A 57,671-nucleotide genomic window follows, 5' to 3' on the forward strand; every position below is an offset into this window, starting at 1 on the left:
CTCGAGGTGCCGGGGCGCGCACAGCCAGATCCCTCTAGATTTCTCCCGATCCGCGCCTGACAGCACGGATCGACCAGCACAGGCCGACCAGCATGGGCCGACCAGCATGGGCCGACTGTTTGCCGGCCGGACGCTTGCGCCCGATCGGCCGCCCCTCGCACGCCGATGCCATGTCTGCGGGTGCCCTGTCTGCGAGTGCCTTAAAAGGCGGAGCCCCATAAGCGCAAGACAGTGAGCGGGCGCCATTTCGGCAGACAATCGGCAAGATTCTCACTGCCTAACGTTGTACTAAAAAATTCAAACTTTCTTTAGCTTGTCGCTGTAAGTTTTAGCGAACGGGCTGCAGGCATGATGCCGGCAGGTCCGACAGCATTCCATGACGCACTGGATCCTGCTGCCGCCCTGCCGGGGGCCGGCAAAGCCTTCGTGCGGCCATCATTTCCCATGCCCCCTCTTGCATCCCCCTTATGCCCCACGCCCCGAATTTGCCCGCAACGCGCATCGAGAGAGCCCATGTCCCTTTTTGAAAATGCCAAGGTCGGCACCAAGTTGATGATCACGTCCGGCGTGAGCATTCTGCTCGTGATCGGCATGATCTCGAACCAGACGATCAGCGATGCGAAAACGGCCGAGGGCAACGCTCTCCTGGAGCGCGAGCAGATCGTTCTCGACGGCGTCGTCAATGCCAAGCTTGCCTTGAGCAATATGCGGTTTGCCTCGCGCGGGCTGCGTCTCGTCAACAGCGACGCCGAAGCACAGAAGGCGATGGCCGACGTCAAGACCTATTTCGACAACGGGATCGCCGGGCTGCAAAAGCCGCTCGAGGTGGCGCCGGAGCGCGACACGCTGAAACAGATCGCCGCACGGCTGACGGATTACCAGACGATTTCGCAGAAGCGCACCGGCGATATTCTGGCGGCGTTTCAGAAGGTTGGCGGCCGAAAGCTGACGCTCGAGGAGATGGCGGCCGCCGTCGCCACCACCGCGACCGACAACACGAAGGTTGCGGAAACCGCAAACCAGCTCATCAACGACGCCGTGAAGAATGCGACCGAGATCACCGCCGAAGCGAAGGCATCGCTGCAGGCGATGGTCGCGCAGGCCCGCACCATCTCGCTGGCCATCAACGCGGCGATCATTCTCCTTCTCATCGCATCCGCCATCGTTCTGGTGCGCAGCGTCGGCCGCCCGATCCGCCTGATGACGCAGGCCATGCGCCAGCTGGCGGCCGGCCAGACCGACATCGTGCTCGGCCACACCGCGCGCAAGGATGAGATTGGCGAGATGGCCGACGCCGTCGAGGTGTTCCGCCAGTCCGCCATCAGCAACAAGCGGCTTGAGCAGGAGGCGGAAGCCGCCCGCGCCCACGCCGAAGCCGAACGCGAGCGCCTGACGGCCGAAGCCGAGGCCTCCGCCCGCGAGCGCATGCAGCAGGCGACGTCGGGCCTCGCCACCGGCCTGCGCCGTCTTGCGAGCGGCGATCTCGGCTTCCAGCTCGATCAGGCCTTCGCACAGGATTTCGAGGCGCTTCGCCACGACCTGAACGGCGCCATCGCCCAGCTGTCCGCCACACTGCTCTCCGTTGCCCAGGCGACGACGCAGATCGACAACGGCACGCGCGAGATCAGCCAGAGCACCGACGATCTCTCCCGCCGGACGGAACAGCAGGCCGCATCGCTGGAGGAAACCGCCGCGGCGCTCGACGAAATCACCGTCAACGTCACGAATTCGTCGAAACGCGCCGAAGAGGCCCGCTCGGTCGCCGTGCAGGCGAACACGAGCGCCGGACACTCCGGACGGGTCGTGGCGGACGCGGTCGATGCCATGCAGAAGATCGAGCAGTCCTCGAGCCAGGTCGCCAACATCATCAGCGTCATCGACGAGATCGCCTTCCAGACCAACCTGCTCGCGCTCAACGCCGGCGTCGAAGCGGCACGCGCCGGGGAAGCCGGCAAGGGCTTCGCCGTCGTCGCCCAGGAAGTGCGCGAACTCGCCCAGCGCTCGGCCAAGGCTGCCAAGGAAATCAAGGACCTGATCCGCATTTCCTCGGTCGAGGTGCAGGGCGGCGTGAAGCTCGTCAGCGAAACGGGCGAGGCGCTGAAGACCATCGAAGGCTACATCGTCACCATCAACCAGCATATGGACGCGATTGCCACATCGGCCCGCGAACAGTCGGTCGGCCTGTCGGAGGTCAACACGGCGGTCAACCAGATGGACCAGGTGACGCAGCAGAACGCGGCCATGGTGGAGGAAAGCAATGCGGCGAGCGCCACGCTTGCCGGCGAAGCCGAACGCCTGCGCGACCTCATCAGCCGCTTCCAGTTCGGCGAGATCAAACGCACCCCCACCCGGGAGCCCGTCGCCGCCGCCAATGCCAGCTACCGCCCCGCCCCCTCCCCGGCCCGCAAGATGAACACCCAGATCGCCCGCTCCTTCGCCGGCAACGCCGCCGTGCAGCAGACCTGGGAAGACTTCTGATCCATCGGATCGAAGGTCGACAGCACGAGGACGCCATCCGCGAGACATCGCGGGTGGCGTTTTTTCATTGTGGGGCGTGTCGGTCAGTTTGACGGGAGGCGGTCGCGGGGGCGGATCAGGCCGACGTTTCGTGGAGGCTATCCGCGGGGGTGGGGATTTGCGTGCCGACGGTCGAAAGTGGTGACGGGCGGTCGTGACGGATGCTCACGAGCATCTGTCCTAACGTCACGGCTATGCCGCGATCCAGAAGCTGACGTTAAAATGTGGAAAAATGGTACGGTTGGGGGGTCTCGAACCTCCGACCTCAGGTGCCACAAACCTAAGGCCTATCGTTATTGCAAGATTCCGATCAGGATCGAGGTCTTTCATTTCATCGATAAACTGTTGACAAAAATCGATATTTTTCGATAATCGCCGTCAATTCAAGACACAAGCATCCACCCTCGACATCGACCAAAAGTCATCCGGGACATGCGCCCGAAGGCGGGGACGTGGACCTTGCGGCGCTGTATCGAGAAAACGATCGAGGACAAGACGGCAGACACTTCAGCGAAGCCGTAGGCGGCTGCCATCGATACGGGGCGAGGACGACATCCATGTCCACCGTTCATCAACGCTTGCCGTCGTTAAGCGGCTCGGTGCCCGCGACACTCTCACGAAGAAACGCGCGACGTCCGTCGACCTTCTGGCGGCCAACGGGATCAAATGGTAGACCCCGCACGATCTGCGCCGGACCATCACCAAGGTCCTCGATGAGGCCGGCATTCCCGGCGGTGCATCGGTGGTGCTTGCTCACGAAGTGAGACGTACCGAGAAATTGGACGTGGAAGACGACGAGTCGCGCGAGCAGCGCATTGCCCGGATCACGAGGCTCGCCTATGGCGGCGCGCAGCACCTGCATCTGAAGCGGAAGCGGAAGGCCATGACGATCTGGACGGATGCGGTTCTGGATGAATACGTGAGGATGAGGTCGGAACGAAAGCCCGTCAACAAGTGACCTGCATATTCAGAGGGCCACGGCAATTGCTAAGTTGCGATCAGTAGCATACGCGGCTGGCAACGAATTCTCGACAGAAGCGATCAAATCCAAAAGTAGCCGAAGTGTGCTGTCTCCCTGAAATTGTCAAGAAGCAAAGACGTGATCCTTTTATTGAGACATAGGAAAAAATTTATTCGTCGTGGTCCTCGCGTGCTGAGTTAGCACCGCTCGGCCGGTCATGGCTTCTGGTTGCATTTCCGAGAACGTAACCGGCAATGCCACTCAGAATTGAAACAATGCCCTCTGATTGAATTCGGCCAACGGTAGCCAGAATGCAAGCACCAACTACTATAACAATAACGGTGATCATCTGTAGCGTGCCCGCTCGTTCGATCATGTTCGAAAGCGTAACAGCACCGCCCGCTTTCGTCTTATAAAATGCGAACGTGATGACGACAGTTGCTCCAAGCACAATCAGAGCAAGTGATATAGTGGAGTAAAGGGCAACCTCTGACAAATATCGATAGGCATTTTCATCCATAGGTGACATTCCCTTAACCTTTCAGAGTTTTCAGAGGCAGAGCTTGCAACGTATGCGGGTTGGAGTCGATAGGGTTTCTCTCATATTTCTTTTGACGGGTTAGATACTTTGGACTTCGCAACTCGTTTATCGGAATGCCAATAAGTGCGCGGTGTCGTGGATACGGCGGTGATAGGCCGATAATCTGCATCTAATGCCGCCTATAGATATGTCGCACCTCCACTTATTCGCCGCTTGGTCCCTGCACAGGATCGCCACACCATTGCCTACAGGACTCCGAACGCAAGAACAGGCAAGAGACGTGAGCGACAACCCCGAAGCATTCCACGCGCTGCGCAGACGGCTTATTCCTTCGTCAACGAGCACGGCAAGGATGGCGATGCCCTGCGGCGTGTCTGCGAGGACTTCATGCGCCGGTGGCGCGAGGCCCGTGGTGCGGCCGGTACGAGTGCGAAGGACGACAGGGTCCTGATCCAGACGGTCGTTCGGTGGACGCTGAACAGGTACAACCGCCCGCGCTACAGGCCGAAGCGCACCCGGGAGGAACGGGCGGCGGCGTTTCTCATAACACCGGAAGCATTCCGGATATCAAAGGAAGACTTCGGGCGGGCGTCTATCCGCAATACGGCGCGGATCACCGGCCAGTCAAAAAGCACGGTTGCCCGTCACCTGTCGCGGCAGGGCATTGCCCCACGCCGTGAGGCGAGAATCCGCAAGCTGTCGAAGACCGGCCAGCAGCTCATCCGGATTCTTGACGAGACGTTCGACCGCCGCGCAGCAGGTATTGTCCAACTGGACCGACTGAGCGCCGCCCTGTGGGACGGGACGGATACGCGCCAAGTCCCGGTGACGACGCGGGCCTCCCGGAGGAAGAAGCTCAAGACCTTGTTGACGGAGATTTCCACGGCCGACCTGAGCTACAGCATCGTTATCGTCGATGAAATCGTTTTCGTTCATCGTGGCCGCCGTTTCCCGTCGCTGTCGGAGGCCGCCACATGGATTGCCGAGGAAAAGCGGCTGGGCTGCTATGCTTCGATCCGGCATCCGTCTCCCGATGCCGGGGAGATGCAGTATCGCCGCGCTCGCTAAAATGCATGCGTGGATCGTGTAGCTGCCTTGCGCCGTGAGGTTCTGCTCCTCGGCGCTACCCAGCTCATTTTCTAGAATAGCATCTTTTTCAGGATTGCGACGCAGCAGACCGGACTGCTTAGAAAGCGTCGAACTGCCCTTCCGGAACACACCAAAATGTTTCAGACGTGTTCCATAGCGGCGTTATCGCAACATACCCCTGATCTTGCAAAAGACGGGTCATTGCTAATCGGCTAATTTAATTGTGGAAAAATGGTACGGTTGGGGGGTCTCGAACCTCCGACCTCAGGTGCCACAAACCTGCGCTCTAACCAACTGAGCTACAACCGCACGAACAAGCATGTCGCTTGGCCGCGTCATTACGGCCATGGGTTCGGTTTGGCAAGTCCGAACTTCGATTATTCGCCAAAAAACCGGGCGGTTTCCCGTCCGGTTCTGGATTCAGGCAGCGTTCAAGGCGGCTCGATCAGGTGCGGGTGATGCCCGACATGGCCTTTTCGGCGGCGTCCTTGGTCGGCTTGACGAGGTTTTCGGCAACCTTGCGGGTGGTTTCCTGCATGGCGCGGGCCTGCTCCATGGCAAGCTCGGCCTGTTTGCGGATGAAGGCCGTCTGCAGTTCGAAGACTTCCGACAGCGACTTGCAGGCGATCAGCGCTTCCATGTGGGAGAGCGACGTTTCGGCATTGGTGCGCAGGGCGTCGATGGCCTTCAGGCTCAGCTCGACCGTTCCGGACTGGGCGCTCTCGACCGTGGCTTCCAGCGTCTTGCCGGCTTCTTCCGCGGCCGTCTTCATCTTCGCATAGGCTTCGCGGGACTGGGTCGCGCCCTTTTCGGCGAAGTCGCGGAAGGTTTCGGTGACCTTGTTCGGGTCGAAATTTGCGGTGGAGAAGATGTCCTGGGTCATCGGCTTGTCCTGGCTGGCTGGTGTGGCTGCCCGCTGTCGATCGACAACGGTTTTTCGTCTCTGCACTCTCTCTAGCATCGTTTATGTTGCAGTGCAACATAATTTTGCATCGCACCATGCGTCGTTTCGGTACATTAACCTTGCATTAGGAAAGAGGCCGGTTTTCACTGCGAAAGCGTCGTGCAAACTGGACCCTTCCGGGGGGCGCGGGTATTAATAGTCTATTAACGCATCCGGAGACCCGAGACCTCCGCAAGAGCCGGATAGAAGAATGCCCGTGAAATCCTACCCCTTCATCGACATCGCCGTGCATGACCGCGTGCGGGAGCATTTTGCGCGCGGCGACGCGGCCATTCTGTTTGCGCCGGATCTTTCGCGGGTGCTGTGGTCGAATGGCGAAGGTGCCGCGCTGTTCGGGCTGGGGTCGATCTATGATTTCCTCGATAGCGGACTGGACGGCGGGGCCGGCGTCGCTGGCGTCGCCTTCCGGCAGTTGCAGGCGACCGCGCGCCAGCTGCGGGAAATCGGGGAAACGCGCCGCTTCATGATGCGCCTGTCCTCAGGCTTCCGGAGCACGACCGTGACCGCCGCGCTGGCGCTGATCCATGTGCGGGCGGGCGAACGGGCCATCCTCTTTACCGCGCCGCGCGCAGCCCCCACACGGGGCGGCCTCCCCGCCTCTGTTTCGGACACCGCCGCGCGGATGATTTCCGGCTTCGACGACCCGGACACGCATATGGCGGTGCTCGATGGCGACGGGGCCGTGCTTGCCGCCTCGCCGCAGTTTCAGGCGCTCGGCATGACGCAGCAGACGCTTCTGTCGCTGGTCGAAGCCGTCGGCCGCGATAGCGACTGGCTGCTGAAGCGTCCCGTTCTGACCGGCAAGGGCACGCTGCCGGCAGCCATCGGCAAGGTTTCGGCCGATCCGGCGCTGCACCTGCTCTTCGCGGTGGAGACGATCCTCGGGCATATGGATGCGACGACCGACTTTGGCGCGCCGGCGCAAGCCGTGGCTGTGCCAGAGGCGGTTCTGGTACCGGATACGATCGCAGAGCCGCGCGAGACGGAGCCGCCGGAAACGATTGCGGCGCCGACGCCGACTGCGACCGATGTTGAACCCGACACGGCGGTGGCCGATCTGGTCGAGCCGATCGCGCCCTTGCACGATGTGGATGCGGGTAACGAAGAGGCTACGGACGCCATCCTTGGGAATGAGGACGAACGCATCGCTGACGGCTCCGAGGAAGAGGTGCCCGGCGATGCGGTGACGGAGATGGTTGACGACCGTCTGCCGGTGGAAGAGCCCGCGGATGCCACGCCGCTCGCTGCCACCGAAAGCGATGACGCGGAAGGCGCGAGCATCGATACGGCCGATGCCGACGAGCAGGATGATGAACATGCCGACGAGCCTGTCGAGGTCGCCGAGACGAGTGACGCGCTCAGTGCCGACGGCGCGGACGAAGGTGACGATGTCGCCGGTCTTGAGCCCGCGGGCTTCGTGTTCGATCCGGCCATGCGCTCCATCCGGTTTGTCTGGAAGATCGGGGCCGATGGGCGCTTCAGCGAAATTTCGCGCGAGTTCGCGCGCGCCGTCGGCCCGCAGGCCGCGGATGTTCTGAGGCAGAGTTTTGCGGATCTCGCCGCGCGCTTCGCGCTCGACCCCGACAGGACCATCGTCGATCTGTTGAACCGGCGCGATACCTGGTCGGGCAAGACCGTGCTGTGGCCGGTCGAGGGCGAGGCACTGTGCGTTCCCGTCGACCTCGCGGCTCTGCCGACATACTCGCGCAACCGGGAGTTCGACGGTTTTCGCGGCTTCGGCATCGTGCGGGTTTCCGACGCTGTCGCAGACCCTTCGGCCCGTGGGCTCAACCTTGCCGCGCTGCCGGCCATCGTTCATCCGGCGCTTGCCGGTGAAGACGCAGAGTTGACGAGCACGGACGAGACTGCGCCCGTGCCGGACGAACATGCCGAAGGCGATGCGCGGCGCGAGACGCTGGAGGATGACGGATCTTTCTTCCTTGCAACGGACGATGCGACGTCGTCGGCCGAAGAGGCCAATGCAGCTGCGTCCGAGGTTGACGCCCCCGACCCTGCCGAGGACGGACTGCCGCGCGATCCCTTCATGGGCGAGCGCCCGGCCCTCAAGCTGGTGGAAACGCCCTTGCGGCGGCATTCCGACAAGGTCGTGCCGATCGACAACGCCCGCCCGGCGGGCAGCGAGACCCTGACGCGAAGCGAGCAGGCCGCCTTCCGCGAGATCGCGCGGCAATTGACGACGACCTTCGGCAAGCGGACGGAGCCGCCGGCCCCGCCGGTCGAGGACGGGACGGATGCTGGCGCGCCGGATGTCGGGGCCGACGACAGCACACGCCTTCGCGACGAAACGCAGGGCGAGGATGCGCCCGTGGCGGCGGAGCTGGAAATCCGTGACGCGGCGACATCGGGAGATGCGGTCGGCACCGAGATGGCCGACGACGGTGAAACGTCGATGGCCGACGAGAAGGACGATGCCGCGCCCCTCCATGAGGCTGGAGCTGCGGCCGAGCCCGAGCCCGACGACACGACGGTAGCCGACGAAGCAATCGACGGGGATGAGGCCGCGGCCGGCTCCACGGATGATCGGGATGTGGCGCTGAGCCCGGCGATGATCGACCGCATGGAGAGCGCGGTGCTGATCCATAGCGGCGACGAGCTCTATCATGCGAACGCCGCTTTTCTCGCGCTGACCGGCTATCAGACGCTGCAGGATCTGCGCGTTGAGGGCGGCATCGACGCGTTGTTCGTCGGCGAGGATGAAGGCATTCTCGACGTGCCCCCGGGCGCCATGATGATGATCCGCAACGACGGACGCCTCGTGCCGGTGACGGCGCGGCTGCAGGCCATGCGGTTCGACGACAAGGGCGTTGCGCTGATGATGTCGCTGGCCGTGGCGGAAACGCCGGCGGAGACGACCCCCGATGCGGGCGAAGCGCTGGTCGAGGAATTGGCCGTTGCCGAGCCTGAGGCCAGCACGACCGAGACCGTTGAGGCGACCGCTTTAGGTTCGTCAATACTTACCAATAACGACGCCATCGTGGCGGCGGAGGCGCGGGCCGAGGCGCTTCAGATCGAGACCGAGGAGCTTCGCGCCATTCTGGAAACGGCGACGGACGGCGTGGTGGTGATGGGCGCGGAGGGCGATATCCGCTCGCTGAACCGCTCGGCCAATGCGCTGTTCAACTACAATGATGCGGATGTCATTGGTAAGCCTTTTGCTACATTGTTTGCCCATGAAAGCCAGCGTGCGGTGATGGATTATCTCGCGGGCCTCGCCGGCCATGGGGTTGCCAGCGTGCTCAACGACGGACGCGAAGTGATCGGCCGGGAGGCCTCCGGTGGGTTCATTCCGCTGTTCATGACCATGGGCCGCCTCTCCTCCTCCAACGGCTACTGCGCCGTCATTCGCGACATCACGCAGTGGAAGCGCACGGAGGAAGAACTGCGCAGCGCCAAGCGCGCGGCGGAAACGGCCAATGCGCACAAGACCGATTTTCTGGCGCGCGTCAGCCACGAGATCCGCACGCCGCTGAATGCGATCATTGGCTTTTCCGACATGATGGCGAGCGAGCATTTCGGCCCGATCGGCAGCGCGCGCTACATCGAATATGCGAGCGACATCGGGCGCTCGGGTCGCCATGTGCTGGATATCGTCAACGATCTCCTGGATATCTCGAAGATCGAAGCCGGCGAAATGGAGCTGGACTTTGCCGCCGTCGAGATCAACGAGGCGGTTTCCGAAGCCGTATCGCTGGTGCAGCCGCAGGCCAATGCGCAGCGTGTCATCATCCGCACCTCGCTGTCGACCTCGGTCCCCAGCGTCGTTGCCGACAACCGGTCGATCAAGCAGATCGCGCTCAACATTCTCGCCAACGCCATCCGCTTCACGCCGGCCGGCGGGCAGATCGTGGTGTCCACCGCTTATGAGGCGAATGGGAGCGTGATGCTGCGCATCCGCGATACCGGGGTCGGCATGACGCGGACCGAGCTCGAACAGGCGATGAAGCCATTCCGCCAGGTCACGACCGGCGCCCGCAAGCGGGGCGAAGGAACCGGACTCGGCCTGCCGCTGACGAAGGCCATGGCCGAAGCCAACCGTGCGCTGTTTTCCATCAACTCGGCGCCGAACGAGGGAACGCTTGTGGAGATCACCTTCCCGTCGCAGCGGGTGCTGGCCAACTGATTGCGAAGCCTTCGCTAAGACAGGTATTTCGAAAGGGAGGCATTTCGAAAGGGAGGCAGCCATGAAAGGCTGCCTCAAGTTGAATGCTTTCGAACACGTACAGACGACATCATGTCGGAGATCCGGCCTTGCCGGCACATGGCGCATCATGGCCACGCGAGAGCCCGACAATGCGCATGGCGGCATAACGAAGTCTTAACGCCGGCTCCCTGCAATCTTGTGATTGAAACACGATCCGAAACATCTAGAACGTGTCGCAATCCGACAGGACCGGGCCTTGCGCGCTCCTAGGACCTTCCCCACGTCCCGCAAGGCCGTCGGACACATTTGCGTGACAGGCAAGATATCTTGAGATCTTAGAGGTTCGCGTCGAGGTCCAGCACCTCCGGATTGCCGAGAGCCTCCCTATTCTTCCCGAGACGCCCGTGCACGATCTCGCGGGAGGCCCGACGCCAGCCAGCTCCGATCAATCCAGCCACGGTGGTGGAGTCGAATAGCCGGTCGCCGGTCGTCAGGCCGCAATGCAGGACATGGCACTTCAGGGACTGGACGGACATGCCACCGGCCGAATACGCCATGCATTTCGGCACGCCCGTGATGCCCGGGGAAAAGAGAAGATAGAGCGGAAACGGTAGCCGGCAAAATGACGGTTCGCGCGCCTCGAAAGTGCACACGGCGCGGCCTGTGCTCCCTCGACCGTCCGTGGGACTGTGCGGCGATGTCTCGCCTGCCTCGTCTCTCCACATGACGAAAGCCCGGCAGAGGTCTTGCCGGGCTTTCGATCACGACCGGCGGCTGGATCAGCCGCGGCCCTGGGTCACGATGACAGGGATCATCAGGTCGCCCCAGTTGCCTTCGCCGGCGTGGTGGCGGGCGGAGCGGACGAGCTCGACCGAAACGCCGGCCTCGACGGCCTTCATGATGGTGTGGTTCAGGCGGTGCAGATCATTGGCAACCATGCGGATCGCAGCCTGCTGATCGGTGGTCATGCTGGATGCCTGTTCGTCTGCGCGTTCCTTGACGCGGGTCTGGATCGTCATCGTCGTCGTCCTTTCTTATCGGCGTTATGAATCGAGAGTTTTGAATCGTTTCAGGTGATGGGCCGGGCGTGGATGGTCGTCGTGTGGCCGTTGACGCGAAGGCGGGCGCGAACCAGCTTCGTTGCCTGGTCGCCGGACCTTGCAACCAAGGCAGGAACGAAGTCTCTCTGGCGGAGGTGCTTCCAGAGGCGGTTCGCGCCGTTGAAGGCCGGCAGGAAGCGATCGGCGACGAGGCCACGAAGGAGCGCCATATCTTTCACCGGAAAGCGTTTCACGATGGCGCCGACATTCCTGCTCAAGGCGGATGGCATCGTCGTGTCAAATTTGGTCATGAGATCCTCCTCTCTCCTGGAGCGCTGCGAAGGATGTCTCCATCCCGCTCATGTTCCATATTCGGAGATGTAGCGGAGCGCGGTTTCTTTCGCCAATAGTTTCATAGGTTTGCGACGGCGAAAGAGGTTATGCTGTCTTGTCTTTTACATCACGGCTCTGTAATATTGTAAAAACAGTCAAAGCCCTGAGGGTCAGCGCGGTGTCAAAGGTGTAATGGCCGAAAACAAGATCTTTGCCGGGCCGCGGGTCCGCCGTATCCGCAACGGGCTCTCGCTGACGCAGACGGCGATGGCCGAGGCGCTTGGCATTTCGCCGTCCTATCTCAACCTGATCGAGCGAAACCAGCGGCCGCTGACGGTTCAGCTCCTCCTGAAGCTCGCCGCCGTCTACCAGATCGACCTTGCCGAGTTGCGCGGACAGGCGGACGACAGTCTCGGCGAGCTTCGTGCCGTGTTTTCAGATCCGCTGCTGTCGGGCGAGCTGCCGGGGGATCAGGAGCTGATCGAGATCGCGGAAGCGGCGCCGAATGCGGCCATGGGGTTGATCAAGCTCTACCGGGCCTATCAGGAGCAGGGTTCCCGGCTGAAGGACCTGACGCGCCTGCTCTCCGGGCAGGACCAGGCCGCAGCGCTCAGCGGCGCCCGCCTGCCGATGGACGAGGTACGCGAGATCTTCGAGAACCGGCCCTATCATTTCCCGCAGATCGATGCCGCGGCCGAGGCGTTCCATCAGCGGCTGAGCCCCGGCGACGATCTGCAGACGGCGCTGAAGGACTGGTTGCGGCGTGACCACGGCCTCGTCGTGCGCACGCTGCCGATCCATGTCATGCCGGATCTTCGCCGCCGGTTCGATCGGCATTCGTTGCGCCTGTTCCTGTCGGAGCGGCTTTCGGCCGAGGACCAGCTCTGCGAGATCGCCATGGAAGCCGCGCATTTCGCCATGCCGGAGGCGCTGGCCGAAGAGCTCGAGGGGCTGCCGCTCACCTCCGGCGAGGCGCGGCGCATCGCCCGGTTCGAGCTTGCCCGCTATGCGGCTCTGGCGCTGATGATGCCGTATGCGACCTTTCTCGACCTCTGTCGGCGCGTCCGGTTCGACATCGACCTCGTGCGGGTGCGGATGCGGGTGAGCTTCGAGCAGGCGGCCAGCCGCATGGTGACGCTGCAGCGGAGCGGTGCGCTCGGGCCTCCCTTTTTCCTCATGGAAATCGACCATGCCGGCAACCGGCTGCGCGCGCGGGGGGCGACCGGCTTTCCGCACCGGGCCTTCGGCGGCGGATGCGTGAAGCTGAACGTGCACGCGACCTTTGCCCAGCCGGGGCAGATCCTGGTCGAGCGCGCCGAGATGCCGGGCGGTGCCGGCTTTCTGCTCGTTGCGCGCACGACGGACGGGCCGCGTTCTGGCTTCAACGAGCGGGTGCGGCGCACCGCACTTCTGCTCGGCTGCGAGGGCGCCCAGGCCGCCGAGACGGCCTATGCCGCGGTCTGTGAGCCCCCGCTTGCCATCGGCACCGCCTGTCGCCTCTGCGAGCGCCAGGGCTGTCTCGCGCGGGCCGAACCGCCGGTCACGCGCCCGCTCGGGCTGGACGAAATGGTGGCCGGACTGAGCGTCTTCGACTTCCAGTGAAGGCGAGGCGAACCATGGCACCACCGGCTTGGCGTGGATCGCGCTTCGGCATGACCTTCGCAGGTGCGAAAGGCCTTGAGCTTCGCCTGAAAGCTGCTTAACCTTTCGTTACGCGCCCGAGGGCGCGAACAATCGCGGCGCAGGTCGCGAACAATAAAGGGGAATAGCATGTCGTTGAAGATCGTCGGCCTGGTCACCGGCCTTGTCCTGGCAGGATCCGCAGAGTTTGCGAGCGCGCAGGAGCGCGTCGTCAATGTCTACAACTGGTCCGACTATATCGATGCCAGCATTCTGGAGGACTTTACCAAGGAAACCGGCATCAAGGTCGTCTACGACGTGTTCGATTCCAACGAGATCGTGGAGACGAAGCTTCTGGCCGGCGGCACCGGCTACGATGTCGTGGTGCCCACGGCCGACTTCCTGCAGCGCCAGATCAAGGCGGGCGTGTTCCAGAAGCTCGACAAGTCGAAGCTGCCGAACATCGCCAATATGTGGGATATGGTGATGCAGCGCACCGCCAAGTACGATCCCGGCAACGAATATGCCGTGGACTACATGTGGGGCACCAACGGCATCGGCTACAATGTCGCCAAGGCCAAGGAAATCCTCGGCTCCGACGCGCGTCCCGGCCTCGAAGTCCTGTTCGATCCGGCGATCGCCGCGAAGTTCAAGGATTGCGGCATCTACGTGCTCGACGCGCCGAAGGACGTGCTGCCGGCAGCCCTCACCTATCTCGGGCTGAACCCTGACAGCCACGAACAGGCGGATCTCGACAAGGCGGGCGAACTGATGCTGAAGGCGCGGCCCTTCATCCGCAAGTTCCACTCCTCGGAGTACATCAACGCGCTGGCCAATGGCGATATCTGCCTGGCCTTCGGCTATTCCGGCGACCTGCTGCAGGCCCGCTCGCGCGCCGAGGAAGCCAAGGCCGGCGTCGAGGTCAATTATTCCATCCCGTCCCAGGGCGCACAGATGTGGTTCGACATGATGGCGATCCCCGCCGATGCGCCGCATGTCGAAGAGGCCCACGCCTTCATCAACTACATGATGAAGCCCGAGGTGATCGCGAAGGCGTCCGATTTCGTCTTCTACGCCAACGGCAACAAGGCTTCGCAGCCGTTCGTGTCCAAGGAGGTTCGCGAGGACCCGGCGGTCTATCCGGACGACGCGACCATGGCCAAGCTCTACACCATCTCACCCTGGGACCCGAAAACCCAGCGCGTGGCGACACGGCTCTGGACCCGGGTCCTCACCGGCCAGTAAGCCTTCTCTTCCAATGCCCGGTTCTTCTCAGTTCCGGGCATTTTCCATCCTGCGGCGTCCTTCCTTCAGCTCACGCGGCCTCGGCCCATCGGGAACCCTTCATGAAGTCACTTGGCAGCATTCGCCGCTCCTTCTCGCCCTGGACGGACCCCTCGTCCAAACCCTTCATCTCGTTTCGCAACGTCACCAAACGGTTCGGCGATTTCGTCGCGGTGGACGATCTCTCGCTCGACATCTACACGCGCGAGTTCCACGCTCTGCTCGGCGCGTCCGGCTGCGGAAAATCGACGCTGCTGCGCATGCTCGCCGGCTTCGAACAACCGACCTCGGGCGAGATCATCCTCGACGGGCAGAACCTGGCGGGCATTCCGCCCTATCGCCGCCCCGTCAACATGATGTTCCAGTCCTACGCCCTGTTCCCGCATATGACGGTGGAGACCAACATCGCCTTCGGCCTGAAGCAGGACGGCATGCCGAAGCCGGCGATTGCCGAACGCGTGACGCAGATGCTGAAACTCGTGAAGATGGAGCAGTTCGCCAAGCGCAAGCCGCACCAGCTCTCCGGCGGACAGTGCCAGCGCGTGGCGCTCGCCCGGTCGCTGGCCAAGCAGCCGAAGGTGCTGCTGCTCGACGAACCGCTCGGCGCGCTCGACAAGAAGCTGCGCGAGGAAACCCAGTTCGAACTGATGGACCTGCAGCAGGATCTCGGCCTCACCTTCGTCGTCGTGACGCACGACCAGGAAGAGGCGATGACCATGGCCGACCGTATCGCCGTCATGGCGCATGGCAAGGTCATCCAGGTGGCAACGCCGGCCGAGATCTATGAGGCGCCCAATTCCCGCTTCGTGGCCGACTTCATCGGCGACGTGAACATTTTCGACGGCACCGTCACGCGGGCGCAGGCCTCCGAGATCCGCATCGAGGCGGATGCGGGCTTTGCCATCGAGGCGGCCAGCAGCGAACATCCGGGCGAAGGTGCCAAGGCAGGCTTTGCCATCCGGCCCGAAAAGATCCGCGTCGGGCGGCAGGTGCCGGCCGGCGGCCCCGTCAATGCGGCCGAGGGCGAGCTCTGGGATATCGCCTATCTCGGCGACATGACCGTCTACCACGTCAAGCTGAACGGCGGGAAGATCGTCAAGGCCTCGTCGTTGAACGCGGTGCGCGCGGTCGAGGACCCGCTCGGCTACGACCAGAAGGTCTGGATCTCCTTCGACCGGGATGCCGGCGTCGTGCTGAAGGATTGAGCCGATGAACAGGCTGCTCCCCGCCCTCGTCAACCGCCTCGTGATCATCATCCCCTATGCGTGGCTGCTGGTCTTCTTCCTCGTTCCCTTCTTCATCGTCCTCCGCATCTCGCTGTCGGAAGCCGCCGTTGCCATGCCGCCCTATCTGCCGGTCTTCGCCTGGGCGGACGGCCTTTCGGGCTTCATCGACAACATCCGGCAGTTCTCCTTCGACAATTATGTCTGGCTGACGGAAGACGCGCTCTACACCAACGCCTATCTCTCAAGCCTCACCATCGCGCTGATCTCGACCGTCCTGACGCTGCTCATCGCCTATCCCATCGCCTATGGCATGGCGAAGGCGCCGGCCACGCTGCGGCCGACCCTGCTGATGCTGGTGATCCTGCCGTTCTGGACGAGCTTCCTCATCCGCGTCTATGCCTGGATCGCCATCCTGAAGCCGGAAGGCCTGCTCAACCAGCTGCTTCTCTCGACCGGGATCATCAGCGAGCCGCTGATCATCCTCAACACCAATACGGCGATCTATATCGGTATCGTCTACTCCTACCTGCCCTTCATGGTGCTGCCGCTGTACTCCGCGCTCGAAAAGATGGATCACAGCCTGACGGAGGCCGCGCAGGATCTCGGCTGCACGCCGATTTCGGCCTTCTGGCGCATCACCTTTCCGCTGTCGCTGCCCGGCGTCGTCGCCGGCTGCCTGCTGGTGTTCATTCCCGCCGTCGGCGAGTTCGTCATTCCCGATCTTCTCGGCGGTTCGGAAACGCTGATGATCGGCAAGACGCTCTGGAACGAGTTCAATGCCAATCGCGACTGGCCCGTTTCCTCGGCCGTTGCCGCCATCCTGCTGATGATCCTGGTGGTGCCGATCATGTTCTTCCAGAACGCGCAGTCGCGCCTCGACCGCGAGGGACGATGACATGAACCGCTGGTCCCGCTTCAACATCGCCTCCATCATCATCGGCTTCGCCTTCCTCTACCTGCCGATCGTGCTTTTGGTCGTCTTCTCCTTCAACGCCTCCAAGCTCGTCACCGTCTGGGCCGGATTCTCGACGCAATGGTACGCGCAGCTCTTCCGCAACCAGGCGCTGATGGATGCCGCCTGGGTGACGGTGCGCGTCGGCCTGCTCTCCGCCACGGTCGCCACCGTTCTCGGCACGCTGGCCGCGCTCGCGATGACGCGCTATCAGCGCTTTCATGGCCGCGTGCTGTTTTCGGGCATGATCTACGCGCCGCTCGTCATGCCCGAGGTCATCACCGGCCTGTCGATGCTGCTGCTCTTCGTCGCCATCGGCTTCGATCGCGGCTTCTGGACGCTGACCATCGCGCATATCACTTTCACCATGTGCTTCGTCGCCGTCGTCATCCAGTCGCGGCTGGCGAGCTTCGACCGGTCGATCGAGGAGGCAGCGCTCGACCTCGGCGCCACGCCCACCGCCACCTTCTTCCAGGTGACGCTGCCGGTCATCGCGCCCGCCGTGTTCTCCGGCTGGGTGCTGGCCTTCACCCTGTCGCTCGATGACCTGGTGATCTCGAGCTTTACCTCCGGCCCCGGTGCGACGACGCTGCCGATGAAGATCTACAGCCAGGTGCGCCTCGGCGTCACGCCCGAGATCAACGCCGCCTGCACCATCCTCATCGGCATCGTCGCCACCGGCGTCCTCATCGCCTCTGTCGTCTCCCGCCGCCAGCAGATCCAGCGGGAACGCGACGAACGCGCGGCGTTTGCCGGGGGATGAGCGGGGCCTTTCTCGCGTCGGGTACCGGTGCGGTATTGATGGGTGATGATCTGCTTCCGATCGCCGGGGGCCGGTACCGATCCTGTGACGTTGCGATGAGATCGAAACGGAGACCGCCGATGGATACTGTTCAGCTTCATCATCTGGGTCTGGTCTATGCAGCCTATCTCATCGCTGTCGCCAGTCCGGGTCCGAGTACCATGGCCATCATGAGCGTCGCCATGAACCAGGGACGCGGACCGGCCGTCGTCCTTGCGCTCGGTGTCGTAACCGGGAGCTTGTTCTGGGCCTTGCTGGCGGCAGCGGGGATCTCCACGGTGCTGACGGCCTTTGCCGGCGGCATGCTTGCCCTCAAGATCGCCGGCGGCCTGTATCTTCTGTTCCTGGCCATAAAGTCCGGCCGGTCTGCCTTGGCACCGGGCAATGGTGCCACAAGGACGTTCGAGCAGGCGAAGCCTATGGTGCTCTACCGCCGAGGCCTGCTGCTGCACCTCACGAACCCAAAGTCCATCCTCGGATGGATCGCGATCATGACGCTGGGTCTCGGTCCCGGCGCGTCGCACATGACACTGGCTGCCATTCTTGCAGGCTGTGCGTTTCTCGGCCTTCTGGTCTTTGTCGGGTATGCGCTTCTCTTCTCGACATCGGTTATGGCCCGGACCTTTCTCCGCTGCCGAAGATGGGTCGAGGGAACGCTCGCCGTAGTCTTCGGCACAGCGGGCCTTCGCTTGCTTTTCTCAAAGCCTTAGACGCCAAACCCGCGGCCGAAACCCGATCACCAATCACGCGATCACCAATCACCCGATCAAAGACAGGCCACGCCGGAAACCATCGGATCCCTCAGGCCGCCCGGCCCATCCGGTGGCCGGTTGCGGGTTCCAGGCGGAACTGTTCGACCAGTTGCATCAGCGTGTCGGCCTGTTCTGCGAGATTGCGGCTGGCGGTGGTGGCTTCGTCGACCATGGTCGCGTTCTGCTGGGTCATCTGGTCCATCTGGTTGACGGAGCCGTTGACCTCGTGGAGCGCAGAGGCCTGGTCGCGGCTGGCCGTGGCGATCATGTCGACATGATTGCTGACGGTGACGATCTGCTGGCTGATGGAGGCGAGCACGGCGCCGGTCTCCCGGACAGCCTGAGACCCTGCGGTCACTTCGAGCGTGGATTTGTTGATGAGACCCTTGATCTCGCGGGCGGCACCGGCCGAGCGCTGGGCGAGTTCGCGCACTTCCTGCGCCACGACCGCAAATCCCCGTCCCGCTTCGCCCGCCCGCGCGGCCTCGATGCCGGCATTGAGCGCGAGAAGATTGGTCTGGAAGGCGATTTCGTCGATGACCTCGATGATCTGCTCGATCTGGCGCGAGGCCTCCTCGATGCGGCTCATGGCCGAGATCGCATTGCTGACCACGATACCCGAGCTGTCGGCGCTCTTCTTCGTGTGCGAGACGGCGACGTTGGCCTCATGGGCGCGCTCGGCCGAGGAGCGGACCGTCACCGTGATCTGGTCGACGGCGGCGGCGGTTTCCTCGAGCGATGCGGCCTGCGCTTCGGTGCGGCGCGACAGGCTGTCGGCGGAGGCGTGCAGGTCGTTGCCGCTGCGCTGGATATGGACGGCATTGTTGCGGATCTGCAGGAGCGTATCCTGCAGGCGGATGAGCGAGCCGTTGAAATCCACCCGCAGCTGTTCGAGGCGGCCGTTGAAGGGCGTCTCGATCTGCTGCGACAGGTCGCCCTGGGCAAGCCGCCCGAGACCGGCGGCGAGCTGGCTCACCGCGAAATCGATCTGGCTGTCCATCGCGCGCTTCTCGGCATCGTTGCGGCTGCGCTCGGCATCGGCCTGAAGCCGCTGCTCCTCGCTTTCCGCCTCGATGCGCACCTTCGACAGGGCATTCTCCTTGAAGATGCCGAGCGCACGGGCCATGTCGCCGATCTCGTCCTGCCGGGCATCGCCGTCGATGCGCGTGTCGAGCGCGCCGTCGGCCAGCCTCCGCATGGCCGCGGTGATCTGGCCGATCGGCCCCTTCAGCGTCAGCACCAGAGCGATGCCGGCGAGAAGGGCGATGACGACGCCGCCGCCGGTTGCGAAGACCGAGACCTGATTGGCCTTTTCGCGCTCGATGGCGGCATTGGTCTTCTGCTCCTCGGCAAAGCCGACGAGCTGCTGCCAGATCTGGTCGATATCGGCAGCGGCATCGGCGAATTCCTTGTGGCGCGCCGCGCTGACACCGATCAGCGACATGCTGTCGGCCTTGATCTTGTCGGCGACAGGCTGAACCTTCGCGGCGAGGCCCGCGAAGAACGGCATTTCCGGCGCGGTATAGGCGATTTTGAGGACTTCCTGGTTGAGGACGTTGATCTCGCGGGCCAGCCGCGCCTGGTCGGTCTGCTGGGACGTTTCGAGGAAGCTGCTGGCCGCAAGCCTTATGCCGGAGACGGCATTGACGATGGCGCGCGCGTTTTCGAGGATCTTGTTGGCCTTGATCAGCGGTGCGTCGAGCTTGCCGAAGGTTGCCGTCGCGTTGCGCATCGTGGCGGTGGCGGCCGTCTGGAACTGGATGCTGGCCTGGCGGAAGCGTGCGAGCAGCCGTCCGATCGCCTTGGCGTTCTCGTCGCTGACGTCACCATTGCTGGCGAGCGTGCGGATTTCGCCGATCGTCGCCTTGAACGTATCGGCCACGGCTTTCTGGTTGGCCGGCAGCGCCGTGCCGATCTGGACGAGAACCTGTTCGAGGGCTGCCTGGCCGTCACGCGCCACCTTGATCTTGGCCTCCGGCGTCGCGGCGCGGGCAAAATCGGAGGTGATGCCGGTGAGAAGATCGCTGGATGCCGTCAGGCGTTCGGCCTCGCGCAGCAGCGACTTCGCCTTCGTCTCGTCGTCGCGCACGCGCTGTTCGACGGAGGTCGCCTCCTCGACCAGCTTGCCCTGCGTCGAGAGGAGAAGGCGGATGCTCTTGGTGATCGATGTGCGAAGCGCGACTTCCCCTTCATGCAGCTTCCAGAGTTCGCCGACGCGCTCGCGGATCTTGGCCGTACCGGCGATCGCATTGTCGAGCTGGCTCGCACCCTCGCTGTTTTCCATCTGGGCGCGCGTCGCGTTCAGCACCTGCTCCTGATTGGTGATTTTCAGGACGACGTCTTCCCGGGTCTTTTCGCTCGCGTCCGTGAGGAAGGCGTTCATGCCGGCATAGACGTCGCGGAAGCCGGACAGCGACTGGAGCACGCTGTTGGAAATTTCCATGCGCCCCTGCAGCAGGCCGGACGCGTAAAGCCCCGTCAGCCCGACGGCGCAGATGCTGACAACGAAAGGCAGGATGAAGAAGAGAACCTTCGTCTGAATCTTGAAGCGGGCAAGGATCTTGTCGATGAACATGGGCGCGTCCTGGCTTTCAGGCCTGCATACGCCTCCCCAGGGCCGTCATCGGCTTCATCGGTGCGCTTCATGTCAGGCCGTCATCATGGTCTGAAAGAATGCGGGGATGCCGCCAGCCGCTTCGCAATCATTGCAGGACGCCGCGCCCCTCCGGTCGCGTCGTCCAAGCCTGCTCCTCAATGGCGCCAGCTTGAACCAGATGCGTTAATTTCATGTAAGCGGGAATTGACCCTGTCATGCCGCTGCCATGTCGGCGTGGCAGAAGGCAGCAACGCGCTCTTCGGCCCTGCACATGCGAGGCGGATGGACGTCAAAGAAAAAGGCCCGCGAGGGGCCACGTCGTCGGAAAATTGCGCGTCAGCTTGAGGTAGACCGTCGCTGCTCCCGACACGACTTGAGAACGTCGAGCGATATCGGGCTGCAGACACGATGCAGCCCAGAGGAAAATCGCCGCTGCGCGTAGGCTCAGAACGAGCCGAGCGCCGCGAGACCGAGAATGGCGACCGCGGTCAGGATGGCGGCGGCCGTGTAGGTCAGCGCGAGAATCCGCTGTGTACGGCTGTCATCGGCCTTTGCGATGGCGATGGCACGGGCATTGCGTCGGCTATGCTGGTTCATGATATCATGTCCTTCCGTCCGAAGAGAATAGACCCGGTTGAGACGATCCACCAGACACTTTCTGCCGCACCCGTTAAAAATGCGAGAATCGCGCCACTGCGGGGACAATCCGTTCCCACTCGTCAGTTAGTGTCGGAGCGTTTCGTTAACAAGACCTGACGCTCCCTCACGCTTTCGGCATTCCGCATTCTCCTAGGTGGGAGCGATATCGCCTCGGCGATTTATCATGATAAAAAACAAGGGGATAGCCAGCAGCGGCGCGTGCGTGTGGCCGGGCGGCCGCGACAATGCTGCGTCCCGATATCCGGCAGACCCGGCCTGTCCTGGCCCACCGTCGTCGCATCATCGTGATCGCCGAATGACGATCACGGAAATGTGATCGGAATACATGCCGTTCAGACGGCCTGTCCGCAGCAGAAGCCGGAGGCCCAGGCCCATTGAAAGTTATAGCCGCCGAGCCAACCGGTGACATCGACGCATTCGCCGATGAAGAAAAGTCCGGGAACGGCTTTCGCCATCAGGGTCCGGGACTCCAGATGGCGGGTATCTACGCCGCCAAGCGTCACCTCCGCCGTCCGGTAGCCTTCCGACCCCGCCGGCTTCAGCGACCAGCCGGAAACGAGGGCCACGAGCCGGTCGATCGTCTTGTCGGAGAGGTCGGCCAGCGGCTTGTCGAGCAGTCCGGCCTCCAAAGCGAGATGCTGGGCGAGGCGTTTCGGCAGATGTTCGCCGAGCACGGTCTGCACCGCCTGCCGGCCTTGCGTGCGGCGGGCCGCTTTCATCGCGCCGCCGAGGTCCGTTGTGGGCTCGAAGGCCAAGCGGATTTCATCGCCCTCGCGCCAGTAGGACGAGATCTGCAGGATCGCCGGCCCGCTGAGGCCGCGATGGGTGAAGAGCATCGCCTCATCAAACGTCGTCTTGCCGCAGGCGGCACGCACATCGACGGCGAGACCCGCGAGCGCACCGAGGCTTTCCTTCACGGCATCGGCCACCGTCAGCGGCACGAGGCCGGGGCGCGTCTCGACCAGGCCGAGACCGAACTGCTCGGCGACACGATAGGCAAAACCGGTCGCGCCCATCTTCGGGATCGATTTGCCGCCGGTGGCGATGACGAGCGCACGGGCGTCGATCGTCTCCTCGGCAAGGACGACGCGAAAGCCGGTGGCGGCGGCTTCGACGCCGGTAATCTCGGTTTCCAGCCGGAGCACCGCGCCGACGGCCCGCATCTCCTCCAGAAGCATGCGGACGATGTCGCGGGCTGTGTCGTCGCAAAACAGCTGACCGAGCGTCTTTTCATGCCAGGCGATGCCGTGCCGCTCGACCAAAGCGACGAAATCGCGCGGCGTGTAGCGGGCGAGTGCCGATTTGGCGAAATGCGGGTTCTGCGAGAGGAAATGGGCGGGCGCCGTGTGAAGATTGGTGAAGTTGCACCGGCCGCCGCCGGAGATGCGGATCTTTTCTCCCGGCGCTTTGGCATGATCGAGGACGAGCACGCTGCGGCCCCGGCGACCGGCTTCCGCTGCGCACATCATTCCCGCAGCGCCTGCGCCGATGATCACCACGTCGAAGCTTTTCGCCACGTCGCGTCTCCTTTTCGTCTTTCCCGTCCGGATAACGGCAATGCGACGTCGTCGCCAGCGATTTCGGCGCGTGCAAGCTGGCCAATCCTTAAACACCGTCTATGATAGAGATATCCGAAAGAACCCCGGTGATTTATGCCTGCGAAGAAAACCATCGCCAACACGACGACGAAATCCAGCAAAAGCAACAAGATCCCATCCGCCCTCCAGGCGCCGCGCGGCGTGAAGACCTGGAAGGAAGCCGCCGACTGGCTGAAGGTTCGCGGCATCGAGGACGTGGAGTGCATCACCCCCGATATCGCCGGTGTTCCCCGCGGCAAGATGATGCCGTCTTCCAAGTTCACCTCCAACACCTCGCTCGCTCTGCCCTCCGCCATCTACCGGCACACGATTTCGGGCGAGTATCCCGAGGAGACCGGCGATTTCCGCTATGACAGCCGCGACAGCGACATCAAGCTCGTGCCGGACCTCTCAACACTTTCGATCGTGCCCTGGGAGACCGACCCGACCGCGCAGGTGATCTGCGACATCGCCGGTTCCAAAGGCGAGAACGTGCCCTATACGCCGCGCAACGTGCTGAAACACGTGCTGGAGCTTTACCGGCTGAAAGGCTGGAAGCCGGTGGTCGCGCCCGAGATCGAGTTCTACCTCGTCGCCAAGAACGACGATCCCGACTATCCGCTGCATCCGCCGAAAGGCCGCTCCGGCCGCTCGATCCAGGGGGGACAGGCCTATTCGATCGCAGGCGTCAACGAGTTCGACGAGCTGATCGACGACATCTATCACTTCTCCGAAAAGCAGGGCCTGGAGATCGATACGCTGATCCACGAAGAGGGACCGGCGCAGCTCGAGATCAACCTGCGGCACGGCGACCCGATTGAGCTGGCCGACCAGGTGTTTCTGTTCAAGCGCACGATCCGCGAAGCCGCGCTGAAGCACGGGATCTACGCGACCTTCATGGCGAAGCCGATGCAGAGCCAGGCGGGCTCGGCCATGCACATTCACCAGTCGATCGTCGAGGTGAACACCGGCCGCAACCTGTTTTCGAATGCGGACGGCACGGCCTCCAAGGAGTTCTTCCACTTCATCGGGGGCATGCAGACCTACATTCCGAAGGCGCTGTCGATGATGGCGCCCTATGTCAACTCCTATCGCCGGCTGACGCCCGACATGTCGGCACCGGTCAACAATGCCTGGGGCTACGACAACCGGACGACGGCCTTTCGTGTGCCGGATTCCGAGCCGGCCGCGCGGCGGGTGGAAAACCGGTTGCCGAGTTCGGATGCCAACCCCTATCTCGCCCTCGCGGCCTCGCTCGGCTGCGGCTATCTCGGCCTGACACAGGGCCTGGAGCCGACGGCACCGGCCGACGACAGCGTCAACACCAAGGCGATCGAGCTGCCGCGCGGTCTTCTGGAAGCGGTCGCGGCACTGGAAGCGGAACCTGCCTTCCATGATGTGTTCTCGGCCGAATTCATCGCCATCTATGCCGGCGTGAAGCGCGGCGAGTTCGAGACGTTCATGCAGGTGATCAGCCCCTGGGAGCGGGAATATCTGCTTCTCAACGTGTGAGCCGGGACATGACCTCTCCGGAAAAGTGGCAGAGCCCGATCTCCCCCGGGATCTCGTGGTACGAGGATGCCGTCGGCGAGCGACCTGCCTATCCGACGCTCGACGGTGACATGACCGCCGATGTCGCCGTGATCGGCGGCGGCTTCACCGGCCTGCAGGCGGCCTATAACCTTGCCGCCGGCGGCGTGCGGGTCGTGCTGATCGATGCCTGCCGCTTCGGCGACGGGGCATCGGGGCGCAATGGCGGCCAGTTCGGCACCGGACAGCGCGCCGAGGTGGACGAACTCGAAAAGCAATACGGCCGGGAGCGGGCGAAGGCCCTCTTCGACATGGCGGAGAATGCCAAGCGCGGCCTCCTCGATTTTGCCGCGCGTCACGATATCGATATGGAGTACCGACCGGGCCACCTCTCGGTGACGCACAAGGCCTCGTCCGAGACGGACTATCGGGCCTATGTGGACAGCATGGCCCGCGATTACGGCTATCCGCACATGCAGGTGATGAATGCCGCGGAGACGGCGGAACGGCTCGGGTCCCGGCACTACGTGCTCGGCATTCGCGATACCGGCACCGGCCATATCCAGCCGATGAAGCTGCTGGTGGGGCTTGCCCGCGCCGCACAGGCAGCCGGCGCGCAGCTGTTCGAGAACACCAACGCGACGGATATCCGGATCTCCCAGGGCAAGGTGCTGGTGGAAACCGCGCGCGGCACCATCCGCGCCGATCGGGCCCTCATCGCCTGCAATGCCCATATCGGCAGTCTCGAGCCGGTGACCGCCTCGCATGTCATGCCGATCCGCTCCTTCATCGGCGCGACGGCGCCGCTCGGGGAGACCTCTCCTGTCCTTCCGGGTGGCGAGTCCGTGGCCGACAGCCGCTTCGTGGTGCGCTATTTTCGCCGGTCGCGGGACGGGCGGCTGCTCTTCGGCGGTCGCGAGGCCTATACGGCGGACAATCCGCGCGACATATCCACGCATATCCGGCGGCAGATCGCCGAGATCTATCCGGACCTTGCCGACGTCGAGATGACGCATGCCTGGGGCGGATCCGTCGGCATCACCCTGCCGCGCCAGCCCTTCGTGCGCGAGGTCATGCCCGGCGTTACCACCATTGGCGGGTTCTCCGGCCACGGCGTCATGCTGTCCAACCATTGCGGCAAGCTCTATGCCGATCTCGTTCTCGGACGCGGTTCGGATCTCGACCTGTTGAAGGCGCTGCGCATCCCCGCCTTCCCCGGCGGGCGCCGGTTTCGATCGCCGCTTTTGTTCCTGGCGCTCACTTGGTATGCTCTCCGCGACAAGCTCTGACCCTCCCCCGGCGCATTTTTTGCAACGCAGCACTAGCGCCTTTAAATCGATTAGATTATAAAACGCCCGACCTGAGAGAGATCGATATCCCATGAGCAGCCAGATCATTCCCGTCGAACCCTTTGACTACGTCGTCTTCGGCGGCACCGGCGATCTTGCCGAGCGGAAGCTCCTTCCAGCCCTCTATCACCGCCAGCTCGATGGCCAGCTGACCGACCCGACACGCATCATCGGTGCCTCGCGCACCGCGATGACGCATGAGGAATACCGCCAGTTCGGCCGCGATGCGCTCAAGGAACATCTGAAGGCCGGCGAATACGACGAGGCGCAGGTCAAGACATTCACCGACCGCCTGTTCTACATTTCCGTGGACGCCAAGACCGACCAGGGCTGGGACAAGCTGAAGGCGCTCCTGGACGAGGCCAAGGAGCGCGTGCGCGCCTTCTATCTCGCCGTCGCCCCCGGCATCTTCGGCGCCATTTCCGAAAAGATCCGCGACCACAAGCTGATCACCAAGACGACCCGCATCGTGGTGGAAAAGCCGATCGGTCGCGACCTCGCCTCTGCGCTGGAGCTGAACGACACGATCGGCAAGGTGTTCAAGGAAGAGCAGATCTTCCGCATCGACCATTATCTCGGCAAGGAAACCGTGCAGAACCTGATGGCGCTGCGCTTTGCCAACACGCTGTACGAACCGCTGTGGAACGCGTCCTATATCGACCATATCCAGATCACGGTGGCGGAAGCCGTCGGGCTCGAAAGCCGGGCCGGCTACTACGACACGGCCGGTGCGCTGCGCGATATGGTGCAGAACCACATCCTCCAGCTGCTCTGCCTCGTCGCCATGGAGGTTCCGCCGTCGATGAACGCGGAGGCCGTGCGCGACGAAAAGCTCAAGGTGCTGCGGGCGCTGAAGCCGATCACCGCCGCCAATGTCGAGAAGATGACCGTGCGCGGCCAGTACAAGGCCGGGGCATCGGCCGGAGGCCCGGTCAAGGGCTATCTCGAAGAGCTCGAAGGCGGCGTGTCGAACACCGAGACCTTCGTCGGCATCAAGGCCGAGATCAACAACTGGCGCTGGGCGGGCGTGCCGTTCTACATCCGCACCGGCAAGCGCATGGCCACCCGCATGTCGGAAATCGTCATTTCCTTCAAGCCGATCCCGCATTCGATCTTCGACGAGGCGGCCGGGCGCGTGGAGGCCAACCAGCTGATCATCCGCCTGCAGCCGGACGAAGGCGTCAAGCAGTCGCTGATGATCAAGGATCCGGGCCCGGGCGGCATGCGCCTGCGCAACGTGTCGCTGGACATGACCTTTGCCGAATCGTTCAAGGCGCGCAGCGCCGATGCCTATGAGCGCCTGCTGCTCGACGTGATCCGCAACAACCAGACCCTGTTCATGCGCCGCGACGAGGTGGAAGCCGCATGGCGCTGGGTCGATCCGATCCTCAAGGCCTGGGACGAAGTGGGCCAGAAGCCGCAATCCTACACGGCCGGCACCTGGGGCCCGAGCCAGGCCATCGCGCTCATCGAGCGGGACGGCCGCACCTGGCACGAAGTGGTCTGAGCCATGACGGTCCAGCTCCACACGTTCGAGACACCGGCGATCCTGGCCGAAAAGCTGGCGGCGGCCGTTGCCGACGCCCTTGCCACCGGCATCGCCGCGACGGGGTCCGCTTCCATCGCCGTTTCAGGCGGCTCGACGCCCAAGGCGTTCTTCAAGGCGCTGTCCAACGCCGCGCTCGACTGGAGCAAGGTGACGGTGACGCTTGTGGACGAGCGGTTCGTGCCGCCGGAGAGCGACCGCTCCAACGAAAAGCTGGTGCGCGACAATCTGCTCACGGGTGCTGCCGCCGCTGCCGCCTTCCAGCCGCTCTACTACCCCACGGCCACGGCCGAGGAAGCCGCTGCCACCGCCACCAAGGAGACGGCCCGGATCGGCCGCCCCTTCGACGTCGTGGTGCTGGGCATGGGCGGCGACGGGCACACGGCCTCGTTCTTTCCCGGCGGATCGCGCCTTGCCGAAGCGCTCGACCCCCAGACGCCGCGCGGCGTGATGACCATGCAGGCGGACGGCGCCGGCGAGCCGCGGCTGACCTATACCTTTACGAGCCTTGCGGATGCGCGGCTCCTGGTGCTGCATATCGAGGGCGACGCCAAGAAGACGGTGCTGGAAACGGCGCAAGGCGACGGGCCGGAGACGGACATGCCGGTGCGCGCCATCCTGCGCCGCGCCGCCTCGCCGGTCGAGATCTACTGGGCCTCGTAAAAGAGGTACGCCGTTCCGGTCACCGGCCTGTGGCGTGAAACCTGACACAACCGGCGCTTAGACCAGCGCCGATACCGATGATCCACATCTGAGACAGGGGCCCGGAGGGCCCCGGAAGGATAGGCCATGACCGTCGATCCCCGCATCGCAGCCATCACCGCCCGCATCGTCGAGCGCTCCAAGCCCTCGCGCGACCTGTATCTGCACCGCGTGCGCAACGCCGCCGCCAAGGGCGTGCATCGTTCCGTGCTCGGCTGCGGCAACCTCGCCCATGGCTTTGCGGTCTGTTCCCCCTCCGAGAAGGTGGCGCTGTCGGGAGACACCGTGCCCAATCTCGGGATCATCACCTCCTACAACGACATGCTCTCGGCGCATCAGCCGTTCGAAACCTATCCGGCGATGATCCGGGAAGCGGCGGCGGAAGCCGGCGGGATCGCGCAGGTCGCCGGCGGCGTGCCCGCCATGTGCGATGGCGTGACGCAGGGCCAGCCCGGCATGGAGCTGTCGCTGTTTTCGCGCGACCTCATCGCCATGGCCGCGGGCATCGGCCTGTCGCACAACATGTTCGACAGCACGGTCTATCTCGGCGTCTGCGACAAGATCGTGCCCGGCCTGATGATCGCCGCCATGACATTCGGTCACCTGCCGGCCGTGTTCATTCCCGCCGGTCCCATGACCACAGGCCTGCCGAACGACGAAAAGGCCCGCGTGCGCCAGCTCTATGCCGAAGGCAAGATCGGCCGCGACGAGCTGCTCGAAGCGGAGTCCAAATCCTATCACGGCCCCGGCACCTGCACCTTCTACGGCACGGCCAACTCCAACCAGATGGTCATGGAGATCATGGGCTTCCACATGCCCGGCGCGTCCTTCGTCAACCCCGGCACGCCGCTGCGCGACGCGCTGACGCGCGAGGCGACGAAGCGGGCACTGGCCATCACCGCGCTCGGCAACGAGTTCACCCCGGCCGGCGAGATGATCGACGAACGCTCGATCGTCAACGGCGTCATCGGCCTGCACGCGACCGGCGGCTCGACCAACCACACGATGCACCTCGTCGCCATGGCGCGCGCGGCCGGCATCCAGCTGACATGGCAGGATATTTCCGAGCTTTCGGACATCATTCCGCTGCTCGCCCGCGTCTACCCGAACGGCCTTGCCGACGTGAACCATTTTCACGCGGCCGGCGGCATCGGCTATCTCATCGGCCAGTTGCTGAAGACCGGCATGATCCACGAGGATGTCCGCACCGTCTTCGGCCACGGGCTTCAGGCCTATGCGATCGACGTCAAGCTCGGCGAGAAGGGCACGGTCGCCCGCGAGCGCGCACCCGAGGTCAGCCACGACCCGAAGGTGCTGGCCACCATCGACAAGCCCTTCCAGGCGACGGGCGGGCTCAAGATGCTCACCGGCAATCTCGGCAAGGCCGTCATCAAGATCTCGGCCGTCAAGCCGGAGCGCCACATCATCGAGGCCCCGGCCAAGATCTTCCACGATCAGGCCAGCCTCAACGACGCCTTCAAGGAAGGCAAGCTCGAAGGCAATTTCGTTGCCGTGGTCCGGTTCCAGGGCCCGAAGGCGAACGGCATGCCGGAACTCCACAAATTGACGACGGTGCTCGGCATTCTGCAGGACCGGGGCCAGATGGTGGCGCTCATCACCGACGGCCGCATGTCCGGCGCGTCCGGCAAGGTGCCGTCCGCCATCCACATGACGCCCGAAGCCAAGGACGGCGGCCCGATCTCCAAGATCCGCGAAGGCGACATCATTCGCCTGGATGCGACGACGGGGGAGATCAATGTGCTCGTCTCCGACGTGGAGTTGGCCGCACGCGCACCCGCCGAAGCCGATCTCTCCGGCAACGAGTTCGGAATGGGCCGCGAGTTGTTCGCCCCGTTCCGGGCGTTGACGGGTACCGCGGACCACGGGGCGAGCGTGTTGTTTCACTGAACGACAAACTGGGCTTCTCATGAACAAAGCGCGCGCCGACATATCGACGCGCGCTCTTTTCGTTTAGGCCAGAAACTCCAGCAGATCCTTGTTCAGCCGGTCCGGAACGGTGGCGAATAGGCCGTGGGGCTCGCCGTCGTACTCGATCATTTTTGCCCCGGCGATGCCCTTGGCCGCAGCACGGCCTGAGGGGTCGATGGGAACCGTCTTGTCGGCCGTTCCGTGAATGACGAGCGTGGGGATGGTGAAGGCTGCGAGGTCCGGGCGGAAGTCGGTCGTGCCGAAGGCCGTCACGCAATCGATCGTCGCCTTGGGGCTTGCCATGACGCCGAGCACGAAGGACCAGTCGAGCACGCCCTGGCTGACCTGGCGGCTGACCAGGCCGACGCCGTAGAACGTCTTCGCGAAGCTCTGCAGGAAGGCGAAACGATCCTCGCGGATCTGTTTCTTCATGTCCTCGAACACGCTGCCGTCGACGCCATCCGGGTTGCTCTCGTCCTTCAAGAGATAGGGGGCGACGGAGGCGACGAGCACGGCCTTGGCGATGCGCGACGCGCCGTGACGGGAGAGATAGCGCGCAATTTCGCCGCCGCCCATGGAGAAGCCGACGAGCGAGACGTCCTGGAGGTCCAGGCCCTCGATGACGCTCGCCAGATCGTCGGCGAAGGTATCGTAGGTATAGCCGGTCGCCGGGTGGCCCGACTGGCCAAAGCCGCGGCGGTCGTAGGTGATGACGCGGTAGCCTGCTTCCAGCAACGCCACGGTCTGATACTCGAACATATCGCCGGTCAGGGGCCAGCCATGGATCAAGACGACGGGACGGCCCTGCCCCATATCCTTCACATGTAGTTTCGTGCCGTCTTTTGCGTCGATATACGCCATGCGGAACTCCTTTGCTGTCTCGCCTCACCCAATTCCGGGAGACCGGGTTTGGTTCCGGGCGAAGCGCTGGAGGTCCGATGCCGAGCCGACTTACCGCCGATACGTCTTCCCCTCCCCGTCGAACAGATGCAGCTTTGCGCGGTCGGCGGTGAAGCGGACGCGGTCGCCGCGTTTGATCGGCTGGATGCCGGCGAGTTTGGCGATGATGGGTTCGTCGGGGACGAGGCCTTCGATGTAGAGGAGGGTGACTTCTCCGAGCGCCTCGACGATGGAGACTGTGCCTTCGAAGAGGAAGCTGTCGCCGGTGGTGATCTGGAGGTCTTCCGGGCGGACGCCGAAGCTTGCCTGTCGGCCCATTTCTGTCTCGGGCGTCGGGATGTCGAGGATGTCGCGCTTGCCGCCGACGAGTTCGACCGTCGTCTGGACGCCGGTGGCGACGATCTTGGCGGGGATGATGTTCATGGCGGGCGAGCCGATGAACTGGGCGACGAAGAGGTTGGCGGGGCGCTCGTAGAGTTCGAGCGGCGGACCGACCTGCTCGATATGGCCACCGGAGAGAACGACGATCCGGTCGGCGAGCGTCATCGCCTCCACCTGGTCGTGGGTAACGTAGATCATGGTCGTGTCGGCCATCTGCTCGTTCAGGCGGGCGATCTCGATGCGGGTGGCGACGCGCAGGGCCGCATCGAGGTTCGACAACGGTTCGTCGAACAGGAAGACCTTGGGGTCGCGGCAGATGGCCCGGCCGATGGCGACGCGCTGGCGCTGGCCACCCGAAAGGGCTTTCGGCAGGCGGTCGAGATATTGGGTGAGCTGCAGGATGTCGGCCGCGGCGCGCACGCGGCGATCGATCTCCTCCTTGCTTTCCTTGGCGATGCGCATGCCGAAGGCCATGTTGTCGTAGACCGTCATATGCGGGTACAGCGCATAGGACTGAAACACCATGGCGATGCCGCGTTTGGACGGCGGGGTGTCGTTGACCTTCTCCCCCTCGATGAACATCTCGCCGCCGGTGATCTCCTCAAGCCCGGCGATCATGCGCAGCAGCGTCGATTTTCCGCAGCCGGACGGGCCGACGAAGACGATGAACTCGCCCTTCTCGATCGTGAGATCGATGCCGTGGATGACATCGACGGCACCATAGGATTTGCGGATCTTGCGTAGTTCCAGTCCGGACATGGGTCCCTCCCCGTTCACTCGAATGATGATCGTCAGACGATCCGCGCGAAAAATCCGCTCCAGGCGGGCAGTGTAATGCTGTTGTCGCCCAGTTCCGAGGCAAAGCCGTGACCAGCGAGAACCTCGAGGCGCTCGGCCGGCCGTTCGACCGAAGCCGTTTCGCCGCTCATGTTGAAGAGGCAGAGCAGCGTTTCGTTGCCATGGCTGCGTTCGAAGCCAAGGACCGGCGCGGCATAGGCCCTGAAGGCGATCTCGCCCTTCGACAGCGCCGTGTATTGACGGCGGAAGGCGAGGAAGCGGCGGTAGTGATGAAGGACGGAGCGCATGTCCTGCTCCTGCACCGAGACGGCGCGGGGCAGATGCTCGGGTGGCACCGGCAGCCAGGGGCGGCCGTCGCCAAAGCCGCCGTTTAGCGCCTCGACCTCCCAGACCATCGGGGTGCGGCAGCCGTCGCGGCCCTTGAAGTCGGGCCAGAACTGGATGCCATAGGGGTCCTGCAGGTCCTCGAAGGCGAGGTCAGCCTCGGTCAGCGCCAGTTCCTCGCCCTGGTAGATGCAGACCGAGCCGCGCAGTGACATCAGCATGCTGGCCAGAAATTTCGCGTGCGCATCGTGATCCGCGACGCCCTGCCCCCAGCGGGAGATATGGCGCACGACGTCATGGTTGGAGAACGCCCAGCAGGCCCAGCCTTCGGGTGCCGCCCGCTCGAAGGCATGCTGCACCTCGGCGACGCGGGCCGGGGTCAAGGGATCGGGCGCCAGGAACTCGAAGGCGTAGCACATATGCATCTTGTCGCCGCCCGACGTGTACTCGCCGGCGATCTCGAGACCGATCTGGCTGTCGCCGACCTCGCCCACCGCGGCGATCGCCGGGTACTCGTCCATGACGGCGCGAAACCGCTGAAGGAAGGCGATGTTTTCCGGCCGGTTCTTGTCGTAGATGTGTTCCTGATAATTGTAGGGGTTGACCGCCGGGGCCGTGTTGGCGTTGCGCCGCTCCGGCGCCAGCGCCGGGTTGTCGCGCAGTTGCAGGTCATGGAAGTAGAAGTTGATCGTGTCCAGCCGGAAGCCATCGACACCGCGCTCCAGCCAGAAGCGCTCGACGGCGATCAGCGCGTCCTGGACCTCGGGATTGTGCAGGTTCAGGTCCGGCTGCGAGGTCAGGAAGTTGTGCATGTAATATTGCAGGCGCGTCGGATCCCAGGCCCAGGCGGAGCCGCCGAAGATCGACATCCAGTTGTTGGGCGGCGTGCCGTCGGGCTTGGAGTCCGACCAGACATACCAGTCCGCCTTCGGGTTGAAGCGGCTGGAGCGGCTTTCGGCAAACCAGGGATGCTGATCGGAGGTGTGGGACAGCACGAGGTCGATCATGACCCGGATTCCCAGGCGATGCGCCTCGGCGATCAGGTCGTCGAAATCCGACAGCAGGCCGAAGATCGGATCGACGCCGTTGTAGTTGGAGACGTCGTAGCCGAAATCCTTCATCGGCGAGGTGAAGAAGGGCGAGATCCAGATGGCATCGACATTCAGCGAAGCGATATAGGGAAGCCGGCGCGTGATCCCCTTGAGGTCGCCGATGCCGTCGTCGTTGCTGTCCTGATAGGAGCGCGGATAGATCTGGTAGATCACCGCGCCACGCCACCAGTCGCGATCGGCGGCCGGCAATGTGGACGTCTGTTCGGTCTGGCTCTTGGAGAGGGGCAGGCTCATGGGAAGGGGCAAGTCCTTGGACGGGGCGTTCGGGGACGGATGGGTTCGGGAAGACGGGTGGGCATGGGAGGACGGGGATTCGGCCGTCCTTCCGGCCATCAGCCGCCTTTGACGGATCCGGCCAGCAGGCCGCGCACGAGATAGCGCTGCAGGCTGAAGAACACGATCAGCGGAATGATGATGGTGATGAAGGCCGAGGCCGTCAGGATCTCCCAGTTGCCGCCGCGCGAGCCGAGCAGGTTGACGAGGCGGCCGGTGAGCACGAGCTCGTTGTTGCCGGTGCCGAGGAAGACCATGGCGACGAGAAGGTCGTTCCAGGTCCACAGGAACTGGAAGATGGCGAAGGAGGCGAGCGCGGGGAAGGACAACGGCAGGATAATCTTGACGAAGATATCGAAATCGCTCGCGCCATCGACCCGGGCGGATTCCATGATCTCGCGCGGCAGGCCGGCCATGTAGTTGCGCAGGAGATAGATGGCGAGCGGCAGGCCGAAGCCCATATGCGCCAGCCAGATGCCGACATAGGTCTTAGCGGGCACGCCGAGAAACGCACCGACGCCGTTATAGAGCTTCAGGAGCGGGATGAGCGACATCTGCAGCGGCACGACCAGCAGGCCGACGACGATGGCGATGAGCACGGTGCGTCCGGGAAACGGCATCCAGGCGAGTGCGTAGGCCGCAAAGGCCGCAACCAAGATCGGGATGATGGTCGAGGGAATGGAGACGGTGAGCGAGTTGATGAAAGACGCGCCGATGCCTTCCGCATTCAGGACTTCCCGGTAATTGTCGAAGGTGAAGCGCGAGGGAACGGCGGCCTGCACGAAGATACGCTGGCCGCGCGAGCCTTCCATGGCGACGTCGGAAACGATCTCGAACGTCCCGTCTTCCTGCACCGTCAGGCGCTCGCCATCGTTCAGCGTCGCGGTCTGGCCGGGCGCGAAGGCCGCGGGCTCCTGGGTGCGGAAGCCGAAGGCGGAGACCTTGGCGCCGGCATTTTCGAGCACGTTGCCTGAAATGACGAACTTGCCGTCGCGCTGCTGCTGCGTTTCGGGGCCGGGCGCGCGCACCGTCAGGTTCTGGCTGGAGGTGGAGAGCGCCGTCCACCAGCCGGACACGGCCAACTGGTCCTTGTCGCGCAGCGACGAGATGAGGAGGCCGGCCGTCGGGATCGTCCAGAGGACGACGAGCAGCAGGACGGAGAGATGGACGAGAAGAACGAGCGGGGAGCGTTTCGATGCGATCATCTCAGTGTCCCTTCATCTCTTTGGCGGCATTGCGGATGTTCCAGATCATGATCGGCACGACGAGGAGCATGATGACGACGGCAATCGCCGCGCCACGGCCGAAGTCGCCGCCGCCCCGGAACATCCAGTCGAACATGAGATTGGCCAGAACCTGCGTCTGCCACTGCCCGTTGGTCATGGCGAGGACGATATCGAACACTTTCAGAACGAGAATGGTGATGGTGGTCCAGACGACGGCAATGGTGCCCCAGATCTGCGGGATCATGATCTTGAAGAAGATCTGAAAACCGTTGGCGCCGTCGATCACCGCCGCCTCCACGGTTTCCTCAGGGATCCCGCGCAGCGCCGCCGACAGGATGACCATCGCAAAGCCGGTCTGGATCCAGACGAGGATCGCCATCAGAAAGAAGTTATTCCACAGCGGAATGGTCACCCAGGCCTGCGGCTCGAAGCCGAAGGCCGTGACGATCGCGTTGAGAAGGCCGATCTGCTCGGTGCCCGCGGCACGATAGTCGTAGATGAACTTCCAGATGACGGATGCACCGACGAAGGAGATCGCCATCGGCATGAAGATCAGAGTCTTGGCGATATTGCCCCACCAGATGCGATCGGTCAGTGCGGCGATGATCAGGCCGAAGAAGGTGGCGAGCGCCGGGACGACCAACAGCCAGAGGAAATTGTTGAAGATCGACTGGCGGAATTCGCCGTCATTGATCATCCAGGCATAATTGGCGCCGCCGACGAAATTCTGCCCGGCACGGTCGTGGAACGAGAGCCAGACGGATTCGATGACCGGATAGATCAGGTAGATCGTCATGGCGAAGAGTGCGGGAAACAGGAAGAGCCAGGGGCGGATGGCATTGCTGATGCGCAGGTTGCGCGATGCCTTGGCGCCGGATCGACCCTTCGACGGGAAGATGAGGTCGAGGAGGAAGTTCGTTCCGTAGAAGTAAGCGGCGCAGGCGAGAACGCCGGCCACCATCGTTACGACGGCCATCAACAATTGCTGCATGTTCCCCCCTTTTTACAGCGCCATCAGGTTCGCTGTAACGCTCTCTACCGGCTGCATAATTTTATCCCGAAATCGATTCCGATTTAAGGAAATATGCAGGAGCCGCGTCGCGGCCGACAGTCTTCCACCCACAAGATCCAACTCGTGCGCGCCGCCTGCCATGATGACGGGCGGCGCGCGACGTTGCGAAACGGTGTTTACTTGATGCTGTCCCAGGACTTCTGGATGTCGGCCGCCACGTCGGCTGCCGGCTTGCCGCCGACATAGTCGATCATGCCGGTCCAGAAGGCGCCGGCGCCGATCTTGCCGGGCATCAGGTCGGAGCCATCGAAGCGGAAGGTGGTCGCGTTGAGGAGAATGTCACCCTGCTTCTTCATCGGCGCATTGGCATAGGTGTCGAGGTTCACACCCTTGTAGGGGGTGAGGAAGCTCGACTGGGCCATCCAGACCTCGTGTGCGATCGGCGTCTTCAGGAAGTCGAGGAAGGCGCGCGATGCCGGCGTGTCCTTGGTGATCATGGCGAGCGTGCCGGCACCGAGAACCGGGTTGCCGAGATCCGGCTTGCTGGCATAAGGCGGCATGTAGAAGAAGTCCGCGTCTTCGCCGACCTTCGTGCCCTCCGGGAAGAAGGACGGGATGAAGGAGGCCTGGTGGTGCAGGTAGCACTTCGGCGGAGAGGCGAAGAGACCCTTCGGGCTGTCGCGGAAGTCGGTGGACGAGACGGCCTGCGTGCCGCCATCGACATATTTCGGGTTCTTAGCAAAGAAGCCGAATTCGTCGATCGCACCGATGACGGCGGGATCGGTGAACGGAATGGCGTTGGTGACCCACTTGTCATAGGTGTCGGCCGGCTGCGTGCGCAGCATCATGTCCTCGACCCAGTCGGTCGCCGGCCAGCCGGTCGCGCCGCCCGAACCGAGACCGATGCACCAGGGCGTGCCGCCATCGGCGACGATCTTGTCGGTGAGCGCCTTCAGCTCTTCCATGGTCTTGGGCACTTCATAGCCCGCATCCTCGAAGTTTTCGGGCACGTACCAGACGAGCGACTTGACGTCGATCTTGTAGGGGAAAGCATAGAGCGCCTTCTGGCCGTCCTTGCCGGCATAGGTGGAGAGATCCACCCAGGACTGGCCGGCAGCGTAATTGTCGAGCAGCCACTTGTCGGTGCCTTCGCTCAAGGGCGACAGATAGCCCTTGGAGGCGAGATCGGCGATGAGGCCAGGCTGGGGCAGGATCGCCACGTCCGGCGGCGAACCTGCCTGCGTGTCGATGACGATCTGCTGTTCGTAGTTCTCAGACGACGAGTATTTCACATCGGCGCCGGTTACGTCCCGGAAATAGTCGAGCACGCTTTCGAACAGTACCTGGTCTTCGCCGCGCCAGGGGCCAAAGATGGTCAGCGACTGACCCTTGAGGTCGTGCCCGGACTTGAAGTCCTCGTAGCTCTTCCAGTTGAACTTGGCGTCTTCGCCCGGCTTGAACTTCAGTTCCGCGGCCGAGGCCGTTCCTGCAATCAGAGCAAGCGCGGCTGCGCCCAGGATCAATTTGGTCTTCACGTGATTCCTCCCGAAAATCCGCTGCACTCTGCCGGCATCCTCCATCGACACCCGCTTTCAAAGCGCTTTGAGAAGCGTAAGAAATCATTGGTCGAGGCTGCAAGTCAAGAGAATTTGCGTCACCGTCCATCGCAAGTTGTTAACTCGCAGTGCAGCACAGGTTTGCAATGCCGCATCGGGAAACTCTTTTGCACGGACAAGTCTTTGGTGATACTGACCAATCATACCGCTTTGAGGAGGAGATCAAAGCGCTTTGGCAGGAGTTTGGAGGATGGTCGTCAATCTCAAGCAGCTTGCCGAAATGCTGGGGCTTTCGCAGACGACGGTCAGCCGGGCGCTGAACGGCTATCCCGAAGTGAACGCGGAAACACGCGAGCGTGTGCTGCAGGCGGTTCGCGACACCGGCTACCGGCCGAACCGGGCGGCCCAGAGGCTTGCGACGGGCCGCGCCGCCTCGATCGGGCTCGTCATGACGGTTGCTCCCGATATCGACGCGGACGTGCATTTCAGCGCCTTCCTAACGGGTCTGGGCGAGGCTTCGGTTCGCCATGATTTTCATTTCGTCATCAATCCGAGCGCGCCGGAGGAGGAAGAGACGACCTTTCGCCGGCTGGCCGCCAGCGGCAATGTCGATGCGCTGTTCATCGCCTCCGTCCGCCGGGACGATCCGCGGATCGACATGCTGCGGTCGCTGCCGATCCCCTATCTCGTGCACGGCCGGGCCATCGGCCAGACCGAGGACTACCCCTTTCTCGACATCGACAACGAGGGCGCCTTCTACGAGGCGACGCAATTGCTGATCTCGCTCGGGCATCGCCGCATCGCGCTCATCAACGGGCAGGAGCACCTGACCTTCGCCATGCGCCGGAAGGCCGGCATGCTGGCTGCGCTGAAAGAGGCCGGGCTGGAGACGCGGGACGTGCTGATCGCCCATGACTTCATGACGGACGAATACGGGTTTCGGGCGACGACCGGCTTCCTGGCCGACGCCCGGCCGCCGACCGCCATTCTCTGCTCGAGCACGGTCATGGCGCTTGGCGTCGTCCGGGCGCTGAACCGCGCCGGGCTGAAGGTCGGCGATGACGTCTCATTGATTGCGCATGACGACGTGCTGCCGCTGCTCAAACCCGAGCATTTCAACGTGCCGCTGACGACGACGCAATCGTCGCTGCGGGCGGCGGGCGCGCGGGTCGCCGAGCGCCTGATCACCCATGTGCTCAATCCGGAGGACGCGCTGGAACGCGAGATCTGGCAGGCGGAGCTGATCCTGCGCGACTCGACCAAGCCGGCACCGCGGCGCTGAGATCGTCTCGTTTTGTGCCTCGGGCGAGTTTCTGTCGATATTGCTAGAACGTCATTGTTAGAACGTCATTGTTAGAACGTCGGGGCTTCCACGCCAGCCGTGCGGTGGGCGGCGATGACGGTGTTGGCCATCAGCATGGCGATGGTCATCGGCCCAACGCCGCCGGGAACCGGGGTGATGGTCGCGGCGACATCCTTGCATTCGGCAAAGGCCACATCGCCGACGAGGCGGGTCTTGCCCTCCCCGCGTTCCGGTGCCGCGATGCGGTTGATGCCGACATCGATGACGGTCGCGCCCGGCTTGACCCATGCGGCTTTCACCATTTCCGGCCGACCGACGGCGGCGACCAGAATATCCGCGTTGCGGCAGACGGCGGGCAGGTCGCGGGTGCGCGAATGCGCGACCGTGACGGTGGCGTTGGCGGCCAGCAGCAGCGCCGCCATCGGCTTGCCGAACAGGTTCGAGCGCCCGATGACGACCGCATTCAGGCCCGAGAGATCGGCGCCGTGCGTCTGACGAACGAAAACCATGGCACCGGCCGGCGTGCAGGAAACGAGACCGCCCTTCAGGTCGCCCGTCGCAAGCTTGCCGGCATTGACGACGTTGAGGCCATCTACGTCCTTCTCCGGCTTGATCGACTGGATGATGGCATCGGAATCGAAATGTTCGGGCAGCGGCAGTTGCACGAGAATGCCGTGGATCGATGGATCGGCATTGAGGCGATCGACGATGGCGGCGAGGTCTTCCTGGGTCGTTTCCTCCGGCAGCGTGTGCTGCACCGAGAGAAATCCGCATTCCTTGGCCATGCGGCTTTTGGACGAGACATAGGTGTGGCTGGCCGGGTCGTTGCCGACGATGACGACGGCCAGACCGGTCTTGACGCCCTGGCGCTCTTCCAGCGCGCGCGCCGATGTCTTGACCCGCTCGAGAACGGACGCGGCTACAGTCTTTCCATCAATAACGGTGCTCATCGGGCCCTCGCGCATCTGGTTCAAGCTGAGGGACATACAGGGCGGGGACGCCGGCAGATCGCCTCAATGCGTCCTAAGCTGTTCTTCGCGGGGATTTCAAGGCCGACATGGCCGCTGCGCCGGAAGATCGCTCCCCGGTGCACCGTTTTCGGCGCGGCGCGCAGGGCCGGGACACGCCCTACTGCGATGTCAGCCGATGCACCGGCTGGGACCGCGCCGTCTGCGGGCCGGCAAACTTGCGCCAGAGAACATAGCGCAGGAAGAGCGGAATGCCGATGACGTAGCGCTTCCACAGGCGGTGCGGTTCGATCGTCATGCGGTAGAGCCATTCCAGCCGCATGCGGCGGATCGATTCGGGCGCGCGCGGCACCTCGCCGGCGACGAAATCGAACAGCGCGCCGACGCCCAGCACCAGCCGGGCGTGACCCGGGCCGACATAGCGGTCGATCCATTTTTCCTGGCGCGGCGTGCCCATGGCGATCAGCAGGATGTCCGGCTTCGTCTCGCGCACCCGCGCCATCACGGCGTCCGATTCCGATACATCGAAATAGCCATCCGAGACCGGAAGGAAGGTGTGCCAGGGTGTGTGCCTAGCAAAATTCTCGGCCGCCCGCTGCAGGACGTCGGATCGCGCGCCGATCATGGCCACCCGTCGCGGCGCGCGCATGTAGGTGAGCATCGCCGGCACGAAATCGGTGCCGTTCAGATTGGCGGGGAACGGCTTGCCGTGAAAGATCTTGGAGGCGATGTCGATGCCATGGCCGTCCGGCAGGACGACGTGCCGGTCGAGGATCGAACGGTAGTCCGGATCCGTCATCATGTAGTTCGCATTGTTGGCATTCAGAAAGGAAATGATCGTCTGCCCGATCGGCAGCGAAGCGACTTCGTCCACGAAGGTGAAGGCTTCCTCCCATCCGAAATCGCAGACCGCAAGGTCGAGGATATCGCGATGGGACGGCTGCAGCGAGACAGGCGGAAAATACTTCATGCAGGCAATCCTCCATCAAGGAGCATCACGCACGCACACAGCATCGTCCCTCATTCGTCTTTCACGGCCTTCGTATGCCATCGCTCTGCGCGATATCGACGTGGCCAGCGAATACGAACATTCCCCGGTGCAAGTGCGGTCACGATCCTCGGATCAATGACGGCACACTAGCAAAGCGGTCTGAAATCGCGTTTAAACCATTCAATCAAAAGCGTTTTCGCGCGTTAAGACTTTGCTTACGAACATTAAGCGAAAGAAACGGGATTCAGTGACCGGCGGCAATCTTTTCCTTGGCACCGGGAATGACGTCGTGTGCGGTGTTGCCGTTGCGATCGACGAGGGCGACGGGCTCGGGCTGCTTGCGGGTGTCGGGGTTGGCGACACGCGCGACGTCCGCCTTGGAGAGATATTCGAGCTGCTCGACCAGAACCTCGAAGACGACCTCATTCTTCATCTGCTCGTTCAGGCCCGCCTTCACGGCGGACTTGAAGTTCGCAAGATCGAAGGACTTGCTGTCCTCGACATTGATCAGCTGCTTGCCGACGAGAATGTCGAACAGCGCATTGGTGACGGTTTCCTTGAAGGGAACCTGCAACGCCTTCACCTTCGTCTTGTCGACGGCAAACGAGAGCTTCGTCAGGAAGTACCCCTGAACGCCGCCATCGCGCAGGACGGGAACCGTGATCATCTCGCCGGGAAGATATTCCTGCACGGCCAGCCGCGCCTGCTCCTCACTGGATTCCACCGGTGCGGATGTGTAGCGCATCGAGGCATAGACCGATCCGAGCGTGATGCCTGCGACCCAGACGCCGACGAGAAGAAGCTTGATCATTACATCGCGCCGTAACGGAACTGCTCTTCGGAGTAGATGCCATCGGCATCCGCATCCTGCGCAGCGGTCTTCAGAAGCTCGACCACGGAACGGCACGCGTCGAGATGCGCCTCGACCTTTTCGGAATTGGTCGCGAGCTTGTTGCGGATATGCTTTGCCTGCGACACGTAGGACGGCGTCGCGTCGGCCGGCGTCTCCTTGCGGTTGAGCATGGTCAGCTCGTAGAGGCACCGGCTCTTGCGCAGGTTGGAGGCCTTGAGGTCGAAGGTCGGATCGACGCCGATGCGGGCATTCTCATTGTCGAGAATCATCTCGAGCCGACCCAGAATATTGCGGATCCGCACGTCGCCCGAAGCATGAATTTCCATAGAACGTCTCCCGTCTTGGCATGGCGCTCGCGTGAACATCGCCGCTCACCCTGCCGCCTGCATTCCTGATTGTCCGCGCGTCTCACCGCCTAGGGGCCAGCCCCCTGCCGTCGCGTGCGGAACATGAACCTCTGCCGGCGCCCGAACATCCGATGATGCCGGTCGCCGAATTTTAGCGCCCGCCCCTTCAGGGCCGGGCGTCCATTCAGTCCCTGCTGTCCGTCGCCGACAGAGCGTCGCCTGCCCGGAAGCCTTCCAGCGCCTTGCGCTGATATTCCTGCACCATGCTCTGGGCCATGTTGGCGCTGTTGCCGTCGAGTTGAGCGCTGACGCGATTGGTCATGCTCGTGCCGCCGGCACCATCGGCAACCATGCTGGCGGCAATGCCGACGCCGTTGCCCTTTGCCATGACGTTGCCGATCTGCTCGGCCATCATGCTCTTCCAGATGTCGCCGGCCGTACCCTTGCCGTAGACGTCCTCGCTGTTGCTCGGCATCATCGACTTGACGAAATTCTGCAGCACCATGGCCTCGAACTTGCGGTAGGTTTCCGGCACCTTTTTCGGCTCGGCGCGATTGTTGATATCCCCGAGGCCGGAGCCGCCCTGGTTCTGGTTGAGAATGGCAACCGTGTTGGAAAAGCCGTTGCCCGTTTCCGCAAGGCTCGAGGCGCGGAAGGCGGCCCGGTTGGACTGCAGACGCGCCTGCGCTTCCTTGACCTGCGTCGGATCGGCCGCCCGCAGGACATCCATCACCAGATCGGTCGGAGGAGAAATGGCCATCCGGTTGCTTCCTTCGTCATGCCGTCCGCAATCCCTGACATGGGCGCGAAATCTGCAATGAAAATCCGTATTTGGGTGAACGGAGCGATGAAAGCCGCGTCCAGTCGATACGGCCACTATGAGTGGTCAAGCTTACCGGAAGCTGGCGCGCCCTGCATGACGTGCTGGTCGATCAGATCATAGATCGCATCGTCCGCGGCGGCCCGCTCTTCGAGCGCGCGGGCATCCTTCATGTGCTCGGCCAGCCGGTCGCCCTTGGCCCGCTCCTTCAGCACGCGCGCCTCGTGCACCTGCTGGATGCCTTCGAGCATCTGGTCCTTCTGGGCGAGCCGTCCGAGCTGCGAAGCGTAATGACCCGAAAACATCGCGTGAAGGGGCTTGGCCGAGCCCATGGCATCCGCCACGACGTCGATCGTGGTCGCAAGCTCCCGGCGCTGCCGCGCGGTTTCGGAAAGCTCGTTTTCCGCCATCTGCTCGAGATGACGCTGGACGGCGACGAGGCGCTTCAGCTTGTCGGAACGGTTTCCGGCCATGGCTAGATTCCCTGCATGACGACGGCAAATCCGTCGGCGAAGAGCCGCAGCATGGCGGCGATGCCCAGATAGAGAAGGAACATGCCGCCCATGATGAGGTAGGGCGCCGAGATGAAGTAGAGCGGCATCTGCGGCGCCAGCTTGTTGACCATGCCGAGGGCGACGTTGAACAGCAGGCCGTAGATGATGAACGGGCTCGACAGGCGCAGCATGATCATGAAGGTCATTTCGAGCGCATTGGTCATCGTGATCAGGATGCCCTGCGGATCGAAGCCCACGCCGAGCGGCATGGCCTTGTAGCTGTCGAAGATCGACTCGAAGATCACGTGATGGAAATCCAGCATGAAGAGCACCATCAATCCGCCGAACGAGATCAGGTTGGTCACCTGGTTTTCCGCGGTGTCTTCGAGAACGTCGCTGGCGGGTGGTGCCGTGAAGCCGATCATCATCGTGAGCACCGAGCCGACGAATTGCAGGCCGAGCGCGTAGTAGCGCGCGATCAGGCCGATCACGCTGCCGATGACGATCTCGGTGGTGATGATGTAGATATAGGTGTGCCCCTTGCCGGCGATCTGCGGGTAGATGTCGTTCCACATGATCGGCAGGATCGCCATCGAGATCGCGACCGCGGTAAAGAGGCGGATCTGAACGGAGACGCGCGCCGAGGAAAAACCCGGCATGACCATGATGCAGGCGCCGATCCGGCAGAATGCCGCAAACAGCGCGAGCACCGTGCCCTCCGGGTCGGTTATCATGAGATGGAGCCGATGATCTTGATCTCGAGCCCCTTTGCAAGCTCGACATGGCTGAGGACCGGCAGCGTGGCAAACAGGCGTTCGATGATCATGCGGACATAAGAGCGGGATTCGGGCGAAGATACCAGCACGAACGGCATGCCGCGGTCGAGATGCTCGCGGATGACCCGCGTCGCCTCCTCGCTGAACTCTTCGAGGTGGCGCGGATCGATGTCGAACTCGACGATATCGCCCTTCGCATCGCGCTTGAGCGCCTGGTGGAACACCATGTCCCATTTGTTGCCGAGGCGCAGGACGCGCAGCGTGCCGTTGTCGGACAGATCGCCGCAGAGCTGCTGCGACATGCGCACGCGGACATGCTCGACGATATGCTCGGTCTTGCGGACATGCGGGGCGAGTTCGGCCACCGCTTCGAGGATCAGGTGCAGGTTGCGGATGGAGACGCGCTCGGCGAGCAGCAGCTTCAAGACGGCCTGCAGGCCCGAATAGGACATGTGCGACGTGCAGATCTCGTCGGCCAGCTTGCGATATTCCGGATCGAGACGCTCGATGAGGATCTTCACGTCCTTGTAGGACAGAAGCTGCGGCAGGTTGTTGCGGATGACTTCCGACAGGTGCGTGAGAACGACGGACACGTTGTCGATCGGGTGGAAGCCTTCGCGCTTCAGGTCTTCGGTAAAGGTTTCGAGGATCGACACGGCGGGCATGCCGAAGGCGGGCTCGCGGATGTCGTCGCCGGGAACCGTCGGCCGCCGGCCGCCGCCGGTGACGACGATGACTTCGCCGACACGGACCGTGTTCGAGGCGATCGTCGTGCCGTGGACGCGGATATGGTAGGCCTTGTCCGGAACGGCGATATCGTCGGAGACCTTGATCTCGGGCACGATGAGGCCGTACTGGCTGGCGAACTTGCGGCGCATCTTGCCGACGCGGAAGGCGAGTTCCTGGTGGGCGCCGAGCAGTCGGGTCGAGACCTGCTTGCCGAGCAGCAGCTCGATTTCCGCGGTCTTCAGGACCGACTTGACGCTGTCCTTCTCGCTGTCCTTCACCTGGGCTGCCGTCTGCAGGTCCTGCTCGCGCTTCAGCTGGCTGGCGGCGGCGGCACGGCGTGGAATGATATAGGCCATGGCGGCCATGCCGACGGCGAGCGTGGCGAAGGGAATGAAGGGCAGACCGGGAATGATGGCCAGCATGCCGAGCAGGCCTGCGGCGACCATCAGGGCGCGGGGATAGTTGCTGAGCTGGCCGACGACCGCCTGGTCGGTGGAGCCGGAGGTGCCGCCGCGCGACACGAGAAGGCCGGCCGCGAGCGAGACGATCAGGGCCGGGATCTGCGACACAAGGCCGTCGCCGACCGAGAGCTTGACGAACACGTCGGCCGCTTCGCCGATCGACATGCCGTGGCGGAAATAGCCGATGATGATGCCGCCGAACACGTTGATGCCGGTGATGAGCAGGCCCGCGACCGCATCGCCGCGCACGAATTTCGAGGCACCGTCCATGGAGCCGAAGAAGGAGCTTTCCTCCTCCAGCTCGCGCCGGCGGTGCTGCGCTTCCTTCTCGTTGATCAGGCCGGCCGATAGATCGGCGTCGATCGACATCTGCTTGCCGGGAATGGCATCGAGGGTGAAGCGGGCGCCGACTTCCGCGATACGCGTGGCACCCTTGGTGATGACGATGAAGTTTACCGTGATCAGGATGAGGAAGACGATCAGACCGATGACGAAATCGCCCGACATCACGAGGCTGGCAAAGCCCGCGATGACGCTGCCGGCCGCGTCGTGCCCCTGGTGGCCGTGCGACAGGATCACGCGCGTCGTCGCGATGTTCAGCGCGAGGCGGATCATGGTGGAGATCAGCAGAATGACCGGGAAGGACGAGAAATCGAGCGGCCGCTGGATCCAGAGCGATACCATCAGGATGAGGATGGAAAAGGCGATGGAGAAGGCCAGGCCCATGTCGATCAGGAAGGGCGGAATCGGCAGGAAGAGGATCGACAGGATCGCGACGATACCGAGCGCGAAGCCGATATCGCGCCCTTTCGGGGCGATCTTGGGAATGACAATTGCAGGAGGTTGCGCCATCGGAATGTCCGTCTCGTCATGAGAGGCGGGCGACATTCATACCTGTCGCCCCTGTGACGACCGTTCTAGGCGCTCAAGCTTGCGCGGGGATGGCTGGCGATCCGGTTCGGCCGATGCGCGCCGAGCCGCGTCAGCGCGTTACAGGGGGATCAGAAGCCGGTCTGGATGCGGGAAAAAACGATGTCCGTGAAGATCGACACCTGCGAGCCGATGAACGGCGCGGCGATGGCGACGGTCACGAGAACCGCCAGGATCTTCGGGACGAAGGTCAGGGTCATTTCCTGCACCTGCGTCAGCGCCTGGATCAGTGCGACGACGAGACCGACGATCATGGCGGCGAGAACGGGCGGACCGGACGCCACGACGACCGTCCACATCGCCGTCTGAACCATGTCGAGAGCGTCGGCCTCATTCATTGCAATGTCACTTCGCGACGGAGGATCGGGCGGTGTTCCGCCCGACGCGGCTATTTTGCCTAAACGTTTACTTTACCGAAACGCCGGGACCGATGGCAAGCTTGGTGCCGTTTTCCAGAAGCGCAACGATTCCGTCGGAGTATAGCGTGACCTCTTTCACCACGCCAGTCGTCTTGCCGTCCGCACTCGTCACCGTCTTGCCGATGACGGCATTGGCTTCCGAGAGCGAGGTGCGCTGCAGCAGGCTTTCCAGATTGGTGTTCGTCTGGATGGTCTGCTCGACCTGGGAGAAGGTCGCGAGCTGGGCGATCTGCTGCGTGCTGTCCATCGGCTGCGTCGGATCCTGATTCTTCATCTGGGCGACGAGCAGCTTCAGAAAGCTGTCATAGTTGAGGTTGGCTTTGGAGGACGCGGCGGCCGCGTCCTTTGCCGTCGACGTCGTCGTGGTGGTCGTGCTCGTGGCGGCCGTCGCGCCGATCAGACTGCCTACCGCCATGGTGCGATCTCCTTGCGGATATGTTCGATCATGGCGGGTGCCATTTCCTGTGCGTTGAGGATCTTGTCCTCGATGGGATAGAGGCCGCGGATCGCCTTCAGGGCGTCGAAGGCGCGGCCCTGCATGACGAGACCGTCGACGCGCTTCAGCTCGGAAAGGATCTCGTCGTTCTTGAAGCAGTTGAGGAGCATGACGATCGACTTGCGGAACATGATCGTCGACTGCTCGGCCCCTTCCGGATTGATCAGGATCATCTGGGCGATGAAATAGAGCTGACGCAGCGGGGTGGTCGCCTCCTCCGGCTGGAGGACGTGATTTTCGAGCAGGAAGGTGACATCGTTCAGGAACTCGACGGCAACCTTGCGATCGACCCGCAGAACGGCGCCATTCACAAAGATCCGTTCGCCCGACTTCAGCGAGATGCGCAGTGTGCTTTTCATTTCAGTCCATCCCTGATGATGGTTGTGATGTCGATGATGCCCTGGAAGTTCGAGGATTCGCGTTTGCGGATCTTCTCGGTCTCGCTCAAAATCCAGATGGCGATGGAGATGAGGTTGGCGCGCAGCGACTCGTCCAGCTGGTTGTCGGGCGCGCGCAGGTCCTCGATAAAACGGATCCAGAGGCGCCGCGTGTAGTAGACCGCCTCGATCGCTTCCCGGGAGTATCCCTTCTGCCGGCCGGCAGATGCGAGAAGCGCTATCGAACGGTCGAGGACCTGTCGCTCACGATCCTTGGAGTCGACAACGCCATCCTCCATGATCTCGGCATACGAAAACTGATACATTCAGACATCCCTCATGTTTGTCTAAGCCTCTTCGCATCAGAGGAAATTGATCAAGCTCAGTTGCTGCATCCGCGACGTGAGTGTGTAGGACGTCTCGATCTGCGTCATCAGGGCCTTCATCCGCGTGGTGGCCTCGTAGGGATCGACCCCCTCGAGATCGCTGACATGGGTGATGAGCAGCTTCGTCTGGGAATCCAGCAGCGTATTGGCCTTGGAGACGCGACCTTCGGAGGTGCCTAGATCGCTGCCCATGCTGATCATGCCGGAAATGGCCTGCTGGGTGTAATTCTGCGCCTTCTGGTTGGCGACCAGGCGCGCCTCGCTGGTGAGGTCCGCCGCGATGAGTTCGGTGGCCAGCACGGAGGCCAGCACCATCTTGCGCACGCCCGCCTCGTTGGCATTCGTGTTCGACGCGACGACTTCGGATCCGGAAATGCGGCTCTGGACATTGCTGTCCGAGGCCTTCGACCAGTCCGCCATCCACTGATCGGGAACGGCCTTTTCGCCGGCACTCGTATCGCCGACATAGAGCGGCACGACCTTGCGATCGATGAAATCCCGCATCTGTGCGGCCGACAGATCCTTGAGGGTCGCAATCGGGGTATTGGCCGGGTCGCCGTTGTTTTCCAGCTTGAAGCTTTCGAACGCATCGTAGAACGTCTTCTTGGCGGCCTCGTTCTCGGCATAGGGCAGCAGCGGACGGGCGTCGGAATTGACGCCCGAGAGAAGGTACTCACCGTTCGACTGCGAGTTCGCCGCCACGAAGAAGGCGTTGAATGTCGAGATCACCGCCGTCTTGGTGTTTCCGAGGCGGGACGCATCTTCCACGCCCATGGCGCCGACCAGCGTCGTGTTCATCTCTTCGCCTGCCTTGCGCATCGATTCGACGGCCAGCTGCGACGTCGACAGGCGCTGCGTGACGAGAGCGTTGGTATCCTTGATGTTGGCGAGACGCTGCAGCTCGTCCTTGAGGCTGACCAGGCGCGCAGCGCTTGAGCCGAGCGAGGCGCCGGGATCGGCATGAACGCCGGTCGTCGCTTCCTGCTGAAGCTTCACGACTTCCTGCTGGCCGCGCTGGACGCTGAGCCGCATGGCGTTCTGCACCGCCAGGTTGGAAATGAACGACGTCTTCATATTATCTCACCATGTCCAGCAGGGATTTGAGCATTTCGTCCACGGTGGTCATCAGCTTTGCCGACGCCTTGTAGGACTGCTCGAGGTCGAGCATGAGCGACAGCTCCTCGTCGAGACTGACACCGGTCTCGTTGCTGAGCGTCTGCGACGTCTGCGCCAGCATGGCGCTCTTGATTTCGTCGGCAGACGTCGCTGCCTTGCGCAGCTGCTCGATCCAGCCGATCGAGCTTGAGGAATAGCCCATGAGCGTTGCAGTGCTGCCGATTTCGGCTGTCGCGTCGAAAGCCTGCGGCTTCCCCATTTCCTCGATGAGGCCGTTGAGGCGACCGGTAAAAGCTGCGACATTTTCCGTGTTGTAGGTGTAGTTCGTCGCGGTTCCCGTATTGTTGAAACCGCCGTCGCGCAGCAGCATCGGGTTATCGTCGATTGCCGCGTTGAGCGAGATGCGTCCGGCGAGACCGGGCGAAATCGTTGCCGCTGCGGGCATGTCCGTGCTGGTCCCGTCCAGGAAGAGACCCGGCAATCCCGGTTCCCGGTCTGCAACGGGAAGCGTCTGGTCCGTTTCGCGGAAGGCGACGATGAGGCCGCGCGCGATCTCGTCCAGCTGCTTCTGCATCATCGGCGCGACCTCGTCGCGAAGCTGGAAGAGAGCGGCGAGCGTTCCCTGCGCCGTCGTGTTGCCACCGGTGCCGGCCTTCAGCACTTCGTTGTCGACCTCGACATGGAAGGGCGGAGAAGAACTGCCATCCTCGCCGACCAGTTCGACCTTGCGCGCCGAGGATTCAAACAGCACGCTTCCGTCGCTCGTGTAGATGACGGTATCCATGCTGGCACGGGTGGTGGTGGAGATCCCGACGATTGCGGCGATCGACTTCAGGAGCGAATCCCGCTTGTCGAGCGCGTCGCCTGCATCCTTGCCATTGGCGACCAGGCTGACGACGGTGTTGTTGGTCTTTTCGAAGGCTGCGAGATATTCGTTGAGTTGGGTGACCTGCTCGCCGATTTCCTTGTCCGTCGTCGCCTTCACATCGTTGAGCACCGTGGTGGCGGAGTTCAACGCGTTCGCCACGTCCCGCGCTTCCGAAACGGCGGATCGGGCAATGGTGATGCTGCTCGGGGATGACGCAAGCGTCTGAAGGCTGCTGCGAAAAGAGGTCATGTAGGTCGCCGGCGCGGTCGGATAATCCGCGCCGCCGAAGGCAGACTGAATCTGCTGCAGGCCGTAGAGCAATCGCGACTGGCCCGAATTGTCCGAGATGCTGGCGATGTTCTGCTTCGACAGCGCCTCGTTCTGGGCGCGCTGCACCTTCAGGAAAGGCTGGCCGTCGTTGTCTACGCCCATCATGGCGAGACGACGCGAGTAGTCGGCATTGCCGACATTCGCGATGTTCTGCGATACGATGGCCGTCTGCTTGCCGGTATTGCTGAAGATCGTCTGAGCCGTGGTGATGGCGGAAGCAAGAGACATGACGGAGCCCGTCCTTTTCTAGATCAGCGCTTGAGGTTGACCAGGACGTCCAGGAGGTCTGCACCCGTCTGGAACACCTTGGAATTGGCTGTGTAGCTGCGCTGGGATTCGATCATCGACGTCAGTTCGTCGGCGATATCGACGTTGGAGCTTTCGAGGGCGTTGGTCTGGACGCCGCCGAACTGGCCCGTGCCTGCATAGCCGAGGGAAACCTCACCGGATGCGGAACCCGCCAGATAGACGTTGCCCGCCTGCGGCTCGAGATTGTTGACGCTCTGAACCGTCGCGAGCGCAAGGCGATAGCGCGGGTCCAGATCGTTGTTTGCGTAGCGGACGTAGACGATGCCTTCGTCGTCGATCTCGAAGCCGGCGACGGCGCTCGGCGCGTTGCCGTTCTTATTCCCGGGCACCGGCGTGAAGTTGGCGCCGAGCTGCGTCGTGTTGGACAGGTCGATCTCGATCGACTCCAGCGTGGCGCCGCCGACCGGTATCGATGTGGTCGCCACGGTAAGGGGCGTCGAGGTCAGGGTCCCGCGGTCATCGAAGGTCAACGCCGTCGTGCCGATCTGCGTGCCTAAGACGCGATCCGTCACGTCGGCCCGCCAGGTGTTGGTCGCCGTCTTCGTGTAGGCGACATCGAGGATCCGCTTGTTGCCCTGCGTGTCGAAGACTTCGATGGACGTCGCCGATGCCGGAGCATTGTCGAGCGTCCGCATGTCGAGGTTCGCCCCCAGAGCGACCTTGGTCGTGCCCGTGGCCACGAGCCCACCCGCCTGGAGGTTGATGTCGGTCAGACCGCCAAAACCGTTGGCAACGGCGGTCGGCGCCTGACCGTTCTCATAGGCATAGCCCTGCAGCTTGTAGCCGGCCGCGTTGACCAGATTGCCGGCATCGTCCTTGGTGAAGGCGCCGGCGCGGGTCATGAAATTCTTGCCGGTTGCATCGGCGACAACGAAGAAGCCCTCGCCCTTGATGCGCATGTCGGAGCCGGAGGTGGTGGCCGTCGTTGCGCCTTCGTCGTCGATGCTGCGACGGATCTTGGTCTCGACGCCACCCGAATTGTAGCTCCCGCCGGTGGTCGGCAGGATCAACGAGGAGAATTCCGTCGAGGTGCGCTTGTAGCCGGTGGTGCTGGCATTCGCGATGTTCTCCGCGACGGTGCTCAGGCGGTTAGCCTGTGCATTCATGCCGGATCCGCCGGTCCGCATCATTCCGTAGAGACTCATGTCCAATCCTCGTTTCGTTCGTCCTAGTGACACTAGGAAGCAAGCCTTGCGTGAACCTGTTCAGGCTGTCCGCCCGCGCCGCCGAGCAACGGTTTGTGCTTATTTTTTTCAAACAGAAACAAGATCTTGAAACAGAAAGGGAGCCATGGCGTCCTCCGATTGCGAACCCTCGTCGTTCGCTTTCGAAAGATGCCATGGCTCCCTTTGGAAACCGGGCAGAGTTTGGAGGCTCAGCTCCAGTCGATGCAGTAGCCCAGGAAGCGCTTGCTATCGATCGGGTCGAAGCCGAGCTTCTTGCGCAGCTTCTTGCGCAGCTTGCTGATGTGGCTTTCGACGACGTTCTCTTCGACGTCCTCGTCGAAGATGCCGTAGATCGCGTTGAAGATCTGCGACTTCGAGACGCGACGGCCGCGGTTTGCGACCAGATATTCCAGGATGCGGCGCTCGCGGCGCGGCAAGGCGAAGGTGTCGCCTTCGATTTCGGGATCACGACCGTCGGAGAAGACGCGGATCGCACCGATATCGGTGAAGTTGGAGAGGGACTTCAGGCGGCGGCGGATCGCCGCTGCACGGGCGAGGATCTCGCGGGGATGGACCGGCTTGCGCACGACATCATCGACACCGCAGTCGAAGAAGGCGAGCGTGGCTTCCAGCGACGGGGTGTCGCTGATGGCGATGACCGGTGCCGTGGACCGATCGCGGATAGCCCGGGGAAGGGTCATGGCCCGTTCGCCCTGACCGATCAGGAACGCTTCGACAGCGTCGATATCGCTGTCGGCGGCGGTGGAAACCCAGTCGCCGAATTCCTTGGGATCAAACCCGGTGGAGGGTACACCTTCCCGTCCGAAGAGAGAGGTATATCCGTCTTTTACAAGTTCACGTTCATCAACCACTACGATCATTCGTCCGCTCCGAATCAGTATGGTGTTTTCCAATACGTCATTGGTACGAATCGTGGCGTCTTGTCACAATTAGAGGGTTTGGGTGGGTAGAAATGGTACTAGCTGCGGGGTCTCGCACCGATTTGATCAAGATATAGTGGCTCATTTCGGCACAACGACTAGAAATCCTGTGGAAAGGTTAACGCGTGTTAATGTCAGCCATTGCACGCGCCGCAATTGCGCCAAAAAATCTGCGCCGGAGCACTCCAAGAAATGACAGGTTTGAAATCGCATAGGTTGTTCTATGAAGCACGCTACTGACAAAACGACGACGCGTTGGGGGTCCATTTCCCATAGCCTGTCGCGACCAGATTGGCGATCACCCGGCAGACATATCGCTTCTGCGCGGGATCGTTGTTGGGCCCGGCGTGATATCGGGCGACAGCCATGGTCCATGTCTCGTGTCGCGCATGCAGATTTGCCAGAAAGCGAGCCGCATATTCGACGTTCGAGCGAGGGTCGAGCATCGCCTCGGGCGACGCGAAATTCTCTCCGTGGTAGCGATAATTGATCTGCATACAACCGAGATCGATGAGCTTTGCGCCCTCCGCCCTCGCCGTCTGGAACCGTTGCAGCACCTCGGCCGCGCTGGAGGCGAACACCGCCTTGCCGTCGATATTCATGGCATAAGGCTGCAGCGACCCCTTGCGGCCCGTCTCCGTCAGCCCCACCGAATAAAGTATGCCCTCGGGAATTCCGTACTTGGCCGCCGCCGCGATGATCTGGCCTTCGCACAAGCCGGCATCCGAGCCCGCCCCGGAGCCGGATGCCGCCTGCACGGAGACTGGAGCGCTAGAAATAAAGCTCGTCAGAAGGGCCAGGCTGAGGCGCAGCAGAGGCTTCGCGAAGCGCGTCTTGTCTTGTCCGGCCGTCATCCGCATTCCGTTGTCCCGTGCCATTCCGGCCTTCTCCGCCATTGCCGGCCGCAAGGCCGCCCTGGGTGTCGCGTCCGTTCTGTGACGGCTGCTGCTGGTTGCCCTGCGGCTGGGAAGAGCCGTCATTGCCGCTCGCGCTGTCGGATGGCGTGAAGATGACGTTGACCTGATCGACCTGGAAGCCCTGTGCGCGCAGCGCCTTGATCATCGCATCCTGGTCGTCGGTGAGCTGGCGGTAGGCCTCGCCCGTCTGGACGCGAAGATCGATCTGCAGCTCGTCGTCTCGGAGACGCAGCGTCGCCGTGACGAGGCCGAGGTCGATCGGATGCATCTGGATCTTGAGGGTGTTGACCACCTTGCCCGTTGCGCCATCGGCACCCGGAAGGCCCGTATTGGCCTGGAGCGACTGCGTGGGGTCGCCATTGCCGGTAATGGCCGCGGCAACGGCCTGGGCATTGGCGGTCATCGGCAGGGAGCTGCCGAGCGTCGGCGCGATCCCGAGATAGCGGCGGGCATCCAGCACGGTGACGGTATCGGCCTTGGCGCTTGCCTGTTCGTTTGCCGGGGTGGACACTGTCCGTTCGGCATCCGGCCGCAGCGACATCGGTACGACCTTGCCATCCGCACGCGCGAACCGGAACACCTGGTCGGCGCCCTCCGTCGATGTCGGCAGGGTTGTGGCATGCGCGGATGCCGCCGGCATCGGCTGGTTCGTCTTCTCGCCCGCGAGCTTCGCGCTTCTCGGGCCGGTCTCCGACGCTGGGATTTTCTTCTCGTCCGGCGCAGTCTGCGCAGGCGGCGGCGTGACCGGACCGAGAATGGCCATGAGGCTGCGAATATCGGCCTCTGCCGCCGGCGTCGCCGCTGCGGCATCCGCCGCCATGGTCGTAGCCTCCGGCTTGGTCTCATTCACGGCACGCTGATCGGTGCCCGAGGCCTTCGATTCGTGAGCCGTTTCCCGATCAATGTCGGTGCCAGCGTCGGCGGTCTCGCCGAACGTGTCGACCTTCGTCTGCAATGGCACGGTCGGCAGAGGTGTTACGACAGACGTTATCTCTGCGGTTTTGATCGCCGAGAGTGCGGCGTCCTTCAGCTGGGAGTCCGGCTCCGGCGTGGCGTCTTTCACTGTGACGATCGATGCCGCCTCGTTCGCAGCCAGCAATGCTTTCGCCGTTCGGGAAGCGGCAGCCTGCAGGCGATCGGCCTTCTCGGAAAGACGCTCCGGTGCTGCAGCCGTGTCGGTGCTCGGCGCTTTCGCATCATCGAAGGACGTTGCAGCGGCATTCGACGCCGTCTCGTTTTTGATGGCCTTCAAAGCGAGGGTGGCAGAGAGTGTGGCCGCGGCCGACAGCCGCACCGACGGTGCGGAGGCTGCCTGCGGCCTCTTCCGATCGGCGCCCTCGGCGTTCCCGAAGACATTCGCGGTCGATGCTTCCGTCAGCAGCCCTTTCCGGCTGCCAGCGCTTTCGGCGGATGTCTCCTTCAGGGGCTCATCCCGTGTGTCCGCGATCTGGTTTGCGGATGTGTCTGCAGTTCCCGTCGTGTCGCGTCCGTTCTTGAGATCGGCAAAGGCCTTCTGAAAAGCCGCGCCGCCTTCGGCATCGCCCTGGCGGCTCTTGACGGCGGAAACGCTGGCGCGTGGCGTTCTTGCTGCCGGCAGCGCTTCATCAAGGGAATTCATTCTACATATCCTCCCGAAGCAAGGCGTCGATCTCGCCCAGCTTGTTCTTTCCGCTCGTCAGAAATGTCGCCAGCGCCGGATCGGCTTCCGCCGCAACCGATGGCCCGGCCTCGGCTTGCGCCGTCTGGGACGCCGTGGGTACCGCCGGGGCTGCAAAGGGGCTGTCGTTGCTGCCGGATCCCGAAAGGACTTCGGGAGACAATGATTGTGACGACGGTGTATCAGCCTGAGCTTGTGCTGAACTGTCGATCGACGCCTCGACCTCTGGAACCGGAGCGCGCAGGACCTCCCGAGCGACCATCTGGGCGGCCTCTTTCAGGCTGCGGTCACGCGCCGAGAGTTCGGCATCGGGGATGGACTCGATGTCCTTGACCGCGTCGAGAATGCCGGTCGTCGGCACGTCCACAAGGTTCGAATAGAAGCTTGCAAGCGCGTTCGGCTCGGTATCCGCCGGCGCGGACAGGGCCGCGGCCCGCTCGGAGGCAAGCTTCGTCAACGGCTTCAGACCCGCGATCGCCGCATTGCGTGCGAGGCGCAGGAAGACTTCGCGCTGGCGCGGCCTGTCCATGAAGGACAGGATCTCCTCGATCCTCTCCCGCGTGCGATCGCCATAGCTTGCAACCGCAAGCTCCACGAAGATATCGGCGAACTGGCCGGCATAGGGCGATGTCATGAAACGGCGCGTGTAGGAAAGCGAATAGCGCAACGCCTCGTCGATCTTGCCGGCGCGTGTGCTGAGCATGAGGGATCGGCGGAGAGCTGCTTCCTCGATATTCGTGCCGGGCGCGACCAGACGGGCCCAGTCATAGGCCTTCACGGCCTTGCGCGGATCCTGCTGGGACACCGCATTGCCATAGACGAGAAAGAGATAGGGACCGATCGGCGCGTTCTTGTACTCGTCGATGGTCTTCGACAGCGTTTCCACGACCAGACCGCCCTTGCCGTTCAGATACTGGCCGAGAGAATCTGTGATGCGATTGTCGAAGTTGCCGTCGATGTCGCGCCTGGCGAGATAGGCGAGCGTCTTCGGATTGCCGCCGCTCATCGCGTAGATCAGCGCCGCATCGACGTTGCGGGGATCGGCAAAGACGCTGCGGTCGGCCGCCATCAGGCGCTTGTCGATGGCGCCCAGCATGAACTGCTGCATATCGGCGGCGGAGAGATCGCCATGCACGATGCCGTCCTGCACGAGCTGCAGCGAGCGGATCATCTTGTAGGGCGGGAGATTTTCGTCCTGCTCCCCGGCCGCACGGACGTTCGACAGCGTTGCGAGCCACGCGGCCGATGCGCAGGCACCGAGAAAGAGGAAACGGAGGGCCTTCGTCATGGCTCAGCCCTGGTTCGACTGGATGAGGATTTCGATGCGCCGGTTGGCGGCGGCGTTCGGATCCTCGGGAACCTGCAGGCGCCGGTCGGCAAAGCCGCTGATCTGGCTGACGCGGTCTTCCGCAAGGCCGCCATGGATCAGCATGTAATAGGCGCTCTGCGCCCGATCGGCCGACAGGCGCCAATTGTCGTAGCCGCCGGCCTTGAACGGACGTGCATCGGTATGACCGCGGATGGCAATGGCGCCGGACCGGGTCGAGAGCAGCTTGCCGATCTTCTCCATGGCAAGAACCGTCTCGCGCTCCGGAACGGCCGAGCCGAGGCCGAACATCGGGGTATTGCTCTGCTCGCTGATCGAGACCAGCAATCCACCTTCGGTCGGCGTCACCAGGAGGCCCTCGGCAAGCTTGCCGGCCGCCCCGCCGATTTCCTTCTCGATCGCTTCCTTCAGTTCGGATGCCGCCTTGGTCTCGGCGACCGACGGCGCGGGTTTCGGCGTTGCCGGGTCGTTGGCCGCGACCATCGCATCGCCCTTGGCTTCGCTCTTGCCGTCCCCGACATTGTCAGCCGTACCGTTGCCGGTCTTGTCGCCGGCCGCCGATCCGGTCTCGGCGACCTTCTTCAGCTCAACCTGCTTCGCCCAGAAATCGGGATCGAACGGGTCGCGATAGGCTTCGCCGCCGGAGGCGCCGGTGGCCGGACCCGATGTGGATGCACCGCCATCGCCCTTGGAGCTGATATTGGTTTCGCGCCCGACTTCGCTGGCGATTTCGGAGAGCACGGAATAGGGGTTTTCGAAAAAGTCGGCGTCGGAATATTTCGTTTCCTCGCCGGAGGTCGCGGATTCGTCCTCGCCGGATTTCGCCGATCCGCCGCTCTTCGGCTGGTTGCCATCGACCTTGGACCGCGCCTGCGTCTCTTCGCCCTGGGCGTCCTTGGCCGGCTCCTTCACACCCTTTTCCGAAGGCTCCTGCTGCGTCAGCTGGACCGGATTGAAATAGGAGGCGATGGCGGCC

The 57,671-nt window shown here is 63.1% G+C and carries 50 protein-coding genes and 1 tRNA gene (1 of these 51 running past the window's edge); 16 read left to right on the forward strand and 35 right to left on the reverse strand.

From position 1 onward, the window contains the following. Positions 1–513 precede the first annotated feature (513 nt). On the forward strand, positions 514–2,478 hold the full coding sequence (locus tag C8J36_RS09515) for a HAMP domain-containing methyl-accepting chemotaxis protein (protein ID WP_245506512.1): 1,965 nt from the start codon (positions 514–516) through the stop codon (positions 2,476–2,478). A gap of 823 nt (positions 2,479–3,301) precedes the next feature. After that, a complete protein-coding gene (locus C8J36_RS24880) occupies positions 3,302–3,475 on the forward strand; it encodes a hypothetical protein (RefSeq protein WP_165915013.1) in 174 nt (57 codons plus the stop codon). A 172-nt stretch (positions 3,476–3,647) separates the two neighbouring features. Here C8J36_RS24880 and C8J36_RS09520 read toward each other — a convergent pair whose 3' ends face one another. Continuing rightward, complete coding sequence (locus C8J36_RS09520) at positions 3,648–3,998, reverse strand: hypothetical protein (RefSeq protein ID WP_132534378.1); 351 nt, start codon at positions 3,996–3,998, stop codon at positions 3,648–3,650. A gap of 408 nt (positions 3,999–4,406) precedes the next feature. Between C8J36_RS09520 and C8J36_RS09525 the strand changes: the two genes are divergently transcribed. Continuing rightward, a complete protein-coding gene (locus C8J36_RS09525) occupies positions 4,407–5,087 on the forward strand; it encodes a hypothetical protein (RefSeq protein ID WP_132534380.1) in 681 nt (226 codons plus the stop codon). Positions 5,088–5,340: 253 nt separating this feature from the next. Here C8J36_RS09525 and C8J36_RS09530 read toward each other — a convergent pair. After that, positions 5,341–5,417: transfer RNA gene (locus tag C8J36_RS09530), tRNA-His, on the reverse strand. Positions 5,418–5,553: 136 nt separating this feature from the next. Beyond that, positions 5,554–5,991, reverse strand: coding sequence for a phasin (locus tag C8J36_RS09535; protein WP_062595048.1), 438 nt, complete (start codon positions 5,989–5,991; stop codon positions 5,554–5,556). A 271-nt stretch (positions 5,992–6,262) separates the two neighbouring features. Here C8J36_RS09535 and C8J36_RS09540 point away from each other — a divergent pair, with 271 nt between their 5' ends. Then, on the forward strand, positions 6,263–10,213 hold the full coding sequence (locus C8J36_RS09540; RefSeq protein ID WP_132534382.1) for a PAS domain S-box protein: 3,951 nt from the start codon (positions 6,263–6,265) through the stop codon (positions 10,211–10,213). A gap of 356 nt (positions 10,214–10,569) precedes the next feature. Here the strand turns inward: C8J36_RS09540 and C8J36_RS25720 are convergent, their stop codons facing one another. The 3 genes from C8J36_RS25720 to C8J36_RS09555 form a co-directional block, all read right to left on the reverse strand. Continuing rightward, complete coding sequence (locus C8J36_RS25720) at positions 10,570–10,770, reverse strand: hypothetical protein (protein WP_132534384.1); 201 nt, start codon at positions 10,768–10,770, stop codon at positions 10,570–10,572. A 243-nt stretch (positions 10,771–11,013) separates the two neighbouring features. Beyond that, the gene (locus C8J36_RS09550) at positions 11,014–11,253 is read right to left on the reverse strand and encodes a hypothetical protein (protein WP_062595051.1); all 240 of its coding nucleotides are present in this window, start codon (positions 11,251–11,253) and stop codon (positions 11,014–11,016) included. A gap of 50 nt (positions 11,254–11,303) precedes the next feature. Then, a complete protein-coding gene (locus tag C8J36_RS09555) occupies positions 11,304–11,585 on the reverse strand; it encodes a hypothetical protein (protein WP_132534386.1) in 282 nt (93 codons plus the stop codon). A gap of 214 nt (positions 11,586–11,799) precedes the next feature. On the opposite strand from C8J36_RS09555, the gene C8J36_RS09560 reads away from it, so the two are divergent. The 6 genes from C8J36_RS09560 (at position 11,800) to C8J36_RS09585 (ending at position 18,201) form a co-directional block, all read left to right on the forward strand. Beyond that, positions 11,800–13,209 carry an XRE family transcriptional regulator gene (locus C8J36_RS09560; protein WP_132534388.1) on the forward strand — a complete coding sequence of 470 codons (1,410 nt, stop codon included), beginning with the start codon at positions 11,800–11,802 and terminating at the stop codon, positions 13,207–13,209. Between the two features lie 168 nt (positions 13,210–13,377). After that, positions 13,378–14,472 (forward strand): polyamine ABC transporter substrate-binding protein, encoded by a 1,095-nt coding sequence (locus C8J36_RS09565; RefSeq protein ID WP_132534390.1) that lies wholly within the window; start codon positions 13,378–13,380, stop codon positions 14,470–14,472. Between the two features lie 101 nt (positions 14,473–14,573). Then, a complete protein-coding gene (locus tag C8J36_RS09570) occupies positions 14,574–15,716 on the forward strand; it encodes an ABC transporter ATP-binding protein (protein WP_132534392.1) in 1,143 nt (380 codons plus the stop codon). Positions 15,717–15,720: 4 nt separating this feature from the next. Then, on the forward strand, positions 15,721–16,632 hold the full coding sequence (locus C8J36_RS09575) for an ABC transporter permease subunit (protein WP_062595056.1): 912 nt from the start codon (positions 15,721–15,723) through the stop codon (positions 16,630–16,632). A 1-nt stretch (position 16,633) separates the two neighbouring features. Continuing rightward, positions 16,634–17,452: an ABC transporter permease subunit gene (locus C8J36_RS09580; RefSeq protein ID WP_132534394.1), complete on the forward strand. Its 819-nt coding sequence runs from the start codon at positions 16,634–16,636 to the stop codon at positions 17,450–17,452. A gap of 119 nt (positions 17,453–17,571) precedes the next feature. Then, a complete protein-coding gene (locus C8J36_RS09585) occupies positions 17,572–18,201 on the forward strand; it encodes a LysE family translocator (RefSeq protein WP_132534396.1) in 630 nt (209 codons plus the stop codon). A gap of 91 nt (positions 18,202–18,292) precedes the next feature. Here C8J36_RS09585 and C8J36_RS09590 read toward each other — a convergent pair whose 3' ends face one another. The 3 genes from C8J36_RS09590 to C8J36_RS09595 form a co-directional block, all read right to left on the reverse strand. After that, the gene (locus tag C8J36_RS09590; RefSeq protein WP_062595058.1) at positions 18,293–20,818 is read right to left on the reverse strand and encodes a methyl-accepting chemotaxis protein; all 2,526 of its coding nucleotides are present in this window, start codon (positions 20,816–20,818) and stop codon (positions 18,293–18,295) included. Positions 20,819–21,283: 465 nt separating this feature from the next. Next, positions 21,284–21,436, reverse strand: a complete 153-nt coding sequence (locus C8J36_RS24885) for a hypothetical protein (protein ID WP_165915014.1) — start codon at positions 21,434–21,436, stop codon at positions 21,284–21,286. A 395-nt stretch (positions 21,437–21,831) separates the two neighbouring features. Next, entirely contained in the window at positions 21,832–23,016 is a 1,185-nt protein-coding gene (locus C8J36_RS09595) for an NAD(P)/FAD-dependent oxidoreductase (RefSeq protein ID WP_132534398.1), read from the reverse strand. Between the two features lie 135 nt (positions 23,017–23,151). Between C8J36_RS09595 and C8J36_RS09600 the strand changes: the two genes are divergently transcribed. From C8J36_RS09600 to edd, 5 genes are all read left to right on the forward strand, one after another. After that, positions 23,152–24,588: a glutamine synthetase family protein gene (locus C8J36_RS09600; protein WP_062595061.1), complete on the forward strand. Its 1,437-nt coding sequence runs from the start codon at positions 23,152–23,154 to the stop codon at positions 24,586–24,588. A gap of 8 nt (positions 24,589–24,596) precedes the next feature. After that, positions 24,597–25,895, forward strand: a complete 1,299-nt coding sequence (locus C8J36_RS09605) for an FAD-binding oxidoreductase (protein WP_132534400.1) — start codon at positions 24,597–24,599, stop codon at positions 25,893–25,895. 91 nt (positions 25,896–25,986) lie between these two features. Continuing rightward, positions 25,987–27,462 carry a glucose-6-phosphate dehydrogenase gene (gene zwf / locus C8J36_RS09610; RefSeq protein ID WP_132534402.1) on the forward strand — a complete coding sequence of 492 codons (1,476 nt, stop codon included), beginning with the start codon at positions 25,987–25,989 and terminating at the stop codon, positions 27,460–27,462. Positions 27,463–27,465: 3 nt separating this feature from the next. Next, the gene (gene pgl, locus C8J36_RS09615) at positions 27,466–28,164 is read left to right on the forward strand and encodes a 6-phosphogluconolactonase (protein ID WP_132534404.1); all 699 of its coding nucleotides are present in this window, start codon (positions 27,466–27,468) and stop codon (positions 28,162–28,164) included. Between the two features lie 126 nt (positions 28,165–28,290). Further along, positions 28,291–30,111, forward strand: a complete 1,821-nt coding sequence (edd, locus tag C8J36_RS09620; protein ID WP_132534406.1) for a phosphogluconate dehydratase — start codon at positions 28,291–28,293, stop codon at positions 30,109–30,111. Between the two features lie 63 nt (positions 30,112–30,174). On the opposite strand, the gene C8J36_RS09625 is transcribed toward edd, so the two are convergent. The 6 genes from C8J36_RS09625 to C8J36_RS09650 all read right to left on the reverse strand — a co-directional run bounded on the left by C8J36_RS09625 (position 30,175) and on the right by C8J36_RS09650 (position 37,693). Further along, entirely contained in the window at positions 30,175–30,993 is an 819-nt protein-coding gene (locus C8J36_RS09625; protein ID WP_132534408.1) for an alpha/beta hydrolase, read from the reverse strand. Between the two features lie 90 nt (positions 30,994–31,083). Next, complete coding sequence (ugpC, locus tag C8J36_RS09630; RefSeq protein ID WP_062595069.1) at positions 31,084–32,172, reverse strand: sn-glycerol-3-phosphate ABC transporter ATP-binding protein UgpC; 1,089 nt, start codon at positions 32,170–32,172, stop codon at positions 31,084–31,086. A gap of 32 nt (positions 32,173–32,204) precedes the next feature. After that, on the reverse strand, positions 32,205–33,881 hold the full coding sequence (locus C8J36_RS09635) for an alpha-glucosidase (protein ID WP_132534410.1): 1,677 nt from the start codon (positions 33,879–33,881) through the stop codon (positions 32,205–32,207). Between the two features lie 98 nt (positions 33,882–33,979). Beyond that, the gene (locus C8J36_RS09640) at positions 33,980–35,125 is read right to left on the reverse strand and encodes a carbohydrate ABC transporter permease (RefSeq protein WP_062595071.1); all 1,146 of its coding nucleotides are present in this window, start codon (positions 35,123–35,125) and stop codon (positions 33,980–33,982) included. Position 35,126: 1 nt separating this feature from the next. Then, entirely contained in the window at positions 35,127–36,137 is a 1,011-nt protein-coding gene (locus C8J36_RS09645; RefSeq protein WP_062595072.1) for a sugar ABC transporter permease, read from the reverse strand. A gap of 197 nt (positions 36,138–36,334) precedes the next feature. Next, positions 36,335–37,693 carry an ABC transporter substrate-binding protein gene (locus C8J36_RS09650; protein WP_132534412.1) on the reverse strand — a complete coding sequence of 453 codons (1,359 nt, stop codon included), beginning with the start codon at positions 37,691–37,693 and terminating at the stop codon, positions 36,335–36,337. Positions 37,694–37,964: 271 nt separating this feature from the next. On the opposite strand from C8J36_RS09650, the gene C8J36_RS09655 reads away from it, so the two are divergent. Continuing rightward, positions 37,965–38,996, forward strand: coding sequence for a substrate-binding domain-containing protein (locus C8J36_RS09655; protein ID WP_062595073.1), 1,032 nt, complete (start codon positions 37,965–37,967; stop codon positions 38,994–38,996). 71 nt (positions 38,997–39,067) lie between these two features. Here the strand turns inward: C8J36_RS09655 and folD are convergent, their stop codons facing one another. The 20 genes from folD to C8J36_RS09755 form a co-directional block, all read right to left on the reverse strand. Further along, positions 39,068–39,967, reverse strand: a complete 900-nt coding sequence (gene folD / locus C8J36_RS09660; RefSeq protein WP_132534414.1) for a bifunctional methylenetetrahydrofolate dehydrogenase/methenyltetrahydrofolate cyclohydrolase FolD — start codon at positions 39,965–39,967, stop codon at positions 39,068–39,070. A 178-nt stretch (positions 39,968–40,145) separates the two neighbouring features. Further along, positions 40,146–40,955, reverse strand: coding sequence for a WecB/TagA/CpsF family glycosyltransferase (locus tag C8J36_RS09665; protein WP_132534416.1), 810 nt, complete (start codon positions 40,953–40,955; stop codon positions 40,146–40,148). A 265-nt stretch (positions 40,956–41,220) separates the two neighbouring features. Continuing rightward, positions 41,221–41,787, reverse strand: coding sequence for a hypothetical protein (locus C8J36_RS09670; RefSeq protein WP_132534418.1), 567 nt, complete (start codon positions 41,785–41,787; stop codon positions 41,221–41,223). After that, positions 41,787–42,155 (reverse strand): hypothetical protein, encoded by a 369-nt coding sequence (locus C8J36_RS09675; protein WP_062595076.1) that lies wholly within the window; start codon positions 42,153–42,155, stop codon positions 41,787–41,789. The genes C8J36_RS09670 and C8J36_RS09675 overlap by 1 nt, the downstream gene beginning before the upstream one ends. Positions 42,156–42,360: 205 nt before the next feature. Next, positions 42,361–42,936: a rod-binding protein gene (locus C8J36_RS09680; protein WP_132534420.1), complete on the reverse strand. Its 576-nt coding sequence runs from the start codon at positions 42,934–42,936 to the stop codon at positions 42,361–42,363. A gap of 116 nt (positions 42,937–43,052) precedes the next feature. Then, positions 43,053–43,469 (reverse strand): hypothetical protein, encoded by a 417-nt coding sequence (locus C8J36_RS09685; protein ID WP_062595078.1) that lies wholly within the window; start codon positions 43,467–43,469, stop codon positions 43,053–43,055. 2 nt (positions 43,470–43,471) lie between these two features. Continuing rightward, the gene (fliR, locus tag C8J36_RS09690; protein WP_062595079.1) at positions 43,472–44,224 is read right to left on the reverse strand and encodes a flagellar biosynthetic protein FliR; all 753 of its coding nucleotides are present in this window, start codon (positions 44,222–44,224) and stop codon (positions 43,472–43,474) included. After that, complete coding sequence (flhA, locus tag C8J36_RS09695) at positions 44,221–46,308, reverse strand: flagellar biosynthesis protein FlhA (protein WP_062595554.1); 2,088 nt, start codon at positions 46,306–46,308, stop codon at positions 44,221–44,223. The genes fliR and flhA overlap by 4 nt, the downstream gene beginning before the upstream one ends. 149 nt (positions 46,309–46,457) lie before the next feature. Continuing rightward, a complete protein-coding gene (fliQ, locus tag C8J36_RS09700; RefSeq protein WP_062595080.1) occupies positions 46,458–46,724 on the reverse strand; it encodes a flagellar biosynthesis protein FliQ in 267 nt (88 codons plus the stop codon). 67 nt (positions 46,725–46,791) lie between these two features. Next, positions 46,792–47,220 (reverse strand): flagellar hook assembly protein FlgD, encoded by a 429-nt coding sequence (gene flgD / locus C8J36_RS09705; RefSeq protein WP_062595081.1) that lies wholly within the window; start codon positions 47,218–47,220, stop codon positions 46,792–46,794. After that, positions 47,211–47,660, reverse strand: a complete 450-nt coding sequence (gene flbT, locus C8J36_RS09710; protein ID WP_062595082.1) for a flagellar biosynthesis repressor FlbT — start codon at positions 47,658–47,660, stop codon at positions 47,211–47,213. Before flbT ends, flgD begins: the two co-directional genes overlap by 10 nt. Next, complete coding sequence (flaF, locus tag C8J36_RS09715; protein ID WP_062595083.1) at positions 47,657–48,004, reverse strand: flagellar biosynthesis regulator FlaF; 348 nt, start codon at positions 48,002–48,004, stop codon at positions 47,657–47,659. Before flaF ends, flbT begins: the two co-directional genes overlap by 4 nt. Before the next feature lie 36 nt (positions 48,005–48,040). Next, complete coding sequence (locus tag C8J36_RS09720) at positions 48,041–49,138, reverse strand: flagellar hook-associated family protein (RefSeq protein ID WP_132534422.1); 1,098 nt, start codon at positions 49,136–49,138, stop codon at positions 48,041–48,043. Between the two features lies 1 nt (position 49,139). Next, positions 49,140–50,606, reverse strand: coding sequence for a flagellar hook-associated protein FlgK (gene flgK / locus C8J36_RS09725; protein WP_132534424.1), 1,467 nt, complete (start codon positions 50,604–50,606; stop codon positions 49,140–49,142). A gap of 23 nt (positions 50,607–50,629) precedes the next feature. Next, a complete protein-coding gene (locus tag C8J36_RS09730; RefSeq protein ID WP_062595086.1) occupies positions 50,630–51,832 on the reverse strand; it encodes a flagellar hook protein FlgE in 1,203 nt (400 codons plus the stop codon). 230 nt (positions 51,833–52,062) lie between these two features. Next, the gene (locus tag C8J36_RS09735) at positions 52,063–52,734 is read right to left on the reverse strand and encodes a response regulator transcription factor (protein ID WP_062595087.1); all 672 of its coding nucleotides are present in this window, start codon (positions 52,732–52,734) and stop codon (positions 52,063–52,065) included. A 293-nt stretch (positions 52,735–53,027) separates the two neighbouring features. Continuing rightward, positions 53,028–53,654 (reverse strand): transglycosylase SLT domain-containing protein, encoded by a 627-nt coding sequence (locus C8J36_RS09740; protein ID WP_245506513.1) that lies wholly within the window; start codon positions 53,652–53,654, stop codon positions 53,028–53,030. Beyond that, on the reverse strand, positions 53,566–55,329 hold the full coding sequence (locus C8J36_RS09745) for a flagellar hook-length control protein FliK (RefSeq protein ID WP_132534426.1): 1,764 nt from the start codon (positions 55,327–55,329) through the stop codon (positions 53,566–53,568). Before C8J36_RS09745 ends, C8J36_RS09740 begins: the two co-directional genes overlap by 89 nt. Position 55,330: 1 nt before the next feature. Further along, entirely contained in the window at positions 55,331–56,656 is a 1,326-nt protein-coding gene (gene motC / locus C8J36_RS09750) for a chemotaxis protein MotC (RefSeq protein WP_132534428.1), read from the reverse strand. Between the two features lie 3 nt (positions 56,657–56,659). Continuing rightward, positions 56,660–57,671, reverse strand: the 3' portion of a protein-coding gene (locus C8J36_RS09755; RefSeq protein WP_132534430.1) for a flagellar motor protein MotB. It continues 179 nt past the right edge of the window; only the last 1,012 of its 1,191 coding nucleotides appear in the window; the start codon falls outside the window, past its right edge — the gene reads right to left on this strand; its stop codon occupies positions 56,660–56,662.

Origin of the sequence: Rhizobium sp. PP-F2F-G48, from assembly GCF_004342335.1 — a bacterium.
Lineage (GTDB): Bacteria > Pseudomonadota > Alphaproteobacteria > Rhizobiales > Rhizobiaceae > Ferranicluibacter.

Coding starts and splice junctions, on each gene's coding strand:
- C8J36_RS25720 (WP_132534384.1), bottom strand. CDS start 10,770: ATGTCCGTCCAGTCCCTGAAGTGCCATGTCCTGCATTGCGGCCTGACG.
- edd (WP_132534406.1), top strand. CDS start 28,291: ATGACCGTCGATCCCCGCATCGCAGCCATCACCGCCCGCATCGTCGAG.
- C8J36_RS09675 (WP_062595076.1), bottom strand. CDS start 42,155: ATGGAAATTCATGCTTCGGGCGACGTGCGGATCCGCAATATTCTGGGT.
- C8J36_RS09570 (WP_132534392.1), top strand. CDS start 14,574: ATGAAGTCACTTGGCAGCATTCGCCGCTCCTTCTCGCCCTGGACGGAC.
- motC (WP_132534428.1), bottom strand. CDS start 56,656: ATGACGAAGGCCCTCCGTTTCCTCTTTCTCGGTGCCTGCGCATCGGCC.
- C8J36_RS09655 (WP_062595073.1), top strand. CDS start 37,965: ATGGTCGTCAATCTCAAGCAGCTTGCCGAAATGCTGGGGCTTTCGCAG.
- C8J36_RS09565 (WP_132534390.1), top strand. CDS start 13,378: ATGTCGTTGAAGATCGTCGGCCTGGTCACCGGCCTTGTCCTGGCAGGA.
- C8J36_RS09555 (WP_132534386.1), bottom strand. CDS start 11,585: ATGACCAAATTTGACACGACGATGCCATCCGCCTTGAGCAGGAATGTC.
- C8J36_RS09685 (WP_062595078.1), bottom strand. CDS start 43,469: ATGGCCGGAAACCGTTCCGACAAGCTGAAGCGCCTCGTCGCCGTCCAG.
- C8J36_RS09635 (WP_132534410.1), bottom strand. CDS start 33,881: ATGAGCCTGCCCCTCTCCAAGAGCCAGACCGAACAGACGTCCACATTG.
- flgD (WP_062595081.1), bottom strand. CDS start 47,220: ATGGCGGTAGGCAGTCTGATCGGCGCGACGGCCGCCACGAGCACGACC.
- C8J36_RS09580 (WP_132534394.1), top strand. CDS start 16,634: ATGAACCGCTGGTCCCGCTTCAACATCGCCTCCATCATCATCGGCTTC.
- C8J36_RS09540 (WP_132534382.1), top strand. CDS start 6,263: ATGCCCGTGAAATCCTACCCCTTCATCGACATCGCCGTGCATGACCGC.
- C8J36_RS09560 (WP_132534388.1), top strand. CDS start 11,800: ATGGCCGAAAACAAGATCTTTGCCGGGCCGCGGGTCCGCCGTATCCGC.
- flbT (WP_062595082.1), bottom strand. CDS start 47,660: ATGAAAAGCACACTGCGCATCTCGCTGAAGTCGGGCGAACGGATCTTT.
- C8J36_RS09525 (WP_132534380.1), top strand. CDS start 4,407: ATGCGCCGGTGGCGCGAGGCCCGTGGTGCGGCCGGTACGAGTGCGAAG.
- C8J36_RS09535 (WP_062595048.1), bottom strand. CDS start 5,991: ATGACCCAGGACATCTTCTCCACCGCAAATTTCGACCCGAACAAGGTC.
- C8J36_RS09625 (WP_132534408.1), bottom strand. CDS start 30,993: ATGGCGTATATCGACGCAAAAGACGGCACGAAACTACATGTGAAGGAT.
- zwf (WP_132534402.1), top strand. CDS start 25,987: ATGAGCAGCCAGATCATTCCCGTCGAACCCTTTGACTACGTCGTCTTC.
- C8J36_RS09585 (WP_132534396.1), top strand. CDS start 17,572: ATGGATACTGTTCAGCTTCATCATCTGGGTCTGGTCTATGCAGCCTAT.
- fliR (WP_062595079.1), bottom strand. CDS start 44,224: ATGATAACCGACCCGGAGGGCACGGTGCTCGCGCTGTTTGCGGCATTC.
- C8J36_RS09575 (WP_062595056.1), top strand. CDS start 15,721: ATGAACAGGCTGCTCCCCGCCCTCGTCAACCGCCTCGTGATCATCATC.
- C8J36_RS09735 (WP_062595087.1), bottom strand. CDS start 52,734: ATGATCGTAGTGGTTGATGAACGTGAACTTGTAAAAGACGGATATACC.
- C8J36_RS09520 (WP_132534378.1), bottom strand. CDS start 3,998: ATGGATGAAAATGCCTATCGATATTTGTCAGAGGTTGCCCTTTACTCC.
- C8J36_RS09600 (WP_062595061.1), top strand. CDS start 23,152: ATGCCTGCGAAGAAAACCATCGCCAACACGACGACGAAATCCAGCAAA.
- C8J36_RS09670 (WP_132534418.1), bottom strand. CDS start 41,787: ATGATCAAGCTTCTTCTCGTCGGCGTCTGGGTCGCAGGCATCACGCTC.
- pgl (WP_132534404.1), top strand. CDS start 27,466: ATGACGGTCCAGCTCCACACGTTCGAGACACCGGCGATCCTGGCCGAA.
- C8J36_RS09745 (WP_132534426.1), bottom strand. CDS start 55,329: ATGAATTCCCTTGATGAAGCGCTGCCGGCAGCAAGAACGCCACGCGCC.
- fliQ (WP_062595080.1), bottom strand. CDS start 46,724: ATGAATGAGGCCGACGCTCTCGACATGGTTCAGACGGCGATGTGGACG.
- C8J36_RS09515 (WP_245506512.1), top strand. CDS start 514: ATGTCCCTTTTTGAAAATGCCAAGGTCGGCACCAAGTTGATGATCACG.
- C8J36_RS24885 (WP_165915014.1), bottom strand. CDS start 21,436: ATGAACCAGCATAGCCGACGCAATGCCCGTGCCATCGCCATCGCAAAG.
- C8J36_RS09720 (WP_132534422.1), bottom strand. CDS start 49,138: ATGAAGACGTCGTTCATTTCCAACCTGGCGGTGCAGAACGCCATGCGG.
- C8J36_RS09605 (WP_132534400.1), top strand. CDS start 24,597: ATGACCTCTCCGGAAAAGTGGCAGAGCCCGATCTCCCCCGGGATCTCG.
- C8J36_RS09645 (WP_062595072.1), bottom strand. CDS start 36,137: ATGCAGCAATTGTTGATGGCCGTCGTAACGATGGTGGCCGGCGTTCTC.
- folD (WP_132534414.1), bottom strand. CDS start 39,967: ATGAGCACCGTTATTGATGGAAAGACTGTAGCCGCGTCCGTTCTCGAG.
- flgK (WP_132534424.1), bottom strand. CDS start 50,606: ATGTCTCTTGCTTCCGCCATCACCACGGCTCAGACGATCTTCAGCAAT.
- ugpC (WP_062595069.1), bottom strand. CDS start 32,172: ATGTCCGGACTGGAACTACGCAAGATCCGCAAATCCTATGGTGCCGTC.
- flaF (WP_062595083.1), bottom strand. CDS start 48,004: ATGTATCAGTTTTCGTATGCCGAGATCATGGAGGATGGCGTTGTCGAC.
- C8J36_RS09680 (WP_132534420.1), bottom strand. CDS start 42,936: ATGGCCATTTCTCCTCCGACCGATCTGGTGATGGATGTCCTGCGGGCG.
- C8J36_RS09740 (WP_245506513.1), bottom strand. CDS start 53,654: ATGCGGATGACGGCCGGACAAGACAAGACGCGCTTCGCGAAGCCTCTG.
- C8J36_RS09665 (WP_132534416.1), bottom strand. CDS start 40,955: ATGAAGTATTTTCCGCCTGTCTCGCTGCAGCCGTCCCATCGCGATATC.
- flhA (WP_062595554.1), bottom strand. CDS start 46,308: ATGGCGCAACCTCCTGCAATTGTCATTCCCAAGATCGCCCCGAAAGGG.
- C8J36_RS09640 (WP_062595071.1), bottom strand. CDS start 35,125: ATGATCGCATCGAAACGCTCCCCGCTCGTTCTTCTCGTCCATCTCTCC.
- C8J36_RS09550 (WP_062595051.1), bottom strand. CDS start 11,253: ATGACGATCCAGACCCGCGTCAAGGAACGCGCAGACGAACAGGCATCC.
- C8J36_RS09730 (WP_062595086.1), bottom strand. CDS start 51,832: ATGAGTCTCTACGGAATGATGCGGACCGGCGGATCCGGCATGAATGCA.
- C8J36_RS09590 (WP_062595058.1), bottom strand. CDS start 20,818: ATGTTCATCGACAAGATCCTTGCCCGCTTCAAGATTCAGACGAAGGTT.